Genomic DNA, 47,417 nt, shown 5'->3' with positions numbered 1-47,417 from the left:
CCACCACGGCGAGACCGACGGCAACGTGCTGACGGTCGGTGCCGAGGGCGGCTGGGAGTTCGGTCATGGCGCGCTGAAGCACGGCCCGGTCGTGGGCGTGCTGTCGCAGCGCATCGACATCGATGGCTTCGCCGAGGACCAGGGCACGCTGTCGACCGCGCTGGCCTACCCGGACCAGAACTTCGATTCGCTGATCGGCAAGCTCGGCTGGCAGGCGCGCGTCGACGGCGGCACCGTCACCCCGTACGCCCGCGTCACGATCGACCGCGAGTTCGAGGACCAGCCGGAGCAGGCGTTCGCGCGCTCGCAGACGCTGTCGGCGACCGGCGACTACGCGGTGCCGGGCGTGCAGTTCGACGACACCTACGCCACGCTGCAGTTCGGCGCGCGCACCACGCTGTTCGGCCTGAACGCGGACGTGGGCGCCAGCCTCACGAACGCGCAGAAGGGCGGCAACGATGCGACGGTCTACGTCACGGTCGGCAGCGGCTTCTGACCGGACGCCGCGCGCGTTGCCAACAGGCGCGCGCGCGGCCTAGACTTGTGCCGACGCGGGTGTAGTTCAATGGTAGAACTGCAGCTTCCCAAGCTGCTAGCGTGGGTTCGATTCCCATCACCCGCTCCACAAAATCGAAACGGCGACCGGTCACACTGGTCGCCGTTTCCTTTTCCAGAGCCGGGGAATCCTTGAACCCCACGTCGCCCCTCCTCGCGGTCGGCTGGCGCGAGTGCGCCTCGCTGCCCGGCCTCGGGCTCGCCGCGGTCCGCGCGAAGATCGACACCGGCGCGCGCACGTCCGCGTTGCACGTCGACGAACAGTGGCGCTTCACCGAACAGGGCGCGCCCTGGGTCGGCTTCCGGCTCACCCCGGGGGGCGGCAAGCGCGTCGGTTCGCGCGTGGTCGAGCTCGCCGCCCCGGTGCACGACGAGCGCGAAGTCGTGGACTCCGGTGGCCATCGCACCGCCCGCATCTTCCTGCGGACGCGACTCGGGCTCGCGGGCATCGAGCGCGAGATCGAGGTCAACCTCGCCGACCGCCGCGGCATGCGCTTCGCGCTGCTCGTCGGCCGCACCGCGATCGCGGGCGCATTCACCGTCGATCCGTCACGATCGTTCCTGCACGGACGCGCCACGCGTTCGTCTATCCGGACCCCCACCGCATGAAGCTCGCGATCCTCTCGCGCAACAGTTCGCTGTACTCCACCCGTCGCCTGGTCGAGGCCGCGCGCGAGCAGGGCCACACGGTCCGCGTGCTGGATCCGCTGCGCTGCTACATGCGCATCGCCTGCGGCGATTTCGCGATGCACTACAAGGGCAAGCCGCTGACCGGCTTCGACGCCGTGGTGCCACGCATCGGTGCGTCGGTCACGCGCTACGGCACCGCGGTGCTGCGGCAGTTCGAGCTGATGGGCACCTGCACGCCGAATCCGTCGGACGCGATCCTCAAGGCGCGCGACAAGCTGCGCGCGCACCAGCTGCTGGCGGCCGAGGGCATCCACATGCCGGTGACCGTGTTCGGCGACAACCCGGACGACACCGGCGACCTGCTGAACCTGCTCGGCCCGCCACCGCACGTGATCAAGCTCACCGAGAGCTCGCAGGGCACCGGGGTGATCCTCGCCGAGAAGATCTCCGCGTCCCGCGGCATCACCGAGGCGCTCCGCGGCCTGTACGCCAACTTCCTCGTGCAGGAGTTCGTCGCCGAGGCCAAGGGGGCCGACGTGCGCTGCTTCGTGGTGGGCGACCAGGTGATCGCGGCGATGCGGCGGCAGGCGCCCGCCGGCGAGTTCCGGTCGAACCTGCACCGCGGGGGCACCGCGGTCGGGGTCAAGCCGAGCGCGGCCGAGCGCGAGGTGGCCGTCCGGGCCACGCAGGTCCTGGGCCTGGGAATCGCCGGCGTCGACCTGATCCGGTCGGACCGCGGGCCGCTGGTCCTCGAGGTGAACGCCTCGCCCGGGCTGGAGGGGATCGAAAGTGCCTCGAAAAAGGACGTTGCGGGTGAAATCGTGCGCTTTGTTGCGCAGGGATGCCCGCCCCCCAAGCCCGTCCGGCGCGCCCGTCGGAAATAACGGATTCCTAACGAAAAAACCCGCCGGCCCTTAACCATCGTTTAAGGGTTTCGGGCGTAGCGTGCCCGTTCCGCAGCTCATCCCGGGGTGGCTCCTCGGCGGGCCGCGGTAATCGGGGTAACACCTTTTTGCCCGGGCCTCGTGTCCGGGCACTTTTTTTGGCGCCGCCGGTCGGAAGTGAAGACGGCGCATGAACGGCCGTCTGACACAATCGGACGATGCACATGCGAACCCCCGACGCCCGCCCCGCACAGCCGACGAACGCCGCCATCGCGGGTGCCCGGCTCCAGCCCCAGGAAACCTCCATGCGAATCCTTGTCATCGAGGACAATCCCGACATCGCCGCCAACCTCGGCGACTTCCTCGAAGACCGCGGCCACACCGTCGATTTCGCCGCCGACGGCATCACCGGCCTCCACCTCGCGGTGGTCCACGACTTCGACGCCATCGTGCTCGACCTCAACCTGCCGGGCCTCGACGGCCTGGAGGTCTGCCGCAAGCTGCGCAACGAAGCGCGCAAGCAGACGCCGGTGCTGATGCTCACCGCGCGCGACAGCCTCGACAACAAGCTCGCCGGCTTCGACTCGGGCGCCGACGACTACCTCATCAAGCCGTTCGCGCTGCAGGAAGTCGAAGTGCGCCTCGCCGCGCTCTCCCGCCGCGGCCGCGGCGTGCAGACCCGCGTGCTCAACACGGCCGATCTCGAATACAACCTCGACACGCTCGAGGTGCGCCGCGGCGGCAAGCTGCTGCAGCTCAATCCGACCGCGCTGAAGATCCTGCAGGCGCTGATGGAGGCATCGCCCGCCGTGGTGACGCGACAGGAACTGGAGACGCGCGTCTGGGGCGAGGAGCTGCCGGATTCCGACAGCCTGCGCGTGCACATCCACGGCCTGCGCTCCGTGGTCGACAAGCCGTTCGGGGTGCCGCTGATCCAGACGCGCCACGGCATCGGCTACCGCATCGCGGCGCCCGAGGGCGTCACCGTCTGAGCCCGCGCCCAAGGCGCGTATCGCGCGGCCGCCTCGTGGCGGCCGTCGCGACCGCCTAGACTGGCCGCTTCCGTTCCACCACGACGACGATGGCCACAGCCAGCCCGTCCGCGCGCCCGCGCGGCCGCACCCGCTATCGCAGGCGACTGCGCAGCCGAATCATCCTCGGCTACGTGCTGCTGGGCTTCAGCCTGACGCTCCTGCTGGCGTTCGCGACCAACTGGGTGCGCGACAAGGTCGAGGACGAACTCGTCACCGACGTGATGAATCGCAACATCGACGAGGTGGCACGGCAGTACGCGCGCAACCCGACCGAAGAGCCGGCGATTCCGGTGCAGCAGTTCCTCGCGCGCGTCGTGACGCCCGACAAGTTCGACAAGCTGCGCGAGCAACGGCCGGAATGGTACGAACTCGGCGACGGCATCCACACGGTGCGAGGCGAGAACGACGACGGCACGCCATTCGCCTATCGGCTCGCCGTGCGCAAGACGAAGGACGCCTGGTTCTTCCTCGCCTACGACCTCAGCGAATCCGATCGCGGCAAGGGACGCTTCAACCAGCTGCTCGTCATCGTGATCGTCTTCTGCACGGTGCTGTCGTTCCTGCTCGGCTGGTGGTCGGCCGCCCGCGTCATGAGCCCGGTGCTGGAACTCGCCCGCCGGCTCAAACGGTCCCACACCGGACTCACCGAAGCGCTCGCCAACGACTTCGCCGACGACGAGGTCGGCCAGCTCGCGTCCGCACTCGACGATTACTCCGCGCGCCTCACCTACGTCGTGCAGCGCGACCGTGAGTTCAACGCGGACGTGAGCCACGAACTGCGCACACCGCTCGCGGTGATCCGCGGGGCGATCGAACTGCTGCTCGCGCGTCCCGACACCGACGAGAAGACCCGCAACCGCCTGATGCGCATCCAGCGCGCCGAGCAGCAGTGCACCGACCTCATCAGCGCGCTGCTGCTGCTCTCGCGCAACGAGCGCGGGCAGGGCACCACGGACGTGGTGCGCGTGATCGACCAGACGCTCGACGCGCACCGCGCGCAGCTCGGGGGCAAGCCCGTCGTGCTTCGGCGCGAGGACGGGCGCGGCCTCGTCGTCGATGCGCCCGAGGCGGCGGTCACCGTCGCGCTGAACAACCTCATCGGCAACGCGGTGAAGTACACGGCCGAGGGCGAGGTGCTCGTGCGCGTGCATCCACGATCGGTGGAAGTGATCGATTCGGGGCCGGGGCTGAGTCCGGAGGACGCCGCGCGCCTGTTCGAGCGCGGCTACCGCGGCACGCATGCCGGCCATTCGCAGGGCGGCGGCATCGGCCTGTCGATCGTGCGCCGCCTGTGCGAACTCTACGGCTGGGAAGTGCAGGTCAAGCCGGGCGTGGAGCGCGGCGTGGTGGCCACGCTCACGTTCGGCTAGGGCTCAGAAGAAGCGCATCACAATCGCGGCGAACACGAGCACGATGCCGGGGACCGACAGCAGTCGCAGCCGGCGCAGCCGCGCCGGTGCGTCCGCCGCATTCGCGCCCGTCCATGCGGCGGGCGACATCAGCACGAAACCGATGCCGGCCACGAGATCCCGCGTCTCCGTCCGGCCGGAGTACAGCCAATCGGCGAGACGCAGGACGCCGACCAGCATGAACAGCCCACCGAGCACCCGCGAGATCGTCGTGGGGCGGTAGCGCTCATCATGCAGAGACGTCGTGGTTTCCATCAGCCGTCCAGCGGCTCGAGCCAGCCGTAGCGATCCGGCGTGGTGCCGTCGAACAGCCCGAAGAACATCGACTGGATGCGACGCGTCAGCGGGCCGGCGGCGCCGCTGCCGACCTGGCGGCCGTCGACCGAGCGGATCGGGGTGATCTCGGCCGCGGTGCCGCACATGAAGAGCTCGTCGCAGAGATAGAGGTATTCGCGCGGCAGGTCGCGCTCGACCACCGGGATGCCCGCGTCGCGCGCTAGGGTGATGATCGTATTGCGCGTGATGCCGTTGAGCAGGGCGGCGCTGACCGGCGTGGTGTGCAGGGCGCCGTCGAAGACGAGGAACAGGTTCTCGCCGGCACCTTCGCTGAGCAGGCCGGTGGAGGCGAGCGCGATGCCTTCCCCGAAGCCGAGTCGACGCGCCTCGCGCGCGACCAGCTGGCCCGACAGGTAATTGCCGCCCGCCTTGGCGCCGGCCGGGATGGTGTTCGGCGCGAACCGCTGCCAGCTGGAGACGCAGGCATCGATGCCGTTCTCGAGGACGCCTTCACCGAGATAGGGGCCCATCGCCCACGTCGCGACGGCGACGTCGGTCGGGGTGTCGGCCGACAGCCCGAAGCCGCCGAGGCCGCGGTACGCGACGGGGCGCAGGTAGGCCTGCTCGAGGCCGTTCTTGAGCACCACTTCGCGGCAGGCGGCGTTGATCTGCTCGACCGAATACGGCATCGGCATGTCGTAGATCTTCGCCGAGGCATGCAGGCGACGGTTGTGCTCGGTCAGGCGGAAGATCGCCGGCCCGTTGGGCGTGCGATAGCAGCGGATGCCCTCGAACACCGACGAGCCGTAATGCAGCGCATGCGACATGACATGGGTGGTGGCCTCGGCCCAGGGCTTGATCGAGCCGTTGTGCCAGATCCATTCGGGGTAGTGCATGCGCGACGTCCGGAGAGGGAAAGCGGCGCGCATTCTCCCATGAGGCGGCCGTGGGCCGTCAGTCCGCCGGCGTAGGGACGCCGGTCGCGTCGTCGGTGGACGGCGACGGCGGCCGGCGCGCGCCGCCCTCGACGATCCACCAGCAGTCGAGATGACGCCGAAGCCCGAAGACGGTCCGGATGGGTGTGCTCCCCCGCGCCGACGTCTGGTCGAGGCGCAGGCCGACCGGCGGACGCGGCGGATCGGGCGGGCCGTACCCGTCGCCGCCGGTCCAGACCGGCTGAAGGTCGACCAACGGCCGGTCCACGACGAGCTGCAACCGGTCCATCAGCGCATAACCCTGCCGCGTGCCGATGCCTGCCCACAGGTAGACCGACGCGAGCCGGTTGACGTCATGCGCGCCGACGGCGGAGGAGACTTCCCAGGCGAGGTCACGCAGCGTGCGCGGGCAGGCGGCGCGATAGGTGCGCAGCTGCGGCACCGCACCCGAGCGCGGCGGGACGAACTCGCGGCCGCCGATCTCGTCGCAGCGGCGGTCCGTGTACACCTCGGTGCCGTCGGCGGCCACGCATCGGCGCACGTCGGCAAACGCCGCGCCCGGCAGCGCGAGCGCGAGCGCGAGCAGAGCGACGAGGCGGAAGCGGCGCGACATGCGCGCATCCTAAGCTCCCGCGAGCGCCGCGCGCAGCCGCGCGGATCAGAATCGGACGAAGTAGCAGCCCGCGTAACGCTCCACGTTCAGTTCGAGCGACTGTGCGCCGTCACCGGCCAGCGCCAGCTGCAGGATGCCGGCGCCGCCATCGTCCGGGTAACCGTCCCCGGCCGATGCGACCTGCGTGCTGAATCCGATCTGCGCATCGTAGTAGCGCGCACTCGCGCCCTCTGCCTTCGCGAGGGCTTCCAGCCGCTTCATCAGCGGCGTCGCCTGCTTCTGCGTGATGCCGACCCAGTGCCAGCTCTCGGCGAGGCGGTTGACGTCGTGCAGTGCGATCGAGCCCTGCAGGTCCATCGCCAGCTGCGTCGGCGACTGTGCGCAGCCCGCGAGCAGCGAGCGGCGGCTCGCGGTGCCGGTCGGGATCATCGCGTCCGCGGCGACGTTGTCCCGGATCACTGGCTCGCGCGAGGCCTCGCTCGCGAGGCGCATTCCGAGTTCCGAGGACATCGCTTCGGGCTTCGCATTGAAGGCGAGGCACGGCTTGTCGGTGTAGACGGCGGTGCCGTCCGGTGCGCGGCAGCGCTGGATCCCGCCGAAGCCCGCGTGCGCATCCGGCGACGCCGGCAGCGCGAGCCCGAGGCCGAGCGCCAGCGTGAGGACGGTGATGGATTTCATGGCACGCACCTGCGACAGGGGATGCGTGAAATGCTCGGGATCGACGCGTCAACGTGAAGTGTGACGGAGGCCTCGCAACTGAACCGGCTCGCAACGAAACCGGTGTTTTCAGCGCATCTGCGCCAACACGTTCAGAGTCGGTTTCGAGAGATTGAGCGTGTAGAAGTGCAGCGACGGTGCGCCGCCGTCGATCAAGCGACGGCAGAGCTGTGCGACGACTTCGGCGCCGAACGCACGGATGCTGTCCGCGTCGTCCGCGTAAGCGAGCATGCGCTGCGCGATCCAGCGGGGGATCTCGGCACCGCACAGTTCGGAGAAGCGGCGGATCTGGCTGAAGTTCGCGATCGGCATGATGCCGGGCACGATCGGCAGGTCGACGCCGGCCCGTCGCGCATCGTCGACGAACCGGAAATAGGCATCAGGGTTGTAGAAGTACTGGGTGATCGCCCCGTTGGCGCCCGCGCGGACCTTGCCCACGAAGTTCCTGAGGTCGGCCTGCGAATCGCGCGCCTGGGGATGCATCTCCGGGTACGCCGCCACCTCGATGTGGAAGTGGTCGCCCGTCTCCTCGCGGATGAACCGCACCAGCTCGTCGGCGTAGCGCAGCTCGCCCGCGCTCACCATGCCGGACGGCAGGTCGCCACGCAGCGCCACCAGCCGCTTCGCGCCGAGCGCGCGGTAGAGCTTCAGCAGCCCGCGAATCTCCTCGCGCGAGCCACCCATGCAGGTGATGTGCGGCGCCGCCTCCAGGCCGCCCGTGCGCAGCTGGCGAATGGTCTCGGGCGTGTGGCTGAGCGTGGACCCGCCGGCGCCGAACGTCACGCTGACATATTCGGGGCCGTGCGCCCGCAGCCGGTGGACGGTCTTCCCGAGCTGCGTCTGCTGCTCGGGCGTCTTCGGGGGGTAGAACTCGAAGCTGACGGGAACCATGGCGCGCCGGATCCTGGAGACGCGCCAGTCTATCTCTTCATCGCGATGGAGCGAAAGCTCCCGTCGATCAGCGCGAGACGACCCCGTCCACGCGACCGGTCCGCGGGTCCAGCGCGGCGGCATGGCCGGCGCCGTCCAGCAGCACGAAGGGGACGCCGCCGGTCTGCAGTTCGTAGGGGCTGAACCAGCTCATCGAATTCGCGGGGGTCGTGGCGCCGGCCGCGATCACGCGCTCCGGGAAGCCCGCGCGACGCAGGACGTCGTCGGTCTGCTGGTCGTTGCGCGCCATGATCGACTCGCGCACGCGGTCGGGCAGGCCCAGCGACGGGTCCAGCGCGCTGCGGTGCAGGCCGACGCCCGAGGCATAGGTCATCTCCCGGCGGTTCGCCGCGGCCCACAGGAGCGCGCAGGCGCTCGCACAGCGGCCGTCGATGCGCACGGCGAGCCCGCGTGCATTGGCGAGCTCGGCGACGCGCAGGGCCTGTCCGCGCATGCCGCCCGGGCCGCTCACGATCAGGACCCGCGTGTCGGGATAGCGCTGGAGCGCCTCGCGGATGCTCGCCTCGAACCGCTGGCCGACCACGCCGTCGATGCGGAGCGCGCGCTGGGCGGGAAGGGGCGCGACGCTGGCGTTGTCGACGCGCACGTCCGGCATGGAGTCCGCGCGGGCGGAGAGGCTGGTGCAGGTCAGAAGGGCGGCGATGGCCGCCAGGAAAGCGCGCGTCACGTCGATCTACCGGAAGGATCCCCGACTCGAATCCTCCGGCAACGCCCGTTGCGCACCGTGCCGCGCATCGCAAAAACCCGGCCATGTGCCTGAATGAATGTGCGGAGCTTCCCACTCTATCGAGTGCGGCTTCACCGCACCGTCACGGCGAAGGCCGGCGCTCGCAAAAAAAGACGGGCGCCTGAGCGCCCGTCCCGGTGCATCGATGAAGCGATGGATCAGTAGCGGTAGTGGTCCGGCTTGTAGGGGCCGTCCTTGTCGACGCCGAGATAGGCGGCCTGCTCGTCGGTAAGCACCGTGAGCTTCACGCCGATCTTCTCGAGGTGCAGGCGCGCGACTTCCTCGTCGAGCTTCTTCGGCAGGATGTAGACCTTCGCCTCGTACTCGTCCTTCTTGTCCCACAGGTCGATCTGCGCGAGCGTCTGGTTCGAGAACGAATTCGACATCACGAAGCTCGGATGGCCGGTGGCGCAGCCGAGGTTCACCAGGCGGCCTTCGGCCAGCAGGAAGATCGAGTTGCCGCCCTCGAACGTGTACTTGTCGACCTGCGGCTTGATGTTCGTGCGCGTCGCGCCCGACTGGTGCAGCGCGTCGACCTGGATCTCGTTGTCGAAGTGGCCGATGTTGCAGACGATCGCCTGGTCCTTCATGCGGCGCATGTGCTCGAGCGTGATGACGTCCTTGTTGCCCGTCGTCGTCACGTAGATGTCGCCGCGGCCCAGCGTGGCTTCGATGGTGTTGACCTCGAAGCCTTCCATCGCGGCCTGCAGGGCGTTGATCGGGTCGATCTCGGTCACCACCACGCGCGCGCCGTAGGCCCGCAGCGACGCTGCCGAGCCCTTGCCGACATCGCCGTAGCCGCAGACCACCGCGACCTTGCCGGCGAGCATGACGTCGAGCGCCCGCTTCAGGCCGTCGGCCAGCGACTCGCGGCAGCCGTAGAGGTTGTCGAACTTCGACTTGGTCACCGAGTCGTTGACGTTGATCGCGGGCACCAGGAGCGAGCCTTCCTCGGCCAGCTTGTAGAGGCGGTGCACGCCGGTGGTCGTCTCTTCGGAGACGCCCTTCCAGTCGCGGACGACGGTGTGCCAGAAGCCCGGGCGCTCGGTCTTGACGCGCTTGAGCAGGTTCTTGATGACCTGCTCCTCGTGCGAGGAGGCCGGCTCGTCGACCCAGGTCGAGCCGTTCTCGAGCTCGTAACCCTTGTGGATCAGCAGCGTGACGTCGCCGCCGTCGTCGACGACAAGCTGCGGACCGAGGCCGCCCGGGAAGGTCAGCGCTTCGAGCGTGCAGTCCCAGTACTCCTCCAGCGACTCGCCCTTCCACGCGAAGACCGGCGTGCCCGACGCGGCGATGGCGGCGGCGGCGTGGTCCTGCGTGGAGAAGATGTTGCAGGACGCCCAGCGCACGTCGGCGCCGATGTCCTTCAGCGTCTCGATCAGCACGCCGGTCTGGATCGTCATGTGCAGCGAGCCGGTGACGCGCACGCCCGCGAGCGGCCTGATCGACGCGTACTTGCGGCGGATCGACATCAGGCCCGGCATTTCCTGCTCGGCGATGTCGAGTTCCTTGCGGCCCCAGTCGGCGAGCGAGATGTCGGCGACCTTGTAGTCGCCCTCGGTCGAGAAGGTCTTGATCTGTGCGTTCATGGATTGCTCCGTTCAGGAGTCCTCGGAGGACTCGCGTCAAACGGGCGCCGTTACAGGAAAACCGTGCCGAGCCTGATTCCGGTTGGACACGCCTGCAGGGCGGCCGGACTTGCAGCGCCCCTCGGCAGGGCCCGCCCATTCTATCGGGTTACGGGACGGCGGGCTGGATCGCCTGTCGAACGCAGCGGTCCACCGGCCCGGCAGCGTTGACCGTGCACGCGCCCGCCCCGAGCATGGCCGCTTGCCCGGGAAACCCGATGCGCACACCCCGCGTGACACCACGTTTCGTCGTCGTCCTGCTGCTGGCCGGCGCGCTGCTCGGCTGGTTTGCCGCATGGCGACCGGTCAATGCGGTCCTGGGTCCGCTCCCGGTCGATACGGGCGACGGCTGGCCGCGTTCGACGCCCGCCAACGAGGGGTTCGACGAAGCCGCCTTGCAGCGGGCTGCGGCCGCGCTGCTGGGCGACCGCCTCAACGTGCATGCGGTGCTCGTCGAACGCCACGGGCGCCTCGTGCTCGAGTCCTATCGCGGAGGACACGATCGTTCGGTCTACGGTCTCGTCTCGCTGCGGCGTTCGATCGGCCCGACGTCGCGACACGACGTGCGCTCGGTCGGCAAGAGCATCACCGCGCTCGTGTACGGCATCGCGCTGTCGGAGGGTCGCGTGCCGGGTCCATCGCGTCCGCTGTCCGTCGTCTTCCCGGCGCTTCAGGGCCTGGCGACCCGCAACGCGCGCGAAATCCGGGTCGGGCACCTGCTCGACATGGACAGCGGCCTCGCCTGGACCGAAGGCGCGGCCGGATTGAACGACGAGCTCAAGCTGTTCTGGAAACGCGACCTGCCGACCTACGTGCTCGATCGCCCCCGCACGTCCGCGCCCGGCACGCGCTTCAGCTACAACGGCGGCGGCACTGCGCTGCTGGCACAGATGATTGCCGACGGCACCCGCACGCCCCTGGATCGCTATACCGCGGATCGTCTGTTCGCGCCGCTGGGCATCCGCGACTGGGAATGGGTGACCGACCTCCACGGCCGGCCGATGGCCTTCAACGGCCTGCGCCTGCGGCCGCGCGACCTGCTGAAGATCGGGCGCCTCGTGCTGCGCCATGGCGACTGGGACGGACGGCGCGTCGTGCCTTCGGCGTGGATCGACGCCCTCTGGCAGCCGGGCCTGGCGACGGGCGTCGCCGATTTCCGCTACCACGGGCAATGGTGGCAGGGCACGGTCGACTGGCACGGACGACGGCTCGAATGGCGCGCGGCGTTCGGCAACGGCGGCCAGCGCCTGTTCGTCGTTCCGGCGCTCGACATCGCGATCGTGACCGCAGCGGGCGCCTACGACGAGATGCCCACCGCCGTCGCGGTCAACCGGTTCGTGCAGCAGGTCGCCGATAGCGTGCGCGACTGAGGTCGAGCACGCATCGGCGTCGCCGCATCACCAGTCCGTCGGCCGGTAGTCCTTGAGGAACTGCCCCCAGACGTGCTCGCCGGTGTTGAGGCCATGGATGATCGGATCGACGATGCGCGCCGCGCCGTCGAGGATGTCCAGCGGCGGATGGAAGCGCTCTTCTACGACCTTGCGCGCGGCGATTTCCGCGGGGTCCTCGTCGGTCACCCAGCCGGTGTCGACCGCGTTCATGTGGATGCCGTCGGCGTGGTAATCGGCGGCCGACGTGCGCGTCATCATGTTGAGCGCCGCCTTCGCCATGTTCGTGTGCGGATGCCGCGTGGTCTTGAAGTTGCGGTAGAACTGCCCCTCGACCGCGGACACGTTGACGATGTGCTTGTCACGGCCGGGCGTGCGCAGCATCAGCGACTTGAGTCGCGCGTTGAGGATGAAGGGCGCGACCGCGTTGACCAGCTGCGTCTCCAGCAGCTCGACGGTGGGCACCTCGTGCATCAGCAGGCGCCACGAATTGCGGCCGCGCAGATCGACCTGCTGCAGGTCCTGGTCGAGCCGGCCTTGCGGGAACAGGTGCTGCTGGCCGAGCAGTTCCTCGGCGAGCAGCGGGACCTGCGACAGTTCCGCCGCGCGCGTCAGTCCGGCCGCGTCGCCGAGCGCCTTCGCCTCGGCCGACTGCAGCGCCTGCGTGCCGTCGCCCTCGGGCAGCATCGTGTAGCTGCGCAGGCCCTCGTAGCGGCCGATGAGGCGGCGGATGTGCTCGGGCGCCTCGTGCAGCGCGGCCGTCTCGCCAGCCATCATGTGTGCGTAGAAGGCGGGCGGGCGTCGCACCGTCTGGCAGGCATTGTTGATGATGAAGTCGAGGCGATCGTGCGTGGCGAGCATCTCGCTGCAGAACGCCTCGACGCTCGGCGTGTGCCGCAGGTCGAGGCCGAAGATCTCGAGGCGGTGCGCCCAGTCCTCGAAGTCCGGCTCGTGCGCGTAGCGCATCGCGGAATCCCGCGGGAAGCGCGTGGTGACGATCAGTCGCGCGCCGGCCCGCAGCAGCTTCATGCCGGCCTGGTAGCCGATCTTGACGCGGCCGCCGGTGAGCAATGCGACGCGACCGGTGAGGTCTGCCAGCTCCGTGCGCTTGAAGAAGTTGAAGTCCGCGCAGGTCGGGCAGAGCTGGTCGTAGAAATGGTGGACGTGCCGGTACTTCTGCTTGCAGACGTAGCAGTGCAGCAGCTCCGGCGATTCGCGCGACGGATCGGGCGCGCTCGCCTGCACGGTGGGCTGCGCTTCCAGGGCGAGATGCTGTCCCGCGGCGGTCGGCGGGAAGTAGTTCGGCGTGGTGAACACCGGCTTCCGGCGCAGTTCGCGGATGCCGGTGGACTCCAGCAACGCTTCGCTGCGACGGATGTTCTCGGCACTGCGCTCGCGCTCGCGCGCCTTGAGGCGCTGGCGGCGTGCGCGGGGGTCGGGGTGGTAGACCTCGGCGACGACGGCATGCAGGCGTGCGCGCTCGTCGGCCGGCACCGCGTCGAGCACGGTGCGGTCGGCGGCAACCTGCGCAAGCAGCGCCGTCGCCTCGCGCACGCGGTCGAGCAGGTCGAGGTCGGGAGACGAAGGGGCGTGCGAAGTCGCCGCCGCGGAGTTCGGGGTCATGGTCGGGCCGGGAGAGTGCGCCACCGCCGCGCAGGGTCGGCGCGGCGGGCGCGGGCCGGCATTTTCGCACTGTCGGGCGGCACGGGGGCCTGAACGGACCTGTCGACCGCACGGAGCGGGCGTGCGTCGGCGCTGCACGGCCTGCGACGCCGGTCGCGTCCACCGTGCCTTCCAGCGCATTGACAGCCCGACCGTCGGCCGCGAAGCATGGGCGTTTCGATCGCTCCGGACCCCGACCGTGCCCAGCCGCGCTCCCCTCCTGCGCCACCTGATCCTGCCCACGCTGCTCTCGCTGGCCTGCACCGGCCTGGCGGTCGCCCAGACCGTACCCGCACCCGCCGCGGCGTCGGCCACCGCCGGGTATCGCCTGCCGGCGCCCGCGCTGCAGGCCATCGTCGACGCGCCGCGCCCGCCGCAGCTGCTGCTGGGCCCGAACCGAGACCTCGCGGCCATGACTCAGGTGCCGCCGCTGCCGGCGATCCAGCTGGTCGCGCAGCCCGAACTCAAGCTCGCGGGTCTGCGCATCAATGCGCGCAGCTACGCGCCGAGCCGCTTCTCCTTCGGCAGTGACCTCTGGCTGCTCGACATCGCCACGGGCAAGAGCATCCGCATCGACGGCCTGCCGTCGCCGCTGTCGATCGCCGCTTCGTCGTGGTCGCCGGACCAGAAGTACCTCGCCTTCAACCAGCAGGACCCGGTGAGCGGCGCCAACGAGCTCTGGGTCGTCGATGTCGCGACGCGGCGCGCGCGTCGCCTCGCCGCCGGCCTCAATACCGTGAGCGGCGCGCCGCGCTGGATGCCCGACTCGCAGCGCCTGCTGGTGAACCTGCGCCCCGAAGGGCAGGGCGAGCCGCCCGGACGCGACGCCACGCCCGACGGCCCGGCAATCCAGGAAACCAAGTCCGGCGGCGCGGCGCGCCAGCTGCGCACGTACCAGGACATGCTGCGCAACGAACTCGACGCCCGCACGCTCGACCACTTCCTCACCGTGCAGCCCGCGTTCGTCGCGCTCGACGGCTCGACCACGCCGTTCGGCAGCGCGGGGCGCTATCTCGACCTCGCGCCGTCGCCGGATGGACGCCACATCCTCGCGCAGTCGGTCGACCGTCCGTATTCGTACATCGTGCCGCTCAACTATTTCCCGCGCCGCATCGAGGTGCTCGACACGAACGGCCGCGTGGAACACACGGTGGCGACGCTTCCGCTGTTCGAGGGCCTGCCCAACGGCAACGACGCGGTGCCTGCCGGCGTGCGCCAGATCGAATGGCGCAGCGATGCGCCGGCGACGCTCGCCTGGGCCGAGGCGCAGGACGGCGGCGATCCGTCGAAGGCCGCCGCGGTGCGCGATATCGTGTACCAGCAGGCTGCGCCGTTCGATGCGCCGCCGGTCGTGCTCGCGAAGCTCGCGACGCGTTTCGCCGGTGCCACCTGGGGCCGCGGCGACGTCGCGCTCGTCGACGAGTTCTGGTGGAAGACGCGCCAGCAGAAGGAATGGCTGGTCGCACCCGACGCACCGGCTGCCGCGCCGCGACTCGTCCATGAAGGCTCCAGCGAGGACCGCTACAACGATCCCGGCAATGCGGTCACGACCCGGCGCGCTTCCTACCTGCCGCGCCTGCAGTTCACGTCCGACGGCGGCGCGTTCTTCCGCCGCGGCGACGGTGCATCGCCCGAGGGCGACCGCCCGTTCCTCGACCGCGTGAGCCTCGCCGACTTCCAGTCGACCCGCCTGTTCCGTTCGCAGGCGCCGACGTACCAGTCGCCCGTCGCGCTGCTCGACGACGCCGGCACGCGCCTGCTGATCACGCGTGAATCGCCGGCCGACCCGCCGAACTACTTCGTGCGCGATGCGAAGGGCGGGCTCCGCGCGCTGACCGCGTTCAAGCACCCGACGCCGCAGCTGCGCGACATCCGGAAGGAACAGATCCGCTACAAGCGCAAGGATGGGGTCGACCTCACCGGCACGCTCTACCTGCCGCCGGGCTTCCGGCCGGGCAAGGACAAGCCGCTGCCGCTGCTGATGTGGGCCTATCCGGCCGAGTTCAAATCCGCCGCCGCTGCCTCGCAGGTCACCGACTCGCCGTACCGCTTCAACCTCGTGAGCTACTGGGGCCCGCTGCCGTTCCTCGCGCGCGGCTTCGCGGTGCTGGACGATCCGTCGATGCCGATCGTGGGCGAGGGCGACCGCGAGCCGAACGACAGCTACGTCGAGCAGCTCACCTCGAGCGCGCAGGCGGCGGTGGACGAAGTCGTGCGCCGTGGCGTGGCCGATCGCGGGCGCATCGCCGTCGGCGGCCATTCCTACGGGGCCTTCATGACCGCGAACCTGCTGGCGCACACGCGGCTGTTCAAGGCCGGCGTCGCCCGCAGCGGCGCCTACAACCGCACGCTGACGCCGTTCGGCTTCCAGTCGGAGGAACGCAACTACTGGGACGCGCGGGAGACGTACATGACGATGTCGCCCTTCAACTACGTCAAGGACATCAAGGACGCGCTCCTGATGATCCATGGCGAGGACGACAACAATTCCGGCACGTTCCCGATCCAGAGCGAGCGCATGTTCGCGGCACTCAAGGGCGTGGGCGGCACCGCGCGCCTGGTGATGCTGCCTCGCGAGGCGCACGGCTACCGGGCACGCGAGTCGATCATGACGATGCTCGCCGAGACGGACGACTGGCTGACGCGCTACGTGAAGGACGCCGGGGCCGCCGAAGCGAAGCCGGCACCCGCCGCGAAATAACAGCGTCGGCGCGTACCGTCGTGCGGAATTCGCGACGACGGTGCGCGCCGGTTTCGCCCTCAAGTCACCCATGAAAAAGGGCCGCATCGCGCGGCCCTTTTTCGTCGACGGACTGCTCCGTCTCCTGGACGGCGGTCCGTTACAGGCCCGCCGCCTTGCGCAGCGCCTCGGCGCGATCGGTCTTCTCCCACGAGAACGCCGTCGCCGTCTCCGACTTGCCGTCGGCGCCGGTGTAGGTCAGCTCGTACGGTGCGCGACCGAAGTGGCCGTAGGCCGCCGTCGGCTGGTACACCGGATGGATCAGGTCAAGCATCTTGACGATGCCGTACGGGCGCAGGTCGAAGTGCGCGCGGATCAGCTGCTCGATCTTGTCGTCCGAGATCTTGCCGGTGCCGAACGTGGTGACCGAGATCGAGGTCGGCTCGGCGACGCCGATCGCGTAGGACACCTGCACCTCGCAGCGCTCGGCGAGGCCGGCCGCGACGATGTTCTTCGCGACGTAGCGGGCCGCGTAGGCAGCCGAGCGGTCGACCTTCGACGGATCCTTGCCCGAGAACGCACCGCCGCCGTGGCGGGCCATGCCGCCGTAGCTGTCGACGATGATCTTGCGCCCGGTCAGGCCGCAGTCGCCCACGGGGCCGCCGATCACGAAGATGCCCGTCGGGTTGATGTGCACCTTGTGCTTCGGCAGCGCGTCGAGCCACTCGGCCGGCAGCACCGGCTTCAGGATCTCCTCGTAGACGGCCTCGACGAGGTCCTTCTGCGCGATGTCCGGATCGTGCTGCGTCGACAGCACCACGGCGTCGAGGCCCAGCACCTTGTGGTGGGCGTCGTAGCGCAGGGTGACCTGCGACTTCGCATCCGGGCGCAGCCAGTTCAGCGTGCCGTTCTTGCGCACGCGCGCCTGCTGCTCGACGAGGCGATGGCTGTAGTACAGCGGCGCCGGCATGAACTCGGGCGCTTCGTCGCAGGCGAAACCGAACATCAGGCCCTGGTCGCCCGCGCCCTGCTCTTCGGGAGAGGTGCGGTCGACGCCCGCGGCGATGTCCGGCGACTGCTTGCCGAGCATGTTGATGATCGCGCAGGTGTGGCCGTCGAAGCCGACGTTCGAGTTGTCGTAGCCGATCGCGTTGATGACGTTGCGCGCGAGCGACTCGATGTCGACCCACGCCGACGTCGTGACTTCGCCGGCGACGATCGCGGCGCCGGTCTTCACCATCGTTTCGCAGGCCACGCGGGCGCGCTTGTCCTGCGCGAGGATCGCGTCGAGGACGGCGTCGGAAATCTGGTCGGCGATCTTGTCCGGATGGCCTTCGGAGACCGATTCGGAGGTGAAGAGATAGCTGGACATCGGCTATATCCTTGTATTCGGATGAAAGGATGGCCGCGCATGATACAGGCTCGGCCCCGCCGGTGCATTCTGCGGCGGAGCGTGGCAGCGCGGGGTCAACGTTCGTTCAGAGGACCGTCGCCCGGGCCTGGATGAAGGAGTAGAAGAAGACCGCGTTCGGGTCGTTCTGCACCTGGTGCATCTCGCGGCGCATGCCCTCGACCACGTCCGGTGTCACCGCGCCCGCCTCGATCAGGTTGTCGGCGGCCGAGAGCAGCAGTTCCTCCCAGAAGGCGATCATCACCTTGCGGCGTCCCGGCTCGCGGTTGTCGAAGTAGAACGTCTTCACCTCGGTCGCCACGTCGCGATAGCCGCCGGCCAGCAGCAGGTTGCCGAGCTTGGCACCGACGAACGGATCGCCGCCGTGCTCGTGCTGGAAGTCGTTGAACGCCATCCAGTAGCGCCAGACGTTCGGCGAGTAGGGGTCGAGGAAGAACGAGGAGTTCATCACCTCGGTGATGTAGACGGTCGAGCCCGGCATCAGCACGCGCCGCACCTCGTTGAGCACGCGCGCGGGCGAGGGCACGTGCTCGAGCACCCAGCACAGGAAGGCGCCGTCGAAGCTGCGGGGCTCGAACGGCAGGTCCGACGCGTCGGCCTGCTGCAGCGCGTAGCGGCCGTCGAGCCAGGTCATCGCGCCCAGGTGCTCGCGTGCCGCGCCGAGCTGCGCATCGCTGAGGTCGACGCACGTGGCGTGTAGGTCGGGGAAGCGACGCAGCAGGATCTCGGTCTGCGCGCCCACGCCGCTCCCGACTTCAAGCAGGCGCCTGACGCCGGTGTAGTCGATGTTGGAGAAGATCGTGGATTCGGCGATGCGCGCCTGCTTCAGCAACCGCGCCTGCTCGGTGCGCGAGAACCCGTGCAGGTAGACGGCATCGGTGTCGGGGGTGGACGGGGTCATGTCGGTCTCCGTGTCGCGGCCGATTGTCGTCGTATGGCGGAAAACCGTCGTGACGCCCCGTCAGGCGGCGTCGCGAAGGTGCATGTCGGGCACGACACCCGCGATGAGTGCATCGAAATACTCGCGCGTCAGTCGCGACTGTGCCTCGGCGGTCTCGGCGCGATTGACCACCGCGCGGAACGCCGCGTTCTCGGGCCGGTCCTTCGCGTACCAGCCCAGGTGCTTGCGCGCGATGCGCACGCCCGAGACCTCGCCGTAGAACGCATGCAGGGCGTCGAGGTGGCCGAGCAGGACGTCGCGCACCTCGTCCAGCGAGGGTTCCGGCAAGGTGTCCCCCGTCGCGAGGTAATGCGCCACCTCGCGGAAGATCCACGGCCGGCCCTGTGCGGCGCGTCCCACCATCACCGCGTCGCAGCCGGTGTAGGCGAGGACCTCGGCCGCCTTGCGCGGCGAATCGATGTCGCCGTTCGCGACCACCGGAATCGTCAATGCCGCCTTCACTTCGGCGATCGTGTCGTACTCGGCGATGCCGGTGTACTGCTGGTCGCGCGTGCGGCCGTGGATCGCGAGCGACGCGATGCCCGCGGCTTCCGCGATGCGTGCGATCGACAGTGCGTTCTTCGCATCGGCGGCCCAGCCGGTGCGGATCTTCAGCGTCACGGGCACGTCGACCGCACGGACGACCGCATCGAGGATGCGTCCGACCAAGGCCTCGTCGCGCATCAGCGCGGAGCCCGCCCACGCATTGCAGACCTTCTTGGCCGGGCAGCCCATGTTGATGTCGACGATCTGTGCGCCATGGTCGACGTTGTAGCGCGCCGCCTCCGCCATCACCTCCGGCACCGTGCCGGCGATCTGCACGCTGATCGGCGCGGGCTCGTCGACGTGGTCCATGCGGTGGCGGGACTTCGCGGTCGACCAGAAGCGCGGGTCCGACGTCGTCATTTCGGACACGCACAGGCCTGCGCCCAGCCGCTTGCAGAGCAGCCGGAACGGCTTGTCGGTGACGCCCGCCATGGGCGCGAGGATCACGCGGGGCGTGATCGCGTAGGGGCCGATGCGCATGCCCCGATTGTACGCGGCGCGCTCAGGCGGCCGGATCGGCGTCGGGGAAGCGGGCCAGGACGTCGCCGCGCGCAGGCATGGACGCCGCTGCGCCGCGACGCTCGGTCGACAACCCGGCGTAGGCCATCGCGTAGCGGACATGCGCGGCGAACGGCCGCTCCGGACGCGCCGCGATCGACGCGGCGAGCGCTCCGTTGAAGGCGTCCCCCGCACCGGTGGTGTCGACCGGCGAGACCGCGCACGCCGGCAGCCGGTAGGCGGGTCGCGCGTCGCCGCGCAGGCGGGCGTCGGCGTGCGAGACGAAGACGCCGGCGGCCCCGAGCGTGACGATGACCGTCCCGCAGGGCAACAGGCGGCGGCAGAGGGCGTGCAGCGAGGCCTCGGGCGCCGCCGCGACGACGGCGGGATCCAGTGCATCGCCGAGCCGCGCCTGCACGAGCGCGGCAAACTCCGTCTCGTTCGGCGTCAGCACGTCGACGCGTCCGAGCAACGCCTCGGGCGGCCGGGCATCCGCGGGTGCCGGGTTGAGGATCGCGAGCGCGCCGTGGGCCGTGCCGGCCTCGAAGGCGGCCGTCGCGGCCGCGTCCGGCGTTTCGAGCTGTGCGAGCACGACGGACGGCGCCGTGCCTTCCGCGAAGGCATGCGCGACGTGGGACGCGTCCAGCAAGCCGTTGGCGCCGGGGGCGACGACGATCGAGTTGCGACCCTGCCCGTCGACGAAAATGCCGGCGGCGCCCGTCGGCGCATCGCCCACCGCGTCGCGCAGGTCGATCCCGTCGGCGACGGCCAGTGCCCGGGCATACGTGCCGCCCGCGTCGTCGCCGAGCGCGCAGACGAAGCGGGTCGCCACGCCCGAGCGCGCCGCCGCGACCGCCTGGTTGAAACCCTTGCCGCCGGGGCCGCTGGCATAGCCGCCGGAGCGCGTCTCGCCCGGCACGGGCAGCGCGTCGGGCGTCCAGACGTGGTCGACGTTGAAGCTGCCGACCACCACGACCGTCGGCGTCGACATCAGGGATTGTTGACGTCGGTGCCGCCGTGCGGCGGCACGCGCAGGCCACCGCGCTCATGGCGATGGCGGAACAGCGGCACGAACAGGAACGCCATGGCGAGCGCGTACAGCGCGAACGCGGTCCAGATGCCGTGCCAGTCCTTCGCGCCGCCCGGGCCGGTGAAGAAGGCATCGATCACGTAACCCGAAATCACGCTGCCGAGCACCGCGCCGATGCCGTTGGTCATCACCATGAAGAGGCCCTGCGCGCTGGCGCGGATCGCGGGGTCGCTCTGCTGCTCGACGAACAGGCTGCCGGAGATGTTGAAGAAGTCGAAGGCCATGCCATAGACGATGCAGCTGACGATGATCATCCAGAGGCCGGCGCCCGGGTCGCCGTAGGCGAACAGGCCGAAGCGCAGGAACCAGGCGAGCATCGAGATCGTCATCACCGTCTTGATGCCGAAGCGGCGCAGGAAGAACGGGATGGTGAGGATGAAGAGCGTTTCGGAGATCTGCGAGATCGACATGATGATCGCGGGGTACTTCACCGCGAGCCGGTCCGCATAGGCGGGATTGCTGCTGAATTCGCCGAGGAACGTGCCGCCGTAGGCATTGGTGAGCTGCAGCGCCGCGCCCAGCAGCATCGCGAAGATGAAGAACACCGCCATGTTGCGGTCGCGGAACAGGCGGAACGACGACAGGCCGAGCACGTCGACCAGGGAACGGCTGTCGGTGGGGCCGAGGCCGGGCGGGCAGGGCGGCAGGGTGAAGGCGTAGATGCCGAGCGCGATCGCCGCGGCCGCCGCGATGTAGAACTGGCCGGCGGACGTCTCGAGGCCGAGCAGGCTCGTCGTCCACAGCGCGGCGATGAAGCCCACCGTGCCCCAGACGCGGATGGGCGGGTAGTCGCGGACGACGTCGAAGCCTTCGCGCTTGAGCGCGTTGTAGGCCACCGCGATGCCGAGCGCGAGCGTCGGCATGTAGCAGCACATCGTCAGCATCATCAGCCCGATCAGGCCGCGCGGCGTGTCCACCAGCGGCACGCAGGCCAGCAGGAGGCCGCCGAGGATGTGCAGGATGCCGTAGAGCTTCTCGGCATTGACCTTGCGGTCCGCGAGCGCGCCCATCAGGGCCGGCATGAACAGCGAGGCGAAGCCCATCGTCGAGAAGACGAGGCCGAAGTCCGTGCCGGACCAGTGCCGGTTCTCGAACCAGTACCGCCCGATCGTGATCAGCCAGGCGCCCCAGATGAAGAACTGGAGGAAATTCATCAGGGTGAGGCGCAGTTTCAGGTTCACGGGACGTCCTGGCAGCGGTGCGATGGTCGCCCGCGAGCGTAGAGGCAAAAGCGGCCTTGGTGAAGCCGCGCAGGCGGCGGGAACCTGACCGCGCCCGGAAACCGGCATCGGCCGCGCCGCCGGGCGGCCGGCCCGCGCCTCGTTCGCGCGATCGACTTCGGGGTTCGGCCAGCGTTCTCGGGGGATGGAGCCGGCGTGGGCGGCGTTACGATGCGACGCCCCCACTCGGAGCCGACCATGCACTACCGCCGCCTCGGATCGTCCGGCCTGCAGCTCTCCGCGCTGTCGTTCGGCGCCTGGCTCACCTTCGGCAACCAGGTCTCCCGCGGCGAATGCCGCAACCTCGTCGCCGCCGCCTGGGACCACGGCATCACCTTCTTCGACAATGCCGAGGGCTATGCGAATGGCCACGCCGAGACGGTGATGGGCGACGTCATCGCCGACCTCCGCCTGCCGCGCGACGGGTATTGCGTCTCGAGCAAGGTCTTCTTCGGCTCGGCGCACGAGCCGCGCCCCACGCAGCGCGGGCTCTCGCGCAAGCACGTGCACGATGCCTGCCACGCGGCGCTGGGGCGCCTGCGCGTCGATGCGCTCGACCTGTTCTTCTGCCATCGGCCCGATCCCGACACGCCGGTCGAGGAGACCGTCTGGGCGATGGACGCACTGATCCGCCACGGCAAGGTGCTGTACTGGGGCACGTCCGAATGGCCGGCGCACCTCATCCGCGAAGCGCACCGCATCGCGCGCGAGCACCATCTGCATGCACCGACGATGGAGCAGCCGCAGTACAACCTGCTGCACCGCGAACGCGTCGAGCTCGAGTACGCGCCGCTGTACGCGGAGCTCGGCCTCGGCACGACGACGTTCTCGCCGCTCGCCTCCGGCCTGCTCACCGGGAAGTACGCCGACCCGTCGAAGGACGAGCCCGCGCGGCTCGAACGCGAGGGCATGGGCTGGCTCAAGCGCATCGTGGTCGGCGACGAGAACCAGCGTCGCCCCGAGCGCGCGCGACGATTCGCCGAAGCCGCGACGTCGCTCGGCCACGCACCGGCCACCCTCGCGATCGCCTGGTGCCTGCGCAATCCGCACGTCTCGACGGTGATCCTCGGCGCGAGCCGGGTGGAGCAGCTGGTCCAGAACCTCGAGGCGCTCGCGCTGGTGGACACGCTCGACGAAGTGCAGTGGCAGCAGGTCGAGGCGGCGGCTGCCTGAAAGAAAAAGGCGCCGGACGGGCCGGCGCCAAGGGGAAGCGGAATCCAGGCGCTCAGTCGACGCGCGGCGCGGGCGGCGGGGGCGGTGCCAGGGCGACCGCGAACGGCGCCGCGGGCGCCACGGGTGCGACGCCCATCGGCGGGGCCGGCGGAGGCGGCGGTGCGCCGGGCGCCGGCGGCGGAGGCGGCGGCGGGGCCATCGGCGGCAGCGGAATGCGCATCGCCTTCGGCACCTTCACCTGTGCACTGCCGGGCTTGCGGTCGCGCAGATAGTCGACGGCGACCTGCGTGCCTTCCGGCTTCGCGCGCAGCACGTCCATCACGTCACGCGGGCTTTCGACGGTGCGGCCGTCGACCTTGCGGATGACGTCGCCCGACTGCAGGCCGGCGAGGTCGGGCCCCGCGCTGACCACCAGCACGCCATCGTCGGTGCCGAAGTAGCGGCCGAGCTGCGCATCGATCGACGCGAGGTTGAGCCCGTTCCAGCGGAAGGCTTCGGCGAGCGCCATGCGCTCGCAGCGCTCGCCGTCCTTGCAGGCGCCATCGCGGGCGATACGGATGATTTCGCGGTGCACGCCGGGCGCGATGCCGGGCAGTTCGGACAGTTCGCCCACCATCGGCGGCATGACCCGGTGTTCGATCATCTTACCGGTAGCGTCCCGACGCTCGATCACCACCTGCTGCCCTGGCCCGGGGCGGTACGTGAAGCGCTTGGCCTCCATCGACGGCCGGCCCGCCGCGTCGCGGAGGAACCGCACGTCACCCTCAGCGATGTGTTCGCTGCCGTCGCCGCCGAACAGCGTCACCGGAGAGGCGTCCTGCGGCACCACCTTGACGGTGGAACGCCGTCCGGCCCGTTCGTAATCGACATCCACCGGCGCGCCTGCCTTCAGTCCCGATAGCGTCGAGCGAAGCGCGTCGACGCGGGCGTCGGCGGTGGCGCCCTGCACCGGCTTGCCGTCGATCCCCGTGATGCGATCCGCGGCCCGCAGGCCAGCCTTCGCGGCACCGCTGCCAGGCGTGACTCCGGCAATCCGGACGCCCTGTTCGGGATCCGGCACCAGCACGACGCCCAGCGATGGCTTTTGCAGCGCGCGCTCTTCGAAGACGAAGATGCCTGCGCCCGGCGTGCCCAGTTCACGCGACAGCGCGGCGACGCGCTTGGCCGCCGCCTGCAATTCGGCGCGGGCCGCTTCGAGCTCTTTTTCCTTGGCGGGATTGCCGGCGGACTGTGCCGCGGCGGCGAAGGCGACGGCGCCGAGGAGCGCGATCGCGAGGAGGGACGGTCGGACGTGCATGGAAGCCTCGGGTGTGGTGATCAGTCGACGAGCGCGATCGCGCCCTGGAGCGACTCGCCGTTCGCGGCGAGCCAGCGGGTGGTGCCTTCGACGCCGGCGAGCTCGCGAAGTGCGGCGACGCGGCGCGTCCACAGGTCGATGCGCTCGGCCTCGCCAAGCGCGGGTTGCGACAGCGCGTCGTCGATCAGCCGCACGCGGTCCTCGGCCTCGCCCGCGAGCACCATCGCGGGCGCGCTCGCCATGCGGTCGTTGCGGGCGAGCGCGGCAAGTGCTTCGAGTCGCGCCGATTCCGCGCGCAGGTCGTCGAGCGCGGTCGACGGGGCGGTCGTCGCACGGTCGCCGTCGTCGGCGTGCGACGCGAGGCGCGGGCGCTCGGCGACGAGCCGCGGCGTGCGCATTACCGGCTGCGGCCGCATCGCGCCACGGAGCGGAACGGGACGGGTTGCTGTGGCGAGCGCCGACGGGCCCGTTGCGCGGGCTGCCGTGTCGGCTGAACTGTCGACCGTTACTTTCGCCGGGCCGGGCGCGTCGGCGACTCGCGGCGCCGATCGCTGCACCACCGTCGCGGTGCGGGTCGCGGGCGCGTCGATCGGCGAAGGCCGCGTCAGCACCACGCCGACCGCCAACGCCGCGACCGCCGCCGCCAGCGCGAACCCCGCGCGACGATCGAGGCGCCCTCGACGTGCAGCGGCCGTCGGCAGCCGGCGGGCGACCGAGGCCCAGGCGTCGGCCGGTGGCGATTCCGCCGGCAGCGCGGCGAACGCCTCGCCCCAGCCCGACGGCTGCGGCGCACGCGGAATAGAAGAATCAGGCACGTTCGGCCTCCTCGGGTGTTTCGAGCAGCGCGCGCAGCCGGCGGCCGCCGCGCGCGAGTTGCGACTTGGAGAAACTCGGCGTCTTCTGCATCAGCGCGGCGATCTCCTCGTGCGTGTAGCCCTCGGCGTGATAGAGCCAGAGCACGCTGCGGGTGGACGTCGGCAGCCTCAGCAGGGCGCGCGTCAGTGCGGCCGCGTCGGCTGCCGCGGCGGGCGGGGGCGCGAAGTCCTCGAACTCCTGGTCGCCCATGCCGCTGTCGATCGGCAGTTCGCCGTCGAGCTGTCGACGCTTGCGCAGTTTCTGCAGCGCCTCGTTGACGGCGACCTGCCGCAGCCAGCCCCAGAACGGGCTGCCGCCGCGGAAGCCACCGATGCCCGCGAACACCTTCAGCATGGTGTCCTGCAGTACGTCGGACGCGTCGTCGCGATCGCCGCACAGGCGCAGCGCCAGGGTGTAGACCGGACGTTCGAACCAGCGGAACAGCTGCTCGAACGCGTCGTGCTCGCCGCGTCGCGCGCGGTCGAGCAGCACGCCGGGCACGTCGATCGCGAAGCCGCTGCGCGGGCGCGCGGCGATCGGGGCGGCGGGTTCGACGGCGGTCACGGCGAGCGTCATTCCCCTACTAGATGCGGCGGGCGGCGAAACCGTCGCAGCGGTCGACGCGGCCTATACTCCGCCCATCCACCAGGGGAGGGGAGACATGGGCATCTCGATCGTCGGGATCTTCATCGCGTTCGTCGTCGTCATCGTGCTGTTCAAGGCCGTGCGCATGGTGCCGCAGGGTTACGAGTGGACGGTCGAGGCCTTCGGCAAGTACACGCACACGATGTCGCCGGGCCTGCACTTCCTGATCCCGGTCTACCAGGGCGTCGGCCGCAAGATCAACATGATGGAGCAGGTGCTGGACGTCCCGAGCCAGGACGTGATCACCAAGGACAATGCGGTCGTCAAGGTCGACGGCATCGTGTTCTTCCAGGTGCTCGACGCGGCGAAGGCGGCCTATGAGGTGGCGACGCTGGAGATCGCGATCCTCAACCTGGTCATGACCAACATCCGTACCGCGATCGGCTCGATGGACCTCGACGAGTCGCTCTCCAAGCGCGACGAGATCAATACGAAGGTGCTGCTCGCGGTCGACCAGGCCACCCATCCGTGGGGCATCAAGGTCAACCGCATCGAGCTCAAGGACATCCAGCCGCCACGCGACCTCGTCGACTCGATGGCGCGTCAGATGAAGGCCGAGCGCGAGAAGCGTGCCAACGTGCTCGAGGCCGAGGGCTTCCGGCAGGCGGCGATCCTCAAGGCCGAAGGCGAGAAGCAGTCGACCATCCTCGAGGCCGAAGGCCGTCGCGAAGCCGCATTCCGCGAAGCCGAGGCGCGCGAGCGCATGGCCGAGGCCGAGGCGCGCGCCACGCAGCTGGTGTCGGACGCCATCTCGCAGGGCAACGTGCAGGCGATCAACTACTTCGTCGCGCAGAAGTACATCGAGGCGTTCAAGTCGCTGGCCGAGGCGCCCAACCAGAAGTTCGTGCTCATGCCGATGGAGTCCAGCGGCATCATCGGCTCGATCGCTGGGATCGCGGACCTCGCGAAGGAAGCGCTCGACCGTCCGGCGACGCCGCGTCCGCCGGCGCTGCCGCGCTGAGCCCGCCGCGATGCGCTGGGAATTCGCCACCACCGTCTGGGCCCTGGTCGCGCTCGGCCTGATCGCTGCCGAGGTGCTCGCCCCGGGCGCTTTCATGCTCTGGCTCGGCATCGCCGCAGGCGTGACCTGCGCGATCGTGTTTGTGTTCCCTGGCCTGCCGCTGGTCGTGCAGATGCTCGCCTTCGCCGCGCTCAGCATCGTCTCCGTCCTTGCCTACCGCCGGTTCTTCCGCGGCCCCGGTCGCGAGAGCGACCAGCCGTCGCTCAACCGTCGCGCGCAGCAGCTGGTGGGTCGCGTCGAGCCGCTCGTCTCGCCGATCGTCGATGGACGCGGCCGCGTGCAGATCGCCGATGCGCTGTGGGACGTCGAAGGCCCCGACCTGCCCGCCGGCGAGCGCGTGCGGGTCGTCGGCGTACGGGGCATGGTGCTCGAGGTCCGTCCGCAGGAGTAGAGGCTCGGGGCCGCGAACTCGGGCGGCTGACGTCGGGCCATCCGAGCGCGCAAGACGATCGCCGCGCGCGCAGTGAGGCGCAGCGGACGGCAGCGGGTGCACCGTGCCGCGGCGCGCCGCGGCACGATCCGCGATAATCGTCGGCCCGCCCCCGCCGCGATGCCGCCATGACGAACAAGACCGTCCTCAACGAGACCCACCGCGCCCACGGCGCCAAGATGGTCGACTTCGGTGGCTGGGACATGCCCATCCACTACGGCTCGCAGATCGACGAGCACCACCAGGTGCGCCGCGACGCCGGCATGTTCGACGTCTCCCACATGACCGTCGTGGACCTGCGCGGCGAGCGCGTGCGCGACTTCCTCCGCCTGCTGGTTGCCAACTCGGTCGACAAGCTCAAGAAGCGCGGCAAGGCGCTGTACACCTGCATGCTCAACGAGCGCGGCGGGGTCATCGACGACCTGATCGTCTATTACATGGATGAGTCGTTCTTCCGCTTGGTGGTCAATGCCGCGACCCGCGAGAAGGACCTCGCCTGGATCCGCGGCCAGGCGATCGCCTTCGACGTGGGCGTCACCGAGCGCGACGACTACGGGATGATCGCGGTGCAGGGCCCCAACGCGCGCGCCAAGGTGATCGGCCTGTTGCGCGAGTCCGACCGCGCGTCGATCGACAAGCTCGGCCGCTTCGCCGCGGGCACCGGCGTCACCGACGACGGCCTCGAGCTGTTCGTCGCGCGCACGGGCTACACCGGTGAGGACGGCTTCGAGGTGCTCGTGCCCGCCGACCAGACGGCACGCGTGTGGGACCGCCTCGTCGAAGCGGGCGTCAAGCCGGCGGGGCTGGGTGCGCGCGACACCCTGCGCCTGGAAGCCGGCATGAACCTCTACGGCCAGGACATGGACGACGACGTCTCGCCTTACGAAGCCGGCCTCGCGTGGACCGTGTCGATGGACGAGGGCCGCGACTTCATCGGTCGCGCCGCGCTGCAGCAGCAGCTCGACGGCGGCGTGCCACGGCAAACGGTCGGCCTCGTCATGGACGAAAAGGGCGTGCTGCGCCACGGACAGAAGGTGCTGACGTCGGCGGGCGAGGGCGAGATCCTCTCCGGCACGTTCTCGCCGACCATCGGCAAGGCCATCGCGCTGGCGCGCGTGCCGGCGGGCGAGCTGGCCGACGTGCGCGTCGACATCCGCGGGCGCGAAGTGCCGGTGCGCGTGGTGAAGTATCCGTTCGTCCGCGAAGGCGCGAGCCTCGTCGCCTGACGCCCGCGTGCGGACGAGCGGCTGTCGCGTCCGCACCGCTTGGCTAAACTAGTCCCGCATCGAATCCGCGTTTCCGATTTCCACGCCAACCCCCCACTGCGCACCGGAGCCCCCATGAGCGAGATCCCTGGCGACCTGAAGTTCCTCAAGACCCACGAATGGGCCCGTGTCGAAGGCGACGGCAAGGTCACCGTCGGCATCTCCGACCATGCGCAGGGCCTGCTCGGCGATCTCGTGTATGTCGAGCTGCCGAACGTGGGCGACCGCGTGGAAGCCGGCAATGCATGCGCGGTGGTCGAGTCGGTCAAGGCCGCATCGGACGTCTACGCGCCGGTCACCGGCAAGGTCGTGGCGGTCAACGCCGCGCTGTCGGACAAGCCCGAGACGATCAACGAGGACGCCTACGGCGAAGGCTGGCTGTACCAGCTGGAGATCGAGGACGCCGAGCAGCTCAACGATCTGCTCGAGCCGGACGATTACGCCGAGCAGCTCGACGACGACCACTGATCGACGAGTTCGCGTTGCACCTCCGGAAGGCCGCGGAAGTCCGCGGCCTTCTTCGTTTTCCCACGGCGCGGCGCGCCGTCCGCGCGATGCGGATGCGGGCCGGTGCGCACCGCGCCGACGCATCGATGGCTGCCGCCGAGAGACGCGCGACGTCGCCGAACGCGACATTCCGCAGTCCACGAGCTCGCGCAATTTCGCGCAAATCGGCTTGTGCGACGCGCAAGCCGGGATGTTTCTTCGCATCCCGCACACGCGGCGGAGCCGGCGCGTTTCGCTCCCGTTGAGGTAGTGCGGCGCGCGCGGTGCAGACACGTGCGTCGAGGTGTGGCATGCGGCGTCGTTGAAAAAAACACTGCAAAACACGATGTCTTTTTTTGATGCGGCACGCGCGGGGCGTGCGCGGCTCGAGCGTGGCGGCGGCGACCGCGGTCCGATGCGTGCCCCCATGCGGCCGACGCGGTGTGCCGTCGGCCGAAAAAAAATCGCCCGGGTTGTTGACATCAAAAAAAACGGTGATTAGGTTTCGCTGCAGCAGCAAAACCTGCGAAAGCGAGTGGCACATAAAGACGCGACAACGCGCACCACAAAACGGATCTCCGCCCGGACCTCGAAACCGGTGGACGCAGGATTCGTTTCCCTCGCGAAAACGCCCGATGCATTCCGACGCAGCCCGACCCGCCGCTGGCGGGCCGGGCTTTTTCGTATCCGCGCCGGGCGTGTACACCAGACAGGTGCTGTCGATTTCGGCGGGCGTTCAAGCGCACCGCCGCTGCTTCCGTCGCATCGGTTCCAGGATGCGGCGGTCAGTCGCCGGGCTGTTCCTGCGACGTCGTCTTAACTGGGCAACACCCCGATAGACCACTCAACGAGGAGCCACCCCATGGCCACGAAGAAAGCCACCAAGAAGTCCACCGCGAAGAAGGCGACCAAGAAGGCTGCCGCCAAGAAGGGCGGCGCGCGCAAGGCCGCCGCCAAGAAGACCACCGCGAAGAAGGCCACCAAGAAGGCTGCGTCGAAGAAGACCACCGCCCGCAAGTCGGCGGCCAAGAAGTCGACGGCCCGCAAGGCCACCGCCAAGAAGTCGACCGCCCGCAAGTCGGCGGCGAAGAAGGGCGGCGCCCGCAAGGCCACCGCTAAGAAGTCGACGGCCCGCAAGTCGGCCGCCAAGAAGGGCGGCGCCCGCAAGGCGACTGCGAAGAAGTCGACGGCCCGCAAGTCGGCCGCCAAGAAGGGCGGCGCCCGCAAGGCGACCGCGAAGAAGTCGACGGCCCGCAAGGCCACCGCCAAGAAGTCGACCGCTCGCAAGTCGGCCGCCAAGAAGGGCGGCGCCCGCAAGACCGCGGCCAAGAAGGCGGGCGGCGCCCGCAAGTCGACCACCCGTCGACGCGGCTCCGCTGACGCGGCTCCGACCGCGATGCCGGCCACCCCGGCGCCGATGATCTAAGAAAAACAACACCCGGTTACCGCGACACACGACTCTCTCCCGCAGCCCAGGCGGGGGAGAGTTTTTTTTCGCCGGGGCACCGCCCGATGTGCGTCGGGACAAGGCGCTCGGCAATGGATCACGCGGAGGCCGCGCGGCCCTGAAGAGCGTCCAGCGACGGCGGTGAACGGCCGAGGATCCGCAAGTGAGCACCGCCGCGTGCCCGTTCCCGGCAACACGCGGATCGGGTCCGACGCTGCCGTCGCGCGACACAAGCGGCGGCGCGGCGCGCCGATGGATTCCAAGCCAACTGCGGAACGCCACCTGCGTCGTGGCGGCTGGACCGGCCGCGTCCATATCGGGGCGACACATAAAAAAACGGCCGGCAGTGCCGGCCGTGACCCTCGTAATCGATGTCCGCCTCAGCGCGGCGCGGCAGTCGCCTTGTTGCCGCTCGAGCCCGGCGCGTCGTCGTCGGACTGCACGAACTGCGACGGCGACTCGAAGTCTTCCTTCATCCAGCGGCTGCCCGGGATGCCGAGCGCGCGGTCGAGGATGGTCGGCAGCAGCGCCGACGGCATGGAGCTCTCGCTGTTCCACATCATGGCGACGCCGAAGTCGCGGTCCGGCAGCATCGCCACGACGCCGCGGTAGCCCTGCACGGCGCCGCCGTGGAAGACGAGCGTGTTGCCCGCGTAGTTGTAGACGCGCCAGCCGATCGCGTAGCCGGCCGAGCTCAGCCGCTCGCGACGCCAGGCCGAAGCACGGAGTTCGCTCGGCGTGTCGACGCGCGGCGTGTGCAGCGTCGCCAGCAGCGAGGACGGCAGCACGTCCGGACGGTAGCCGGTATGCGCGAGCAGCCACTGCGCCATGTCCGTGGCGCTGGCATTGACGCCCGCCGCCGGCAGCACCTGGTAGTACGTCGACTTGGGCATCACCGACACCCAGCCGCCGCGGCCGTGCACGTGCGGACGCGCCCAGCGTGCGCTCGACTGCAGGCCTTCGAGGCCGACGCTCGCATCGTTCATGCCGAGCGGCTTGAAGATCCGGCGCTGCACTTCCTGCGCGTAGAAATTGCCGGTGGCGGCGAAGACGACGTCGCTGATCAGGCTGAAGGCAACGTTCTGGTAGCCGTAGCAGGCGCCCGGCTGGCAGGCGAGCGGCACGTTCGCGAGGCGGTGGGTCAGGGTGGAGTAGGGGACGTAGGCTTCGAGGTCGCGATCGAGCGAGTTGCGCGGCAGGCCGACGCTCTGGCTCACCACGTTGGCGACCGTGACCGCCTGCGTGGCGCTCGGATCGCTGAGCTGGAAATCCGGGAGGTACTGCGTGACCTTCGTGTCCCAGCGCAGCGAACCGTCGTTGACCAGCAGGCCGGTCAGCGTGCCGGCGAAGGCCTTCGACAGCGACGCGAGACGGAAGACCGTATGCGCATCGACGGGCTCGGCCGCCGAGAAGTCGGTGACGCCGTAGCCGCGCACGCTGACGACCTGCCCCTTGTGCACGATCGCCATCGCGAGGCCGGGGATCTTGCGGTCCGCGACCAGCGACTGCGCGAGCGATTCCATCTGCGCGACGTTGAAGTCGGCGGCGATCGGCATCGGCGAACGCACGACGCGCTGCACCGGCTGCGCGGCCGGCGTCCAGTGCGGAGCAGGCGTCTGCGCACCGGCGCCCGTGCCGAGTGCCATCGGCAGCAGGAATGCCAGCGCACCGACATGCCAGGTGCGGCGGACACGGAGAGCATTCGTCATGGGTGCGGATTCCACAGGGCCTTCACGAATCGATCATAGCGCCGTGCACGGGACATGCCACCCGAAACACGTTCAGTTATGTAGGGAAAACCGTGAAATCGTGATGGCGCACCGGCCGCTTCACGGATCCGTATAACGCCGGGTCAGTCTCGCGCCATCCTCGCGCGGCCCCGTGTTCGATTACGGTCAGCGAAACGTAAAAATAACGTTCAGGCCACCGCGGCGATGGCCTGCGACGCGCGCTCCGCGATCATGATCGTCGGCGCGTTCGTATTGCCGCCGATGACCCGCGGCATGACCGACGCGTCGACCACGCGCAGTCCGTCGACGCCGTGCACGCGCAGCGCCGGGTCGACCACGCTCGCGTCGTCGATTCCCATGCGGCAGGTGCCGACCGGGTGGTAGACGGACTCGGCCTTGCGGCGGATGAAGTCCATGAGCGCGGCATCGTCGAGGTCGTCCCGCTCGGGCAGGACGGGGCCACCGCGCACGGCGTCGAACGCCGGCTGGTGCAGCAGCTCGCGCGACAGCCGCGCGCATTCGAGCAGGCCGCGTGCGTCGAAGCCCTCGGGGTCCGACAGGTAGCCCGCGTGGATCCGCGGCGCGTGCGCGGCGTCGCTGCTGGCGAGTTCGATGCGACCGCGGCTGCGCGGCCGCAGCAGGCAGGAGTGGATGGTGTAGCCGTCGCCGGGAAGGCGATGCCGGCCGTGGTCGTCGAGCTGCGCCGGGACGAAATGCATCTGGATGTCGGGGCGGTCGTCGGGCGCCAGGGTCGAGCGCACGAAGGCACCGGCCTCGGCGATGTTCGACGTGCCCGCGCCGCGCCGCCCGCGCAGGAAGTAGTCGAAGGCGATGCGAACGTCGCTCGCGCGGTCGTACGTGATGCGCTGCGTGCTGGCGTGGAGCGTGCAGACGTCGAGGTGGTCCTGCAGGTTCGCGCCCACGCCCGGCGCGTCGTGCACGACGTCGATGCCGTGCCTGCGGAGCGCATCGGCCCGGCCGATGCCGGACAGCATCAGCAGCTGCGGGGAATTGATCGCACCCCCACAGAGCAGCACCTCGCGCTGCGCCTGCACGCGCACGACATGGCGACCGACCGCGTATTCGATGCCCGCCGCACGGCGTCCGTCGAAGAGCACGCGCGTGGCGAGCACGCCGCAGCGCACCTCGAGATTCGGCCGATGCAGCGCCGGACGCAGGTAGGCGACCGCGCTGGAGCAGCGTGCGCCGTCCTTCTGCGTCACCTGGTAGAGCCCGAAGCCGGCCTGCGTCGTGCCGTTGAAGTCGTCGTTGCGGGCGAAGCCCAGCTGCTGGCCGGCTTCGATGAAGGCATTCGAAAGCGGATTGACGTGGCGCAGGTCGGCGACGTGCAGGGGGCCGTCGCCGCCGTGCAACGGGCCCGCGCCGCGCGTGTTGGCTTCGCTGCGCAGGAAGGCGGGCAGTACGTCGCGCCACGACCAGCCGGGCGCGCCGAGGCGCTCCCATTCGTCGTAGTCGGTGGGGTTGCCGCGCACGTAGCACATCGCATTGATCGAGCTCGACCCGCCGAGCACGCGGCCGCGCGGCCACCACAGTCGCCGGCCGTGCAGTGCCGGCTCGGGCTCGGTGCTGTAGTCCCAGTTGAGGCGGCGTACGTGGACCAGCTTTGCGATGCCGGCGGGCATGTGAATGAAGGGATGGCGGTCGCGCGGGCCCGCTTCGAGCAGCAGCACCCGCACCGACGGGTCGGCGCTGAGCCGATGGGCGAGCACGCAGCCGGCGGAACCGGCACCCACGATCACATAGTCGTACATGGAGTCCCCCGATGCGGCGCGGCCTCCCGCCGCCATCCGGGCCGAGCATACCCGCCGTCGGGGTGGCGGCCGCCGGGGCGGCGGAGTACGGTGCGCATCCCCAAGGCGATGCGCGACCGATGAGCCCGGACCCCCGCACGGCCCCCGACGGCGACGCCCGCGTGCAGCGCGGCGAATGGCCGGCACTGCTGCTCTCCCTCGCCTACTTCTTCTGCGTGCTGACCGCCTACTACGTGGTGCGGCCCGTGCGCGAACAGCTCTCCGCGGCGGTGGGCTCGACGCAGCTGCCCTGGTTCTACGCCGCGACGTTCGTCGTGACGCTGGCACTCACGCCGCTGTTCGCCGCGCTGGTCTCGCGCTGGCCGCGCCGGATCATGGTGCCGGTGGTCTACGGCGTCTTCGTCGCCTGCCTGCTCGCCTTCGTGCCGTTCTTCGCGCGCCCGGACCTGCTCGGCCCGCGCGTGCTGGGCATCGTCTTCTTCGTCTGGGTAAGCGTCTTCAACCTGTTCGTGGTGTCGGTGTTCTGGATCTTCATGTCCGACATCTGGCAGCCGGCGCAGGCGCGTCGACTGTTCCCGATCATCGCGGTCGCCGGCACCCTCGGTTCGCTGGCCGGCCCCGCGATCACGCGCTCGCTCGTCGGCTTGGTCGGCGTCGCGCCGCTGCTCGTGGTCTCCGCGTCGCTGCTCGGCATCGCGACGCTGCTCTCGGTCATCGTCGGACGCTGGGCGCGCGACCATCGCCGGCAGGGCCTCGACGACGCGCCACTCGGCGGCGGCATGCTGGACGGGCTCAAGCAGGTGCTGACGAGCCCGTTCACCCGCGCGATGGCCGTGCTGCTGATCCTGTCCGACGGCATCGGCGGCGTGAACTACGCACTGCTCGCCGACTACTCCGGCCAGACGTTCGCCACCGAGGCGGCGCGCACGCGCTTCGCGGCGAACGTCGACCTCACCACCAATGCGTTCATCATCCTGCTGCAGGCCGGCGTCACCTGGTGGCTGATGCCGCTGCTCGGTGCGGGCAGGGTGCTCATCATCTGGGCGACGGTCAACGTGGCGGTGTTGTCGCTCGTGGTGTTCTCGCCCGATCCGCACGCACCCTTGCTGGCGGCGATGCCCGCCGTCGCGGTCGCGGCGATCGTGAGCCGCGCACTCGCCTACGGCCTGGCCGAGCCGGCGCGGCATGCGCTGTTCACGCAGGTCGCGCGCAATGAGCGCTACAAGGGCCAGAACGCGGTCGACACCGCGGTGTGGCGCTTCGGTGACCTGATGGTGGCCCTGACGATGAATGCGATGCGCTCGGTCGGCGCGAGCGTCGGTGCGATCGCCGGCCTCGGCGTCGCCGCCGCCGCGACCGCCGCGGGCATCGGCTGGCGCCTGTCGCGGGCGCCGCGCGACCGGACGGATCCGCCCGCCGCATGACGCGGTTGCCGCGTCCGTGGCGGCGCTGGGTCGGGCGGCTCGCGCTGGCCTGGATCGCCGCCGCATTCGTGCTGCTGGGCTACGGCGTGTTCGTCGAGCCGACGCGACTGGTCGAACGCGACCACGTCCTGTCCCCGGCGCGTTGGCCCGCGCGCTGCGACGGGCTGCGGCTCGACCACGTCTCGGACATCCACACCGGCTCGCCGAACAACGGCCTTCGCAACCTAGATCGCGTCGTGGCCCGGCTGGCGGCGAGCGATTCCGACGCCGTGGTGATGACCGGCGACTACGTGATCCTCAGCGTCTTCGGCGGGACCTACATCCCCGCCTCGACCAGTGCGCCGCACCTGCGCCCGCTCACGGCGCGCAAGCCGGTCTACGCGGTGCTCGGCAACCACGACTGGTGGAAGGACGGGCACGCGATCCGTCGCGCCCTGGAAGCGCAGGGCGTCGTCGTGCTGGAGGACGAGGCACGCGAAGTGACCCTGCGTGGCTGCACGCTCTGGATGGTGGGCGTGGGCGACCTGTGGACGGCGCCGCACGACGTCGGCAAGGCCTTCCGCGCCATCGACGACGACGCCCCGGCGATCGTGCTGACCCACAATCCGGCGCTGTGGCCGCGCATCCCGTCGCGCGCCTCGCTGGTGCTCGCCGGCCACACGCACGGCGGCCAGATCTCGCTTCCGGGCGCCGGCCAGCCCGCGCAATGGGGCAAGCCGGAGAACCGCTACATCCGCGGCGCCTACGTCGAAGGGGATCGAACACTCTTCGTCACGCCGGGCATCGGCACCAGCATCCTGCCGCTGCGCATCGGCGTGCCGCCCGAGATCTCGCGGCTGGTGCTTCGCGCGCCGCCTTTAATCAGCGGGGAGGTCGGCGCGAGATCCACATCGACACCGTCGCGCGGAACACCGCCACGCCCGACGGGTCGGTGACCGTCACCTCGACGGGAACGCCGCGCGGCTCGACGAGGTCCTCGCCAGGCAAGCCGACCATCGCGGTCGCGGTCATGCGACCGGTCGCCTTGTGCAGGTACTCGACCTGCATGCCCTTGGGAATCCAGCGCAGCGCGCGCGACAGCCCGGCCTCCACGGCCAGCCCCGCCGCGAGCTCCGCCGCGTTGCACAGCGCGATCGCGTGCACGGTGCCGAGGTGGTTGGTGACCGCGCGACGATGGCGGAACGACACGACACGACACAGCGCCCCGGATCCAGCGCATCGATGCGCGGGGCGATGCTCGCGAAATAGGGCGCACGTGCGCAGACGACGCGGGCGAACAGCCAGCGGCCGGCCGGCCAGCGCGCGAAACGGCGGTGCAGTGCGACGAGGTCCATGCGCGGTCCCGAAACGAGGACGGCGGGCCGTAGCCCGCCGTCGTGGTGGAACGTCGACGCCGATCAGGCCGCGGCGCGCGGCGCGTCCGCATCGGCGACGAGCGCGGCGTAACCCGCCGAGCGCAGCTCGCCCGCCTCGAAGTCGTCGACGCTGATCGTGTCGATCGTCATCTCGCGCAGGGCCTCGAGCTGGCGGCGCTCGTCCGCGGTGATCCAGCCGCGCGTGACCGCGAGTTCGAGCTGCGAGGCGAAGTCGTGCGCCTCCATCTCGTGGCCCTTCAGCGCCTTCTGGAACTTGCGCTCGATCGGCTCGGCGGCGACGAAGGCCGGGAGGTAGCTGTCGATGCGGCCGGCCGGATGGTGCGGGCCCGGCGTCAGGAAGGCGCCGCGGCCGAGGCGGTCGCGCGCTTCGCCGGGCGACATGAGGATCTGCACGACCTTGCGGCTCAGGCGGTCGCTCGGCGCCACGGCGCGACGGCCGAGCGGGAACACGAGCAGCCACAGCAGCCAGCCGACCGGACGCACCGGGAAGTTGCGCAGCGCGGCCGACAGGGCGAGCTCGAGCTTGTGCATCGAGTTGTGGAACGCCCAGGCCAGCAGCGGCTGGTCGGCGGCCGGCGCGCCCTGGTCGTGGTAGCGCTTGAGCATCGCGCTGGAGATGTAGAGCTGGCTCAGCACGTCGCCCAGGCGGCCCGACAGCGACTCCTTGAACTTGAGCTTGCCGCCGAGCAGCAGCATCGAGGTGTCGGCCATGAGCGCGAGCACCGAGGAGTAGCGGTTGAGCTTGCGGAAATAGCGCTTCGTGTAGTCGTCGCCGGGCGCCGCGCCGATCGTCGCGCCGGTGATGCCGTACCACAGCGACCGCACGGCGTTGGAGATCGCGAAGCCGACGTGGCCGAACAGCGCCGAGTCGAAGTCGCGCAGGCCCTGCGCGCGATCCGAATTGTTCGCGGCCTTCATTTCCTTGAGGACCCACGGATGGCAGAGGATCGCGCCCTGGCCGAAGATCATCAGCGAGCGCGTCATGATGTTCGCGCCCTCGACGGTGATGCCGATCGGCGAGGCTTGCCAGGCGCGGCCGAGGTAGTTCTTCGGGCCGAGGATGATGCCCTTGCCGCCGTGGATGTCCATGGCGTCCTTGACGAGCTCGCGGCCCATCTCGGTGCAGTGGTACTTGGCGATCGTCGACGGCACCGCCGGCAGCTCGCCGCGCGCGACCGCCGCGGCCGAGGCCTCGGCCAGCGCGGTGATCGTGTAGGCATTGCCGCCGATGCGCGCCAGCGCTTCCTCGACGCCCTCGAAGCGGCCGATGGACAGGCCGAACTGCTTGCGGATGCGCGCATAGGCGCCGGTCACGCGCGCACCGATGCGCGAGCCGCCGGAAGCGGTGGAGGGCAGGGTGATCGAGCGGCCGATCGACAGGCACTCGACCAGCATCTGCCAGCCCTTGCCGGCATAGGCTTCGCCGCCGATGAGCTGGCTGAGCGGGATGAAGACATCCTTGCCGCGGATCGGGCCGTTCTGGAACGGCGAGTTGAGCGGCATCGCACGACGTCCGATCTCCACGCCGGCGGTGTCGCGCGGCAGCAGGCCCAGGGTGATGCCGATGTCCTCCTTGTCGCCGAGGATGTGGTCCGGGTCGTACATGCGGAAGGCGAGGCCGATCAGCGTCGCAACCGGCGCGAGCGTGATGTAGCGCTTGTCGAAGGTCAGGCGGACGCCGACGACGCGCGCGCCGTTCCAGTCACCCATGCAGACGATGCCGTAGTCCGGGATCGACGTCGCGTCCGAACCCGCCCACGGGCCGGTGAGGCCGAAGCAGGGCACTTCGCGTCCGTCCGCGAGGCGCGGCAGGTAGTAGTCCTTCTGCTCGGTGGTGCCGTAGTGCATCAGCAGTTCGGCGGGGCCGAGGGAATTCGGCACGCCCACCGTCGAGCTCACCACCGACGAGATCGACGCGAGCTTCTCGATCACCTTGTGGTTGCCGAGCGCGGTGAAGCCGAGGCCGCCGTATTCCTTCGGCACGATCATGCCGAAGAACTTGTTGCGCTTGATGTAGTCCCAGATCTCGGGCTGCAGGTCCGCATGCACGTGCGTGATCGACCAGTCGTCGACCATCCGGCACAGCTCCTCGACCGGTCCGTCGAGGAAGGCCTGCTCGTCCTCGCTGAGCGTCGGCTTGGGCTGGTTCATCAGCACGTTCCACTCCGGCTTGCCGGAGAACAGCTGGCCCTCCCAGCCCACCGTGCCGGCTTCCAGCGCGACGCGCTCGGTCTCCGACAGCGGCGGCAGGATCTTCTTGTAGAAACCGAACAGCGGCTTCGTGACCAGCGACTGCCGCAGCGCGGGCACCAGCAGCGGCACCGCGACGATCGCCAGGAGGATCGCGGCGACGGCGGTGGCGGTCGGGCTCGCACCGAGCAGCCAGCAGGCGACGAGGCCGACGGCCGACAGCGCGACCCACGGCGCCAGGCGCATGCGGTGGTAGGCGGCCACGCCGCCGAGGATCAGCAGGACGAGGAACGGTGCGGCGATGCTCATGGAGCGCTCCGGCGGGCGGTGGCCCGCGAGGTGGTCGGTGGCGAGGACGACGGGAGGTCCGCGGAATCAAACGCCCGCATGAAACACCCGACATACGGGCGAGTATGGTGAGCCCGGCGACCCGCTGTCAACGCCCCCGCAAGCGGCCGGAGGGCCCGCCTGCTGAACGCATACTGTCCCGGTCGGACCCGTACGGATACACTGGCTCCATGACCACCGACTCGCCCGCCAAGTCCGATCGCACGGGGCGCCTGAGCGCCGACGACTGGGCGCAGGCCGCGCTCGACCTCATCGCCGAGCAGGGCGTCGCCGCCGTCGCGGTCGAACCGCTCGCGCGCCGGCTGGGCGTCACCAAGGGCAGCTTCTACTGGCACTTCCCGTCGCGCGAGTCGCTGCTCGTCGCCGCGCTCGAGCGGTGGGAGAAGACGGAGCAGGAGGCGATCTTCGGCCAGCTCGAGCAGATCGCCGATCCGCGCCAGCGCCTGCGCCAGCTGTTCGACGTGGTCGCGCACGAAGTCACGTCCCACATCATCTATTCGGCGCTGCTCAAGGCGCTGGACCATCCGATCGTCGCGCCGGTCATCGGCCGCGTCTCGCAGCGCCGCCTCGAATGGCTGGCCGCATCGTTCCGCCAGGCCGGCCTCGAGCCGCATGCCGCGCTCAACCGCGCGCGCCTGGCCTATGCCGCGTACGTGGGTTTCCTGCAGCTCAACCTCCAGCTCAACCAGACGCGCCTTCCGCGCGATGAGTTCGAAGCGTTCGTCGAGCACATGATGGCGACGCTGATTCCCTGAGGATCGGCCGCTTACCGTTTTCTTTCTGCCGCACTGGAGGTTCCCGCATGAATGCCCTCGTACAGGACGTCGCCCCGCCCACGGTCACCGGGGGCAGCGGAACGGGAACCTCCCTCCAGGGCCTCGCGCAATGGGTGTCCGACGTCGCGGCGCTCACGCAGCCCGCCGCGATCCACTGGTGCGACGGCAGTGATGCGGAATACGCCGCGCTGGTCGCGCAGATGGAGGCCGACGGCACGCTCATCCGGCTCAACGAGCAGACGAATCCGGGCAGCTGGCTGCACCGCTCGCATCCCGAGGACGTCGCGCGCGTCGAGCACCTCACCTTCGTCTGCACGTCGCAGCAGGACGACGCGGGCCCCAACAACCACTGGATGTCGCCGGCCGACGGCCATGCGCAGATGGACGGCCTGTTCGCCGGCTGCATGCGCGGGCGGACCCTGTACGTCATCCCGTACTGCATGGGGCCGATCGATTCGCCGATCGCGCGTTGCGGCGTGGAGATCACCGACAGCCCGTACGTCGTGGCCAACATGCGGATGATGACGCGCATGGGCGCGCCCGCACTGGCGCGCATCGAGTGCGAGGGCACCTTCGTCCGCGGCCTGCATTCGACGGGCGAGCTCGATCCGAACCGCCGCTTCATCATGCATTTCCCCGAGGAGCTGACGATCAAGTCGTACGGCTCGGGCTACGGCGGCAACGCGCTGCTCGGCAAGAAGTGCCATGCGCTGCGCATCGCCTCGCACCAGGCGCGGCAGGAAGGCTGGCTCGCCGAGCACATGCTGATCCTCGGCATCGAGAACCCGCAGGGCGAGACGCATTACATCGCCGCCGCATTCCCGTCGGCCTGCGGCAAGACCAACCTCGCGATGCTCATCCCGCCGGAGGGCTACCGCGAGAAGGGCTGGAAGGTCTGGACCATCGGTGACGACATCTGCTGGATGCGCCCGGGCCCCGATGGCCGCCTGTACGCGATCAATCCGGAAGCCGGCTTCTTCGGCGTCGCTCCCGGTACGTCCGCCAAGTCCAACCCGAACGCGCTCGAGACGATCCGCCGCAACACCATTTTCACGAACGTCGGCCTCACCGCCGATGGCCAGCCGTGGTGGGAGGGTCTCGACGAAGGCATGCCCGCCTTTGACTGGCGCGGAAATGACTACGATTGCAATCGCGGTCCCGCCGCGCATCCCAATGCGCGCTTCACGGTGTCGGCGAAGCAGTGCCCGAGCTACAGCGCCCATGCGGAGGATCCGACCGGCGTGCCGATTTCCGCGATCGTCTTCGGCGGCCGTCGTGCGTCGCTGGTGCCGCTGGTGTTCGAAGCGCGCGACTGGACGCACGGCGTGCTCGTCGGTGCCGCGATGGGCTCGGAAACCACGGCCGCCGCGACCGGCGCGGTCGGCGTGATGCGCCGCGACCCGATGGCGATGAAACCCTTCTGCGGCTACAACTTCGCCGACTACTTCGCGCATTGGCTCTCGTTCGACGACGGCGCGAACAAGCTGCCGAAGGTCTTCCACGTCAACTGGTTCCGCAAGGGCGACGACGGCGAGTTCCTCTGGCCGGGCTTCGGCGACAACCTGCGCGTTCTCGAGTGGATGATCGGTCGCGTGGACGGCCGCGCGAACGCGGTGGAAACGCCGATCGGCGCGCTGCCGGGGGAGGGCGACCTCGACCTCGAAGGCGTCACGCTGTCCGACGAAGCGCGCGAAAAGCTGTTCGGCTTCGACCGCGAGGGCTGGCGTGCGGAAGTCGACAGCATCGGCGGCTACCTGCGCGAATACGGCCCGCGCATGCCGCAGGCGCTGCATGACGAACAGGCCCGGATCGCCGCTATGCTGGAGCGATGACCGACCAAGACTTTCCCCGCCCCGTTCGATCCTTCGAGGTGGACGGGCGGGCGATCCACGTGTTCGACGGGCTGCTGCCCAATGCCGGGGCCTACGAGCAGGGCCTCGGCCGCGCCGCGTTCACCCGCACCGAAGTGGCGCGCCCCGATACCGCGGGCTATCGCCACTGGGTGACCGAGACGCGCCTCGAAGCGCTGCGTCAACAGCCGATCTACGGGCTCACGCTCCAGGCCGTCGAGTGCGTCCGTCCCGGCGAGGGGTACGAGGCCTATCGCGCCTACACCAACGTCGCCACGTATGGGGACATGCTGTTCACCCATGTCGACTGCCTGCCGGAGCGTCGCGACCTCACCGCGCTCTGGTACATCTGCGAGCAGTGGGACATCGAATGGGGCGGGGAGACCGTCTTCTTCGACGCCAACGACGAGATCGCCGCGTCGGTCCGTCCGGCACCCGGGCGCCTCGTGGTGTTCGACGGCGCCATCAAGCACGTCGGCCGGCCGCCGAGCCGGATCTGCTACTACCCGCGCTATACCTTCGCGCTCAAGCTGACCCCGGCGAGCCGCGCGGGATGACCGCACCGCGCCTCGACGACGCGCGCGAGTTCCCCGTCGACCTGCACGTGCCGGACCGGCGCTTCGGCTTCCTGACGATCGACGACGGCGTGGTCGAGCGTTCGACGTTCCTCGACACGCGTATCGACGCACCGCTGGACCATGCGCGCGCCGTCGACGTCGACGCGCTGCCGGCGCTCCCCGTGCCCGAACGACTGGGCTGGCTCTTCCACACGTCGTTCTGCGGGTCGACGCTGCTGGCGCGTGCGCTCCACGGTGGTTCGCGCACCGTGCTGCGCGAGCCCCTCGTGCTGCGCCGGCTCGGTGATGCGCGGCGCTCGGGTTGGCCGGTGGACGGCCTGCTCGTGCCTGCGGTCCGGCTGCTGGGACGCCCCTGGTCGCCCGGCGGCTTCGTGCTGGTCAAGCCCACCCATGCCGCATTGAACGTCGGGCGCGAGCTGCTCGACGCCGCGCCCGCGTCGCGGGGGATCGTGCTGACCTCCACGTTCGACGATTTCCTCGTGTCCAACCTGAAGAAGACCGCGGAGACGCAAGCCAAGGTACCGGAGCTCGCCGAGCGCGCCCTCAACGCCTCGCCGTTCGGTACGCGCCTGCCGCCTGCCGCACTGGCGCCGCCGGACCTGCTCGCGGCGGTCGCCCTGCAGTGGGCGGCGCAGCGCGAGGTCTGCGCGGTGCTGCTCTCCCATGCGGGCGGACGCCTGCGCACGCTCGCGGCCGAGCGCCTCTACCACGCGCCGGTCGACAGCGCGCTCGCCACGGCACGCTGGCTCGGCTGCGATGAAGACGCCGGCGCGCTCCGTACGTCGGCGAGGGCGGCGGCGTCCCGCAATGCCAAGGCCGTCGACGTGGCGTACGATGCGGCCGCGCGAGCTCGCGACGCGGCCGCCATCGCCGCGCGCCATGCAGCGCAGTTGCGCGCCACGCGCACCTGGTTCGACCGCCACGTCGCGCCTCACATGACGCCTGTCGCCCACGCACTCGAGGAATCCGTGCCGCTGTCGTTCGAAGCGGCCTGATCGTTCGCCCATGACGCATCCCAACGAACTCTGGATGGCCGGCGAGCAGGCGCTCGACCGCAAGAACTTCAAGCGCGCCGAGGCGCTGTACCGGCAGGCGCTCGCGGTGGATCCGCGGCATGCGCCGGCGTTGATCGGCGTTTCGACGGTCATGACGGAATTCGGCCGGCACCGCGATGCGCACGAGGCGACGATGGCGGCGTTCCGGTTCAGGCCGCCGTTCGCGCCGGTCCTGTTCGGTCTGGCGCAGCGCCTGCGCTTCTTCCACGAGTTCGAAGCGCTCGTGCAGACGCTGGGCACCTCGAGCTTCGGTCGCGAAGCGCCGCCGGACATCATCGCCAAGGCGGCGGTCATCCTGAGCTCCATCGGGGCGCACGATGCGGCGACGGCGCTGGTCGATCAGGGGCTGGCCAAGCGGCCCACGGACGCCGGCTGCCTGCACGTCCGCGGCAACTTCTATTACTTCGGGGGCGATCCCGACCGCGCCGAGGCCTGCTACGAGGCGTCGCTGCGCTCCGATCCGCTGCTCTTCCAGAACTCGATGATGCTGGCGGGCGTGCGTCCGGCAACCCCGGAGCGCAACCACGTCGATCGCTTCCGCGAACAGCTGCGCAAGGCGCGCCCCGGCGGCAACGGCGAGATCTACCTCGGTTTCGCGCTCCACAAGCAGCTCCACGAGCTTCAGCGCTACGAGGAGGCCTGGGACGCGCTGGAGCGCGGCTGCGCGGCGAAGCGTCGGCAGATGCCGTACGACATCGCGCCGGACCGCGCGATGGTCGAAGCGATCGAGACGGTCTGCGACGCGGCCTTCGTCGGCACGGGCAGTGCGGTGGACCAGCCGGCAGTGCCCATCTTCATCGTCGGCATGCACCGGTCGGGCACCACGCTGCTGGAACGGATGCTGTCGGGGCACAGTCGGGTCGGCGATGCAGGCGAGACGGCGTCGTTCCATGCCGAGATGGAACTGGCGCTCGACAAGTCGATGCCCATGGGCCCGGATGCCGCCTTCGTGCGCCGCGCCGCGGAGGCCGACTTCGATGCCGTGGCGACGGGCTATGCGCGCCGCGCCCGATGGATGAGCCGCGGCCGGCCGTACTTCACGGAGAAACTGCCGCAGAACTTCTTCAACGTCGGCCTCATCGCCCGCGCCATGCCGCAGGCGAAGTTCCTGCACCTCGTACGCGATCCGATGGACACGTGCTTCTCGAACCTGCGCCAGCTGTTCTCCGGTGCGGCCGCGTACTCGTACGACCTCGAGCAGCTCGCGGGCTTCTACCTGCTCTATCGACGCACGATGGCGCATTGGCGGCGCGTGATGCCGGGCCGCGTGCTCGACATCGACTACGACGCACTGGTCGCCGACCCGGAATCGATGGCCCGTCGCGTCGCCGCGCATTGCGGCCTCGAATTCGAGCCGGGGATGGTGGACATCGCACGCGCCTCGGGCACCGTCGCCACGCCGAGCGCGGGCACCGCACGCCAGGGCTTCCGCAAGGACCGGGGGCAGGTCTGGCGTCGCTACGAGCAGCATCTCGAACCGCTGCGCATCGCACTGCAGCCGGCGTACGACGAGATCCTGCCGGGCTGATCAGCCGTCCTGCATCGAAAACCAGCAGTTGAACGCGATGGTGATGCGTTCGTCCGTGCCGTGGAAGGGCAGCACTTCGTGCGACACCCACGACGGGAACAGCACGAGCTGGCCCGGCTGCAGGCGCATGCTCCACGTCCCGTGGTGGTACGGCGCCTGCAGGCGCGCGTTGCCGGGATCGAGGAACATGTTGCTGTAGTAGTGCGGGTTGTGGAACCGCAGCACGCCCGATTCCGGATGATCGGGCGACGGCGAACCCGGGTCCACGCAATAGACGCCCGACCACGACGCCATCGGATGCGTGTGGGCGATCACGAAGCCCGGTGAGCGCGTGACGTGGAACCACGTGTGCGAGTGGATGCGGAGCTTGGCCATTTCCGCCGGCCCGTAGCCGTTCATGGCCTGGATCACGCGGCCCAGTTCGGTCCAGCAGAAATCGCGGAGCGTGCGCACGCACGGCTCGGGCCAGGCGAACAGGTTGAACAGGCTCTCGAAGACGCCCGACTGCTGTTTCAGGGAGGGGTTCGGATTCGCGAAGCGCGGGTCCCTCTCGCGTTCCAGTAGCAGCGCTTTGAGCTCGGCATTGAGCGCCACATGATCGCGCAGCCGCGTCTGGCCAAGCGGCACGGCGAACATCGGCGCGATCTCGGCAGTGTCGGGCAACTCGTCGCTCATTCGCCGATGGTGCCAACCGCGCGCAGCCGTCGCAAGCGTAAAAAAAACCACGGCCCCTTTCGGGGCCGTGGCAGGTGTCGCGATGGAGCGCCGGATCAGAACTTCTGGTTGTACGACATGTAGAAGAAGCGGCCCGGGATTTCGTACTGCGGATCGAACGAGTTCGCGAACGTGTTGAACGCCACCGGCGGTTCCTTGTCGAACACGTTGTTCACGCCGACGGTGACCTTGGCGTTCCACGGAGCCTTCCAGTACACCGACAGGTCGTTGTACGTGGTGCCGCCGATCGTGTTCTGCGAGCCCGCCTGGACGATGTTGTTCGCATCGACCGTCGCGTCGTTGCAGAGCGTGCCGAAGCCGTAGTCGTTGTAGTAGAACGGGCAGCTCTCGGTCTGGCGCGAGTAGTAACGCGTGAACCAGGTCGCGCCGAAGTCGCCCTTCTCCCAACGGGTCATCAGGTTGGCACGGATGCGCCAGTTGTTGCTGCGGTCGACATACTGGCTGACGATGCTGCCGTTGTCGCCTTCGTCGATCGAGCCGCTGTTGTCGTCATCCGACTCGTAGAGCGACATGTACGTCGCGTCGAACGAGAAGGACAGCTTGCCCCAGCTCTGCTCCGGCAGACGGTAGTTCGCCGTGAGGTCCCAGCCCTCGACGTTCGTCGCGCCGATGTTCAGGCCGGCCGACAGCAGGTCGTTGATCGGGCCGCCCGCATTGCGCGAGTACAGCGAGCAGTAGGCCTGCAGGCCCTGCTCGATGCAGCGGTTCAGGATTTCCTGGCCGCCGAAGCCGGTGATGACGTTACGCAGCTCGATGCGCCACCAGTCCAGCGAGACGTCGAACGTACCGGGGACGAACTTCGGGCTCCACACGACGCCGAGCGTCTTGGTGGTCGAGGTCTCCGGGCCGAGGTCCGGGTTGCCGCCCGTGCTGATGCGGATCTGCGCATTGCCCTGGTCGTAACCACCGACCGGAACGCCCTGCGCATGGCAGCGGGCCTTCTGCTCGGCCGTCAGCTGGTTGTAGCCACCGCCGAAGGTCGTGGAGCACGGGTCGGCGATCGTCGGGAACGAGTCGGCCACGCCGGAGTACAGCTCGGCGATGGACGGCGCGCGGAAGCCTTCGGCCCAGTTGCCGCGGACCATCAGGTCGTCGATCGGACGCCACTTGAAGCCGAACGCCGAGTTGGTCGTCTGGCCGAAGTTGGAGTAGTCGGACACGCGGCTCGAGATGTCGAATTCGAGCGAACGCGCGAACGGGACGTCCTTGAGCAGCGGGATCGACAGCTCGACGTACGCTTCGTCGACCGAGTAACCGCCGGCGGTCGCCGTACGGGCGTTACCCGTCGTGTTGCCCGACGAGATCAGCGCATCCGGGGAGTCGTAACCGCTCTCGGTACGACGCTCCAAGCCCGCCGCGAAGGCCAGCATGCCACCCGGCAGCTCGGCGATTTCGCCGGTGACGTTGGCGTAGTAGTCCTTCATCTTGTACGACAGCTCGTCGTGCGCGACGAAGGACGAGTAGTTCAGCATGTCCTGCGTGATCGCACCCGGCGCGCCGAGCAGGTTCAGCGGGACGCAGCCGGCGATCACCGAGCCGCCCGGCGCCGTGACGCAGACAGGCTGGCCGTTGCGGATTTCCGACGGGCCCAGCGCGTTCTTGAGCGCGAGCACGTTGAACAGGCCGTAGGTCGTGTCGTTCT

Annotated in this window: 41 protein-coding genes, 1 tRNA gene, 1 pseudogene and 1 riboswitch; of the genes and pseudogenes, 21 read left to right on the top strand and 22 right to left on the bottom strand. The window is 69.6% G+C overall.

Features of this window, described 5'->3' with window-relative positions:
* The 6 genes from ACY35P_RS06595 to ACY35P_RS06570 form a co-directional block, all read left to right on the top strand.
* A partial coding sequence (locus ACY35P_RS06595; RefSeq protein WP_462115038.1) for an autotransporter domain-containing protein occupies positions 1–496 on the top strand: 496 nt, incomplete at its 5' end.
* A 55-nt stretch (positions 497–551) separates the two neighbouring features.
* Positions 552–625: transfer RNA gene (locus ACY35P_RS06590), tRNA-Gly, on the top strand.
* A gap of 62 nt (positions 626–687) precedes the next feature.
* Entirely contained in the window at positions 688–1,164 is a 477-nt protein-coding gene (locus ACY35P_RS06585) for an ATP-dependent zinc protease family protein (protein WP_462115037.1), read from the top strand.
* Positions 1,161–2,069 (top strand): 30S ribosomal protein S6--L-glutamate ligase, encoded by a 909-nt coding sequence (gene rimK, locus ACY35P_RS06580; protein WP_462115036.1) that lies wholly within the window; start codon positions 1,161–1,163, stop codon positions 2,067–2,069. The genes ACY35P_RS06585 and rimK overlap by 4 nt, the downstream gene beginning before the upstream one ends.
* A 305-nt stretch (positions 2,070–2,374) precedes the next feature.
* Positions 2,375–3,061 (top strand): response regulator transcription factor, encoded by a 687-nt coding sequence (locus tag ACY35P_RS06575; protein WP_462115035.1) that lies wholly within the window; start codon positions 2,375–2,377, stop codon positions 3,059–3,061.
* An 89-nt stretch (positions 3,062–3,150) separates the two neighbouring features.
* Complete coding sequence (locus tag ACY35P_RS06570) at positions 3,151–4,473, top strand: sensor histidine kinase (RefSeq protein WP_462115034.1); 1,323 nt, start codon at positions 3,151–3,153, stop codon at positions 4,471–4,473.
* Positions 4,474–4,476: 3 nt separating this feature from the next.
* Here ACY35P_RS06570 and ACY35P_RS06565 read toward each other — a convergent pair whose 3' ends face one another.
* The 7 genes from ACY35P_RS06565 to ahcY all read right to left on the bottom strand — a co-directional run bounded on the left by ACY35P_RS06565 (position 4,477) and on the right by ahcY (position 10,320).
* Positions 4,477–4,767, bottom strand: a complete 291-nt coding sequence (locus ACY35P_RS06565) for a hypothetical protein (RefSeq protein ID WP_462115033.1) — start codon at positions 4,765–4,767, stop codon at positions 4,477–4,479.
* Positions 4,767–5,684 carry a branched-chain amino acid transaminase gene (locus ACY35P_RS06560; protein ID WP_462115032.1) on the bottom strand — a complete coding sequence of 306 codons (918 nt, stop codon included), beginning with the start codon at positions 5,682–5,684 and terminating at the stop codon, positions 4,767–4,769. Before ACY35P_RS06560 ends, ACY35P_RS06565 begins: the two co-directional genes overlap by 1 nt.
* Positions 5,685–5,742: 58 nt before the next feature.
* On the bottom strand, positions 5,743–6,336 hold the full coding sequence (locus tag ACY35P_RS06555; RefSeq protein WP_462115031.1) for a hypothetical protein: 594 nt from the start codon (positions 6,334–6,336) through the stop codon (positions 5,743–5,745).
* A gap of 45 nt (positions 6,337–6,381) precedes the next feature.
* Positions 6,382–7,014 carry a hypothetical protein gene (locus ACY35P_RS06550; protein ID WP_462115030.1) on the bottom strand — a complete coding sequence of 211 codons (633 nt, stop codon included), beginning with the start codon at positions 7,012–7,014 and terminating at the stop codon, positions 6,382–6,384.
* Between the two features lie 108 nt (positions 7,015–7,122).
* Complete coding sequence (gene metF / locus ACY35P_RS06545) at positions 7,123–7,944, bottom strand: methylenetetrahydrofolate reductase [NAD(P)H] (RefSeq protein WP_462115039.1); 822 nt, start codon at positions 7,942–7,944, stop codon at positions 7,123–7,125.
* Between the two features lie 67 nt (positions 7,945–8,011).
* Positions 8,012–8,671, bottom strand: a complete 660-nt coding sequence (locus tag ACY35P_RS06540; RefSeq protein ID WP_462115029.1) for a hypothetical protein — start codon at positions 8,669–8,671, stop codon at positions 8,012–8,014.
* A 218-nt stretch (positions 8,672–8,889) separates the two neighbouring features.
* Positions 8,890–10,320, bottom strand: coding sequence for an adenosylhomocysteinase (gene ahcY, locus ACY35P_RS06535; RefSeq protein WP_462115028.1), 1,431 nt, complete (start codon positions 10,318–10,320; stop codon positions 8,890–8,892).
* 35 nt (positions 10,321–10,355) lie between these two features.
* A riboswitch (S-adenosyl-L-homocysteine riboswitch) is annotated at positions 10,356–10,449 on the bottom strand.
* 128 nt (positions 10,450–10,577) lie between these two features.
* Between ahcY and ACY35P_RS06530 the strand changes: the two genes are divergently transcribed.
* Positions 10,578–11,729, top strand: a complete 1,152-nt coding sequence (locus tag ACY35P_RS06530) for a serine hydrolase domain-containing protein (RefSeq protein ID WP_462115027.1) — start codon at positions 10,578–10,580, stop codon at positions 11,727–11,729.
* A gap of 27 nt (positions 11,730–11,756) precedes the next feature.
* Here ACY35P_RS06530 and ACY35P_RS06525 read toward each other — a convergent pair whose 3' ends face one another.
* Complete coding sequence (locus ACY35P_RS06525; protein WP_462115026.1) at positions 11,757–13,370, bottom strand: SDR family NAD(P)-dependent oxidoreductase; 1,614 nt, start codon at positions 13,368–13,370, stop codon at positions 11,757–11,759.
* Between the two features lie 238 nt (positions 13,371–13,608).
* On the opposite strand from ACY35P_RS06525, the gene ACY35P_RS06520 reads away from it, so the two are divergent.
* Positions 13,609–16,110, top strand: a complete 2,502-nt coding sequence (locus ACY35P_RS06520; protein ID WP_462115025.1) for a S9 family peptidase — start codon at positions 13,609–13,611, stop codon at positions 16,108–16,110.
* A 139-nt stretch (positions 16,111–16,249) separates the two neighbouring features.
* Here the strand turns inward: ACY35P_RS06520 and metK are convergent, their stop codons facing one another.
* The 5 genes from metK to ACY35P_RS06495 form a co-directional block, all read right to left on the bottom strand.
* On the bottom strand, positions 16,250–17,461 hold the full coding sequence (gene metK, locus ACY35P_RS06515; RefSeq protein ID WP_462115024.1) for a methionine adenosyltransferase: 1,212 nt from the start codon (positions 17,459–17,461) through the stop codon (positions 16,250–16,252).
* 106 nt (positions 17,462–17,567) lie between these two features.
* Positions 17,568–18,401, bottom strand: a complete 834-nt coding sequence (locus ACY35P_RS06510; RefSeq protein WP_462115023.1) for a class I SAM-dependent methyltransferase — start codon at positions 18,399–18,401, stop codon at positions 17,568–17,570.
* Between the two features lie 60 nt (positions 18,402–18,461).
* Positions 18,462–19,466, bottom strand: a complete 1,005-nt coding sequence (dusB, locus tag ACY35P_RS06505) for a tRNA dihydrouridine synthase DusB (RefSeq protein ID WP_462115022.1) — start codon at positions 19,464–19,466, stop codon at positions 18,462–18,464.
* Positions 19,467–19,488: 22 nt separating this feature from the next.
* Entirely contained in the window at positions 19,489–20,475 is a 987-nt protein-coding gene (locus ACY35P_RS06500; RefSeq protein ID WP_462115021.1) for a ribokinase, read from the bottom strand.
* Positions 20,475–21,755 (bottom strand): nucleoside permease, encoded by a 1,281-nt coding sequence (locus ACY35P_RS06495; protein ID WP_462115020.1) that lies wholly within the window; start codon positions 21,753–21,755, stop codon positions 20,475–20,477. Before ACY35P_RS06495 ends, ACY35P_RS06500 begins: the two co-directional genes overlap by 1 nt.
* Positions 21,756–21,992: 237 nt before the next feature.
* Between ACY35P_RS06495 and ACY35P_RS06490 the strand changes: the two genes are divergently transcribed.
* Entirely contained in the window at positions 21,993–22,967 is a 975-nt protein-coding gene (locus ACY35P_RS06490; protein ID WP_462115019.1) for an aldo/keto reductase, read from the top strand.
* A gap of 52 nt (positions 22,968–23,019) precedes the next feature.
* Here ACY35P_RS06490 and ACY35P_RS06485 read toward each other — a convergent pair whose 3' ends face one another.
* From ACY35P_RS06485 to ACY35P_RS06475, 3 genes are read right to left on the bottom strand one after another with little or no spacing between them, the layout of a single operon-like run.
* Positions 23,020–24,264 carry a PDZ domain-containing protein gene (locus ACY35P_RS06485; RefSeq protein WP_462115018.1) on the bottom strand — a complete coding sequence of 415 codons (1,245 nt, stop codon included), beginning with the start codon at positions 24,262–24,264 and terminating at the stop codon, positions 23,020–23,022.
* Between the two features lie 20 nt (positions 24,265–24,284).
* The gene (locus tag ACY35P_RS06480; RefSeq protein WP_462115017.1) at positions 24,285–25,079 is read right to left on the bottom strand and encodes a hypothetical protein; all 795 of its coding nucleotides are present in this window, start codon (positions 25,077–25,079) and stop codon (positions 24,285–24,287) included.
* On the bottom strand, positions 25,072–25,683 hold the full coding sequence (locus ACY35P_RS06475) for an RNA polymerase sigma factor (protein ID WP_462115016.1): 612 nt from the start codon (positions 25,681–25,683) through the stop codon (positions 25,072–25,074). Before ACY35P_RS06475 ends, ACY35P_RS06480 begins: the two co-directional genes overlap by 8 nt.
* Positions 25,684–25,780: 97 nt before the next feature.
* Here ACY35P_RS06475 and ACY35P_RS06470 point away from each other — a divergent pair, with 97 nt between their 5' ends.
* The 5 genes from ACY35P_RS06470 to ACY35P_RS06450 all read left to right on the top strand — a co-directional run bounded on the left by ACY35P_RS06470 (position 25,781) and on the right by ACY35P_RS06450 (position 30,392).
* Positions 25,781–26,725, top strand: coding sequence for an SPFH domain-containing protein (locus ACY35P_RS06470; RefSeq protein WP_462115015.1), 945 nt, complete (start codon positions 25,781–25,783; stop codon positions 26,723–26,725).
* 10 nt (positions 26,726–26,735) lie between these two features.
* A complete protein-coding gene (locus tag ACY35P_RS06465; protein WP_462115014.1) occupies positions 26,736–27,176 on the top strand; it encodes an NfeD family protein in 441 nt (146 codons plus the stop codon).
* Between the two features lie 167 nt (positions 27,177–27,343).
* Positions 27,344–28,441: a glycine cleavage system aminomethyltransferase GcvT gene (gene gcvT, locus ACY35P_RS06460; RefSeq protein ID WP_462115013.1), complete on the top strand. Its 1,098-nt coding sequence runs from the start codon at positions 27,344–27,346 to the stop codon at positions 28,439–28,441.
* Between the two features lie 114 nt (positions 28,442–28,555).
* The gene (gene gcvH, locus ACY35P_RS06455) at positions 28,556–28,948 is read left to right on the top strand and encodes a glycine cleavage system protein GcvH (RefSeq protein WP_462115012.1); all 393 of its coding nucleotides are present in this window, start codon (positions 28,556–28,558) and stop codon (positions 28,946–28,948) included.
* A gap of 880 nt (positions 28,949–29,828) precedes the next feature.
* On the top strand, positions 29,829–30,392 hold the full coding sequence (locus tag ACY35P_RS06450) for a histone H1-like repetitive region-containing protein (protein ID WP_462115011.1): 564 nt from the start codon (positions 29,829–29,831) through the stop codon (positions 30,390–30,392).
* 401 nt (positions 30,393–30,793) lie between these two features.
* Here ACY35P_RS06450 and ACY35P_RS06445 read toward each other — a convergent pair whose 3' ends face one another.
* Together ACY35P_RS06445 and ACY35P_RS06440 are read right to left on the bottom strand one after the other, a co-directional pair.
* Positions 30,794–32,122 (bottom strand): serine hydrolase domain-containing protein, encoded by a 1,329-nt coding sequence (locus ACY35P_RS06445; protein WP_462115010.1) that lies wholly within the window; start codon positions 32,120–32,122, stop codon positions 30,794–30,796.
* A gap of 209 nt (positions 32,123–32,331) precedes the next feature.
* Positions 32,332–33,915, bottom strand: a complete 1,584-nt coding sequence (locus tag ACY35P_RS06440) for a GMC family oxidoreductase (RefSeq protein ID WP_462115009.1) — start codon at positions 33,913–33,915, stop codon at positions 32,332–32,334.
* A gap of 119 nt (positions 33,916–34,034) precedes the next feature.
* On the opposite strand from ACY35P_RS06440, the gene ACY35P_RS06435 reads away from it, so the two are divergent.
* Both ACY35P_RS06435 and ACY35P_RS06430 read left to right on the top strand, forming a co-directional pair.
* The gene (locus ACY35P_RS06435) at positions 34,035–35,339 is read left to right on the top strand and encodes an NTP/NDP exchange transporter (protein WP_462115008.1); all 1,305 of its coding nucleotides are present in this window, start codon (positions 34,035–34,037) and stop codon (positions 35,337–35,339) included.
* Positions 35,336–36,274: a metallophosphoesterase gene (locus ACY35P_RS06430; RefSeq protein WP_462115007.1), complete on the top strand. Its 939-nt coding sequence runs from the start codon at positions 35,336–35,338 to the stop codon at positions 36,272–36,274. The genes ACY35P_RS06435 and ACY35P_RS06430 overlap by 4 nt, the downstream gene beginning before the upstream one ends.
* Here ACY35P_RS06430 and ACY35P_RS06425 read toward each other — a convergent pair.
* Together ACY35P_RS06425 and ACY35P_RS06420 are read right to left on the bottom strand one after the other, a co-directional pair.
* Positions 36,201–36,673: pseudogene (locus tag ACY35P_RS06425) on the bottom strand (hotdog fold domain-containing protein). The gene ACY35P_RS06430 and the pseudogene ACY35P_RS06425 sit on opposite strands and share 74 nt — an antisense overlap.
* Before the next feature lie 63 nt (positions 36,674–36,736).
* Complete coding sequence (locus ACY35P_RS06420; RefSeq protein WP_462115006.1) at positions 36,737–39,214, bottom strand: acyl-CoA dehydrogenase; 2,478 nt, start codon at positions 39,212–39,214, stop codon at positions 36,737–36,739.
* Between the two features lie 209 nt (positions 39,215–39,423).
* Between ACY35P_RS06420 and ACY35P_RS06415 the strand changes: the two genes are divergently transcribed.
* The 5 genes from ACY35P_RS06415 to ACY35P_RS06395 are packed head-to-tail and all read left to right on the top strand — an operon-like array spanning position 39,424 to position 45,040.
* Positions 39,424–40,008 carry a TetR/AcrR family transcriptional regulator gene (locus ACY35P_RS06415; RefSeq protein WP_462115005.1) on the top strand — a complete coding sequence of 195 codons (585 nt, stop codon included), beginning with the start codon at positions 39,424–39,426 and terminating at the stop codon, positions 40,006–40,008.
* A gap of 47 nt (positions 40,009–40,055) precedes the next feature.
* Positions 40,056–41,861 carry a phosphoenolpyruvate carboxykinase (GTP) gene (locus ACY35P_RS06410; RefSeq protein ID WP_462115004.1) on the top strand — a complete coding sequence of 602 codons (1,806 nt, stop codon included), beginning with the start codon at positions 40,056–40,058 and terminating at the stop codon, positions 41,859–41,861.
* A complete protein-coding gene (locus tag ACY35P_RS06405; protein ID WP_462115003.1) occupies positions 41,858–42,436 on the top strand; it encodes a 2OG-Fe(II) oxygenase in 579 nt (192 codons plus the stop codon). The genes ACY35P_RS06410 and ACY35P_RS06405 overlap by 4 nt, the downstream gene beginning before the upstream one ends.
* Positions 42,433–43,452 carry a hypothetical protein gene (locus ACY35P_RS06400; protein WP_462115002.1) on the top strand — a complete coding sequence of 340 codons (1,020 nt, stop codon included), beginning with the start codon at positions 42,433–42,435 and terminating at the stop codon, positions 43,450–43,452. Before ACY35P_RS06405 ends, ACY35P_RS06400 begins: the two co-directional genes overlap by 4 nt.
* A gap of 10 nt (positions 43,453–43,462) precedes the next feature.
* On the top strand, positions 43,463–45,040 hold the full coding sequence (locus ACY35P_RS06395) for a sulfotransferase family protein (RefSeq protein ID WP_462115001.1): 1,578 nt from the start codon (positions 43,463–43,465) through the stop codon (positions 45,038–45,040).
* Here the strand turns inward: ACY35P_RS06395 and ACY35P_RS06390 are convergent, their stop codons facing one another.
* Both ACY35P_RS06390 and ACY35P_RS06385 read right to left on the bottom strand, forming a co-directional pair.
* Positions 45,041–45,715: a putative 2OG-Fe(II) oxygenase gene (locus tag ACY35P_RS06390; protein WP_462115000.1), complete on the bottom strand. Its 675-nt coding sequence runs from the start codon at positions 45,713–45,715 to the stop codon at positions 45,041–45,043.
* 95 nt (positions 45,716–45,810) lie between these two features.
* A partial coding sequence (locus tag ACY35P_RS06385; protein ID WP_462114999.1) for a TonB-dependent receptor domain-containing protein occupies positions 45,811–47,417 on the bottom strand: 1,607 nt, incomplete at its 5' end.

The sequence above is a fragment of the Lysobacter xanthus genome (assembly GCF_047159895.1).
The sequence above is the reverse complement of the archived record's forward strand: the minus strand, read 5'-3'. Positions and strand labels throughout refer to the sequence as shown.

Bases quoted from the DNA above. Each gene is read 5' to 3' on its own strand.
- ACY35P_RS06510 (WP_462115023.1), bottom strand. From the start codon at position 18,401: ATGACCCCGTCCACCCCCGACACCGATGCCGTCTACCTGCACGGGTTC.
- ACY35P_RS06410 (WP_462115004.1), top strand. From the start codon at position 40,056: ATGAATGCCCTCGTACAGGACGTCGCCCCGCCCACGGTCACCGGGGGC.
- ACY35P_RS06570 (WP_462115034.1), top strand. From the start codon at position 3,151: ATGGCCACAGCCAGCCCGTCCGCGCGCCCGCGCGGCCGCACCCGCTAT.
- ACY35P_RS06445 (WP_462115010.1), bottom strand. From the start codon at position 32,122: ATGACGAATGCTCTCCGTGTCCGCCGCACCTGGCATGTCGGTGCGCTG.
- metF (WP_462115039.1), bottom strand. From the start codon at position 7,944: ATGGTTCCCGTCAGCTTCGAGTTCTACCCCCCGAAGACGCCCGAGCAG.
- ACY35P_RS06420 (WP_462115006.1), bottom strand. From the start codon at position 39,214: ATGAGCATCGCCGCACCGTTCCTCGTCCTGCTGATCCTCGGCGGCGTG.
- ACY35P_RS06560 (WP_462115032.1), bottom strand. From the start codon at position 5,684: ATGCACTACCCCGAATGGATCTGGCACAACGGCTCGATCAAGCCCTGG.
- ACY35P_RS06490 (WP_462115019.1), top strand. From the start codon at position 21,993: ATGCACTACCGCCGCCTCGGATCGTCCGGCCTGCAGCTCTCCGCGCTG.
- ACY35P_RS06430 (WP_462115007.1), top strand. From the start codon at position 35,336: ATGACGCGGTTGCCGCGTCCGTGGCGGCGCTGGGTCGGGCGGCTCGCG.
- ACY35P_RS06415 (WP_462115005.1), top strand. From the start codon at position 39,424: ATGACCACCGACTCGCCCGCCAAGTCCGATCGCACGGGGCGCCTGAGC.
- rimK (WP_462115036.1), top strand. From the start codon at position 1,161: ATGAAGCTCGCGATCCTCTCGCGCAACAGTTCGCTGTACTCCACCCGT.
- ACY35P_RS06400 (WP_462115002.1), top strand. From the start codon at position 42,433: ATGACCGCACCGCGCCTCGACGACGCGCGCGAGTTCCCCGTCGACCTG.
- ACY35P_RS06575 (WP_462115035.1), top strand. From the start codon at position 2,375: ATGCGAATCCTTGTCATCGAGGACAATCCCGACATCGCCGCCAACCTC.
- ACY35P_RS06500 (WP_462115021.1), bottom strand. From the start codon at position 20,475: ATGTCGACGCCGACGGTCGTGGTGGTCGGCAGCTTCAACGTCGACCAC.
- ACY35P_RS06465 (WP_462115014.1), top strand. From the start codon at position 26,736: ATGCGCTGGGAATTCGCCACCACCGTCTGGGCCCTGGTCGCGCTCGGC.
- gcvH (WP_462115012.1), top strand. From the start codon at position 28,556: ATGAGCGAGATCCCTGGCGACCTGAAGTTCCTCAAGACCCACGAATGG.
- ACY35P_RS06440 (WP_462115009.1), bottom strand. From the start codon at position 33,915: ATGTACGACTATGTGATCGTGGGTGCCGGTTCCGCCGGCTGCGTGCTC.
- ACY35P_RS06470 (WP_462115015.1), top strand. From the start codon at position 25,781: ATGGGCATCTCGATCGTCGGGATCTTCATCGCGTTCGTCGTCGTCATC.
- ACY35P_RS06555 (WP_462115031.1), bottom strand. From the start codon at position 6,336: ATGTCGCGCCGCTTCCGCCTCGTCGCTCTGCTCGCGCTCGCGCTCGCG.
- ACY35P_RS06395 (WP_462115001.1), top strand. From the start codon at position 43,463: ATGACGCATCCCAACGAACTCTGGATGGCCGGCGAGCAGGCGCTCGAC.
- dusB (WP_462115022.1), bottom strand. From the start codon at position 19,466: ATGCGCATCGGCCCCTACGCGATCACGCCCCGCGTGATCCTCGCGCCC.
- gcvT (WP_462115013.1), top strand. From the start codon at position 27,344: ATGACGAACAAGACCGTCCTCAACGAGACCCACCGCGCCCACGGCGCC.
- ahcY (WP_462115028.1), bottom strand. From the start codon at position 10,320: ATGAACGCACAGATCAAGACCTTCTCGACCGAGGGCGACTACAAGGTC.
- ACY35P_RS06550 (WP_462115030.1), bottom strand. From the start codon at position 7,014: ATGAAATCCATCACCGTCCTCACGCTGGCGCTCGGCCTCGGGCTCGCG.
- ACY35P_RS06565 (WP_462115033.1), bottom strand. From the start codon at position 4,767: ATGGAAACCACGACGTCTCTGCATGATGAGCGCTACCGCCCCACGACG.
- ACY35P_RS06390 (WP_462115000.1), bottom strand. From the start codon at position 45,715: ATGAGCGACGAGTTGCCCGACACTGCCGAGATCGCGCCGATGTTCGCC.
- ACY35P_RS06435 (WP_462115008.1), top strand. From the start codon at position 34,035: ATGAGCCCGGACCCCCGCACGGCCCCCGACGGCGACGCCCGCGTGCAG.
- ACY35P_RS06450 (WP_462115011.1), top strand. From the start codon at position 29,829: ATGGCCACGAAGAAAGCCACCAAGAAGTCCACCGCGAAGAAGGCGACC.
- ACY35P_RS06525 (WP_462115026.1), bottom strand. From the start codon at position 13,370: ATGACCCCGAACTCCGCGGCGGCGACTTCGCACGCCCCTTCGTCTCCC.
- ACY35P_RS06405 (WP_462115003.1), top strand. From the start codon at position 41,858: ATGACCGACCAAGACTTTCCCCGCCCCGTTCGATCCTTCGAGGTGGAC.
- ACY35P_RS06485 (WP_462115018.1), bottom strand. From the start codon at position 24,264: ATGCACGTCCGACCGTCCCTCCTCGCGATCGCGCTCCTCGGCGCCGTC.
- ACY35P_RS06530 (WP_462115027.1), top strand. From the start codon at position 10,578: ATGCGCACACCCCGCGTGACACCACGTTTCGTCGTCGTCCTGCTGCTG.
- metK (WP_462115024.1), bottom strand. From the start codon at position 17,461: ATGTCCAGCTATCTCTTCACCTCCGAATCGGTCTCCGAAGGCCATCCG.